The 56,304-nt window shown below is 72.1% G+C and carries 52 protein-coding genes and 8 tRNA genes (1 of these 60 cut by a window edge); 43 read left to right on the top strand and 17 right to left on the bottom strand.

The genetic code is table 11. The features are described 5' to 3' along the window. From argC to pstS, 6 genes are all read left to right on the top strand, one after another. On the top strand, positions 1-10 hold the end of the coding sequence (gene argC / locus AC0680_RS08915) for an N-acetyl-gamma-glutamyl-phosphate reductase (protein WP_478626144.1). 1,019 nt of this gene lie to the left of the window's left edge; the window shows 10 of its 1,029 coding nt (coding positions 1,020-1,029); its start codon lies off the left edge, out of view; the stop codon is at positions 8-10. 76 nt (positions 11-86) lie between these two features. Further along, positions 87-1,241, top strand: a complete 1,155-nt coding sequence (gene argJ, locus AC0680_RS08910) for a bifunctional glutamate N-acetyltransferase/amino-acid acetyltransferase ArgJ (RefSeq protein WP_478626142.1) — start codon at positions 87-89, stop codon at positions 1,239-1,241. Further along, complete coding sequence (argB, locus tag AC0680_RS08905) at positions 1,238-2,167, top strand: acetylglutamate kinase (protein WP_478626141.1); 930 nt, start codon at positions 1,238-1,240, stop codon at positions 2,165-2,167. The genes argJ and argB overlap by 4 nt, the downstream gene beginning before the upstream one ends. Next, positions 2,164-3,402 carry an acetylornithine transaminase gene (locus AC0680_RS08900; RefSeq protein WP_478626139.1) on the top strand — a complete coding sequence of 413 codons (1,239 nt, stop codon included), beginning with the start codon at positions 2,164-2,166 and terminating at the stop codon, positions 3,400-3,402. Before argB ends, AC0680_RS08900 begins: the two co-directional genes overlap by 4 nt. A gap of 8 nt (positions 3,403-3,410) precedes the next feature. Beyond that, positions 3,411-3,953: an arginine repressor gene (locus tag AC0680_RS08895; RefSeq protein WP_384428863.1), complete on the top strand. Its 543-nt coding sequence runs from the start codon at positions 3,411-3,413 to the stop codon at positions 3,951-3,953. A 126-nt stretch (positions 3,954-4,079) separates the two neighbouring features. Next, positions 4,080-5,219, top strand: coding sequence for a phosphate ABC transporter substrate-binding protein PstS (pstS, locus tag AC0680_RS08890; RefSeq protein WP_478626137.1), 1,140 nt, complete (start codon positions 4,080-4,082; stop codon positions 5,217-5,219). A 118-nt stretch (positions 5,220-5,337) separates the two neighbouring features. Here the strand turns inward: pstS and AC0680_RS08885 are convergent. Next, a tRNA-Pro gene (locus AC0680_RS08885) sits at positions 5,338-5,411 on the bottom strand. A 143-nt stretch (positions 5,412-5,554) separates the two neighbouring features. Here AC0680_RS08885 and AC0680_RS08880 point away from each other — a divergent pair. From AC0680_RS08880 to AC0680_RS08855, 6 genes are all read left to right on the top strand, one after another. After that, a complete protein-coding gene (locus AC0680_RS08880; RefSeq protein ID WP_478626136.1) occupies positions 5,555-5,956 on the top strand; it encodes a DUF488 domain-containing protein in 402 nt (133 codons plus the stop codon). Between the two features lie 116 nt (positions 5,957-6,072). Then, on the top strand, positions 6,073-7,266 hold the full coding sequence (locus tag AC0680_RS08875) for an argininosuccinate synthase (RefSeq protein ID WP_384428872.1): 1,194 nt from the start codon (positions 6,073-6,075) through the stop codon (positions 7,264-7,266). Between the two features lie 121 nt (positions 7,267-7,387). Further along, positions 7,388-8,824: an argininosuccinate lyase gene (gene argH, locus AC0680_RS08870; protein ID WP_478626134.1), complete on the top strand. Its 1,437-nt coding sequence runs from the start codon at positions 7,388-7,390 to the stop codon at positions 8,822-8,824. 156 nt (positions 8,825-8,980) lie between these two features. After that, positions 8,981-9,532, top strand: a complete 552-nt coding sequence (locus AC0680_RS08865) for a TetR/AcrR family transcriptional regulator (RefSeq protein ID WP_468976726.1) — start codon at positions 8,981-8,983, stop codon at positions 9,530-9,532. Next, positions 9,529-11,124, top strand: coding sequence for an MFS transporter (locus AC0680_RS08860; protein ID WP_478626132.1), 1,596 nt, complete (start codon positions 9,529-9,531; stop codon positions 11,122-11,124). Before AC0680_RS08865 ends, AC0680_RS08860 begins: the two co-directional genes overlap by 4 nt. 248 nt (positions 11,125-11,372) lie before the next feature. Further along, positions 11,373-13,340, top strand: a complete 1,968-nt coding sequence (locus AC0680_RS08855; protein ID WP_478626130.1) for a bifunctional metallophosphatase/5'-nucleotidase — start codon at positions 11,373-11,375, stop codon at positions 13,338-13,340. 76 nt (positions 13,341-13,416) lie between these two features. Here AC0680_RS08855 and AC0680_RS08850 read toward each other — a convergent pair whose 3' ends face one another. Beyond that, complete coding sequence (locus AC0680_RS08850) at positions 13,417-14,085, bottom strand: lysophospholipid acyltransferase family protein (protein ID WP_478626128.1); 669 nt, start codon at positions 14,083-14,085, stop codon at positions 13,417-13,419. 307 nt (positions 14,086-14,392) lie between these two features. On the opposite strand from AC0680_RS08850, the gene AC0680_RS08845 reads away from it, so the two are divergent. Together AC0680_RS08845 and AC0680_RS08840 are read left to right on the top strand one after the other, a co-directional pair. Continuing rightward, positions 14,393-15,538, top strand: a complete 1,146-nt coding sequence (locus AC0680_RS08845) for a glycerophosphodiester phosphodiesterase (protein ID WP_478626127.1) — start codon at positions 14,393-14,395, stop codon at positions 15,536-15,538. 251 nt (positions 15,539-15,789) lie between these two features. After that, positions 15,790-16,293 (top strand): GNAT family N-acetyltransferase, encoded by a 504-nt coding sequence (locus AC0680_RS08840; RefSeq protein ID WP_478626125.1) that lies wholly within the window; start codon positions 15,790-15,792, stop codon positions 16,291-16,293. Positions 16,294-16,347: 54 nt separating this feature from the next. Here the strand turns inward: AC0680_RS08840 and AC0680_RS08835 are convergent, their stop codons facing one another. Both AC0680_RS08835 and AC0680_RS08830 read right to left on the bottom strand, forming a co-directional pair. Next, the gene (locus AC0680_RS08835; RefSeq protein WP_478626123.1) at positions 16,348-16,782 is read right to left on the bottom strand and encodes a hypothetical protein; all 435 of its coding nucleotides are present in this window, start codon (positions 16,780-16,782) and stop codon (positions 16,348-16,350) included. Between the two features lies 1 nt (position 16,783). Continuing rightward, positions 16,784-17,143 carry a hypothetical protein gene (locus AC0680_RS08830; RefSeq protein ID WP_478626122.1) on the bottom strand — a complete coding sequence of 120 codons (360 nt, stop codon included), beginning with the start codon at positions 17,141-17,143 and terminating at the stop codon, positions 16,784-16,786. 70 nt (positions 17,144-17,213) lie between these two features. Here AC0680_RS08830 and AC0680_RS08825 point away from each other — a divergent pair, with 70 nt between their 5' ends. The 9 genes from AC0680_RS08825 (at position 17,214) to AC0680_RS08785 (ending at position 30,297) form a co-directional block, all read left to right on the top strand. Beyond that, positions 17,214-17,861 (top strand): HAD-IA family hydrolase, encoded by a 648-nt coding sequence (locus AC0680_RS08825; protein ID WP_478626120.1) that lies wholly within the window; start codon positions 17,214-17,216, stop codon positions 17,859-17,861. A 383-nt stretch (positions 17,862-18,244) separates the two neighbouring features. Then, positions 18,245-19,315 carry a methionine ABC transporter ATP-binding protein gene (locus AC0680_RS08820; protein WP_478626119.1) on the top strand — a complete coding sequence of 357 codons (1,071 nt, stop codon included), beginning with the start codon at positions 18,245-18,247 and terminating at the stop codon, positions 19,313-19,315. After that, positions 19,312-20,046, top strand: coding sequence for a methionine ABC transporter permease (locus tag AC0680_RS08815; RefSeq protein ID WP_478626117.1), 735 nt, complete (start codon positions 19,312-19,314; stop codon positions 20,044-20,046). Before AC0680_RS08820 ends, AC0680_RS08815 begins: the two co-directional genes overlap by 4 nt. 95 nt (positions 20,047-20,141) lie before the next feature. Next, positions 20,142-20,999 carry a MetQ/NlpA family ABC transporter substrate-binding protein gene (locus AC0680_RS08810; RefSeq protein WP_478626115.1) on the top strand — a complete coding sequence of 286 codons (858 nt, stop codon included), beginning with the start codon at positions 20,142-20,144 and terminating at the stop codon, positions 20,997-20,999. 571 nt (positions 21,000-21,570) lie between these two features. Beyond that, positions 21,571-22,206 carry a GNAT family N-acetyltransferase gene (locus AC0680_RS08805; RefSeq protein WP_478626114.1) on the top strand — a complete coding sequence of 212 codons (636 nt, stop codon included), beginning with the start codon at positions 21,571-21,573 and terminating at the stop codon, positions 22,204-22,206. Positions 22,207-22,384: 178 nt separating this feature from the next. Continuing rightward, positions 22,385-23,605 (top strand): precorrin-6y C5,15-methyltransferase (decarboxylating) subunit CbiE, encoded by a 1,221-nt coding sequence (gene cbiE, locus AC0680_RS08800; RefSeq protein ID WP_384428917.1) that lies wholly within the window; start codon positions 22,385-22,387, stop codon positions 23,603-23,605. A 236-nt stretch (positions 23,606-23,841) separates the two neighbouring features. Beyond that, the gene (cobT, locus tag AC0680_RS08795; protein ID WP_478626112.1) at positions 23,842-28,014 is read left to right on the top strand and encodes a nicotinate-nucleotide--dimethylbenzimidazole phosphoribosyltransferase; all 4,173 of its coding nucleotides are present in this window, start codon (positions 23,842-23,844) and stop codon (positions 28,012-28,014) included. Between the two features lie 175 nt (positions 28,015-28,189). After that, complete coding sequence (gene cobA / locus AC0680_RS08790) at positions 28,190-29,428, top strand: uroporphyrinogen-III C-methyltransferase (protein ID WP_478626110.1); 1,239 nt, start codon at positions 28,190-28,192, stop codon at positions 29,426-29,428. Between the two features lie 53 nt (positions 29,429-29,481). Further along, positions 29,482-30,297, top strand: coding sequence for a TrmH family RNA methyltransferase (locus AC0680_RS08785; protein ID WP_478626108.1), 816 nt, complete (start codon positions 29,482-29,484; stop codon positions 30,295-30,297). Between the two features lie 155 nt (positions 30,298-30,452). On the opposite strand, the gene AC0680_RS08780 is transcribed toward AC0680_RS08785, so the two are convergent. Then, complete coding sequence (locus tag AC0680_RS08780) at positions 30,453-31,805, bottom strand: serine/threonine-protein kinase (protein ID WP_478626107.1); 1,353 nt, start codon at positions 31,803-31,805, stop codon at positions 30,453-30,455. A gap of 619 nt (positions 31,806-32,424) precedes the next feature. Here AC0680_RS08780 and AC0680_RS08775 point away from each other — a divergent pair. The 3 genes from AC0680_RS08775 to AC0680_RS08765 all read left to right on the top strand — a co-directional run bounded on the left by AC0680_RS08775 (position 32,425) and on the right by AC0680_RS08765 (position 34,287). Continuing rightward, on the top strand, positions 32,425-32,634 hold the full coding sequence (locus AC0680_RS08775; protein WP_384428931.1) for a hypothetical protein: 210 nt from the start codon (positions 32,425-32,427) through the stop codon (positions 32,632-32,634). A 257-nt stretch (positions 32,635-32,891) separates the two neighbouring features. Continuing rightward, entirely contained in the window at positions 32,892-33,926 is a 1,035-nt protein-coding gene (locus tag AC0680_RS08770; protein ID WP_478626104.1) for a phosphotransferase, read from the top strand. A 73-nt stretch (positions 33,927-33,999) separates the two neighbouring features. After that, positions 34,000-34,287, top strand: coding sequence for a TFIIB-type zinc ribbon-containing protein (locus AC0680_RS08765; RefSeq protein WP_478626103.1), 288 nt, complete (start codon positions 34,000-34,002; stop codon positions 34,285-34,287). A 59-nt stretch (positions 34,288-34,346) separates the two neighbouring features. Here AC0680_RS08765 and AC0680_RS08760 read toward each other — a convergent pair. The 5 genes from AC0680_RS08760 to AC0680_RS08740 form a co-directional block, all read right to left on the bottom strand. Further along, positions 34,347-34,418: transfer RNA gene (locus AC0680_RS08760), tRNA-Val, on the bottom strand. A gap of 34 nt (positions 34,419-34,452) precedes the next feature. Continuing rightward, positions 34,453-34,524, bottom strand: a tRNA-Val gene (locus tag AC0680_RS08755). Between the two features lie 24 nt (positions 34,525-34,548). Further along, a tRNA-Val gene (locus tag AC0680_RS08750) sits at positions 34,549-34,620 on the bottom strand. Between the two features lies 1 nt (position 34,621). Beyond that, positions 34,622-34,695 (bottom strand) — tRNA-Cys (locus AC0680_RS08745). A gap of 35 nt (positions 34,696-34,730) precedes the next feature. After that, positions 34,731-34,803 (bottom strand) — tRNA-Gly (locus AC0680_RS08740). Between the two features lie 177 nt (positions 34,804-34,980). Between AC0680_RS08740 and AC0680_RS08735 the strand changes: the two genes are divergently transcribed. The 3 genes from AC0680_RS08735 to AC0680_RS08725 are packed head-to-tail and all read left to right on the top strand — an operon-like array spanning position 34,981 to position 37,734. Then, positions 34,981-36,048: a chorismate-binding protein gene (locus AC0680_RS08735; RefSeq protein ID WP_478626101.1), complete on the top strand. Its 1,068-nt coding sequence runs from the start codon at positions 34,981-34,983 to the stop codon at positions 36,046-36,048. Then, positions 36,045-36,869, top strand: a complete 825-nt coding sequence (locus AC0680_RS08730) for an aminotransferase class IV (protein WP_478626100.1) — start codon at positions 36,045-36,047, stop codon at positions 36,867-36,869. Before AC0680_RS08735 ends, AC0680_RS08730 begins: the two co-directional genes overlap by 4 nt. A 34-nt stretch (positions 36,870-36,903) precedes the next feature. After that, complete coding sequence (locus AC0680_RS08725; protein WP_478626098.1) at positions 36,904-37,734, top strand: GNAT family N-acetyltransferase; 831 nt, start codon at positions 36,904-36,906, stop codon at positions 37,732-37,734. A 64-nt stretch (positions 37,735-37,798) separates the two neighbouring features. On the opposite strand, the gene AC0680_RS08720 is transcribed toward AC0680_RS08725, so the two are convergent. Then, positions 37,799-38,320: a DsbA family protein gene (locus tag AC0680_RS08720; protein ID WP_478626096.1), complete on the bottom strand. Its 522-nt coding sequence runs from the start codon at positions 38,318-38,320 to the stop codon at positions 37,799-37,801. A gap of 172 nt (positions 38,321-38,492) precedes the next feature. Between AC0680_RS08720 and AC0680_RS08715 the strand changes: the two genes are divergently transcribed. Next, on the top strand, positions 38,493-38,942 hold the full coding sequence (locus tag AC0680_RS08715) for a hypothetical protein (RefSeq protein ID WP_478626095.1): 450 nt from the start codon (positions 38,493-38,495) through the stop codon (positions 38,940-38,942). A gap of 68 nt (positions 38,943-39,010) precedes the next feature. Further along, positions 39,011-39,166 (top strand): hypothetical protein, encoded by a 156-nt coding sequence (locus tag AC0680_RS08710; protein WP_384428953.1) that lies wholly within the window; start codon positions 39,011-39,013, stop codon positions 39,164-39,166. Positions 39,167-39,202: 36 nt separating this feature from the next. Here AC0680_RS08710 and AC0680_RS08705 read toward each other — a convergent pair whose 3' ends face one another. Both AC0680_RS08705 and AC0680_RS08700 read right to left on the bottom strand, forming a co-directional pair. After that, positions 39,203-39,769 (bottom strand): CGNR zinc finger domain-containing protein, encoded by a 567-nt coding sequence (locus AC0680_RS08705; protein ID WP_478626092.1) that lies wholly within the window; start codon positions 39,767-39,769, stop codon positions 39,203-39,205. A gap of 246 nt (positions 39,770-40,015) precedes the next feature. Continuing rightward, positions 40,016-40,429, bottom strand: a complete 414-nt coding sequence (locus tag AC0680_RS08700; RefSeq protein WP_003959770.1) for an SsgA family sporulation/cell division regulator — start codon at positions 40,427-40,429, stop codon at positions 40,016-40,018. Between the two features lie 189 nt (positions 40,430-40,618). Here AC0680_RS08700 and AC0680_RS08695 point away from each other — a divergent pair, with 189 nt between their 5' ends. From AC0680_RS08695 to AC0680_RS08680, 4 genes are all read left to right on the top strand, one after another. Then, on the top strand, positions 40,619-41,050 hold the full coding sequence (locus AC0680_RS08695; protein ID WP_478626090.1) for a TIGR02611 family protein: 432 nt from the start codon (positions 40,619-40,621) through the stop codon (positions 41,048-41,050). Between the two features lie 90 nt (positions 41,051-41,140). Beyond that, positions 41,141-41,212: transfer RNA gene (locus AC0680_RS08690), tRNA-Val, on the top strand. An 85-nt stretch (positions 41,213-41,297) separates the two neighbouring features. Continuing rightward, positions 41,298-41,759 (top strand): SRPBCC family protein, encoded by a 462-nt coding sequence (locus AC0680_RS08685; protein ID WP_478626089.1) that lies wholly within the window; start codon positions 41,298-41,300, stop codon positions 41,757-41,759. A gap of 72 nt (positions 41,760-41,831) precedes the next feature. Continuing rightward, positions 41,832-41,903, top strand: a tRNA-Val gene (locus tag AC0680_RS08680). Positions 41,904-42,025: 122 nt separating this feature from the next. Here the strand turns inward: AC0680_RS08680 and AC0680_RS08675 are convergent. Continuing rightward, on the bottom strand, positions 42,026-42,751 hold the full coding sequence (locus tag AC0680_RS08675) for an exonuclease domain-containing protein (RefSeq protein WP_478626087.1): 726 nt from the start codon (positions 42,749-42,751) through the stop codon (positions 42,026-42,028). A gap of 211 nt (positions 42,752-42,962) precedes the next feature. Here AC0680_RS08675 and AC0680_RS08670 point away from each other — a divergent pair, with 211 nt between their 5' ends. The 3 genes from AC0680_RS08670 (at position 42,963) to thrS (ending at position 46,804) form a co-directional block, all read left to right on the top strand. Then, positions 42,963-43,529 (top strand): DUF4365 domain-containing protein, encoded by a 567-nt coding sequence (locus AC0680_RS08670; RefSeq protein WP_478626085.1) that lies wholly within the window; start codon positions 42,963-42,965, stop codon positions 43,527-43,529. Then, positions 43,529-44,719, top strand: coding sequence for a hypothetical protein (locus AC0680_RS08665; protein WP_384428969.1), 1,191 nt, complete (start codon positions 43,529-43,531; stop codon positions 44,717-44,719). Before AC0680_RS08670 ends, AC0680_RS08665 begins: the two co-directional genes overlap by 1 nt. Before the next feature lie 105 nt (positions 44,720-44,824). Continuing rightward, positions 44,825-46,804, top strand: coding sequence for a threonine--tRNA ligase (thrS, locus tag AC0680_RS08660; RefSeq protein ID WP_478626083.1), 1,980 nt, complete (start codon positions 44,825-44,827; stop codon positions 46,802-46,804). 54 nt (positions 46,805-46,858) lie between these two features. Here the strand turns inward: thrS and AC0680_RS08655 are convergent, their stop codons facing one another. Next, positions 46,859-47,500: a potassium channel family protein gene (locus tag AC0680_RS08655; protein ID WP_478626082.1), complete on the bottom strand. Its 642-nt coding sequence runs from the start codon at positions 47,498-47,500 to the stop codon at positions 46,859-46,861. A gap of 67 nt (positions 47,501-47,567) precedes the next feature. Here AC0680_RS08655 and AC0680_RS08650 point away from each other — a divergent pair, with 67 nt between their 5' ends. The 3 genes from AC0680_RS08650 to AC0680_RS08640 all read left to right on the top strand — a co-directional run bounded on the left by AC0680_RS08650 (position 47,568) and on the right by AC0680_RS08640 (position 50,254). Further along, entirely contained in the window at positions 47,568-48,125 is a 558-nt protein-coding gene (locus AC0680_RS08650) for an HIT family protein (protein ID WP_468976788.1), read from the top strand. Between the two features lie 114 nt (positions 48,126-48,239). Then, complete coding sequence (locus tag AC0680_RS08645) at positions 48,240-49,040, top strand: polysaccharide deacetylase family protein (protein ID WP_478626079.1); 801 nt, start codon at positions 48,240-48,242, stop codon at positions 49,038-49,040. Then, positions 49,040-50,254 (top strand): YncE family protein, encoded by a 1,215-nt coding sequence (locus tag AC0680_RS08640; RefSeq protein ID WP_478626077.1) that lies wholly within the window; start codon positions 49,040-49,042, stop codon positions 50,252-50,254. Before AC0680_RS08645 ends, AC0680_RS08640 begins: the two co-directional genes overlap by 1 nt. A 112-nt stretch (positions 50,255-50,366) precedes the next feature. Here AC0680_RS08640 and AC0680_RS08635 read toward each other — a convergent pair whose 3' ends face one another. Both AC0680_RS08635 and AC0680_RS08630 read right to left on the bottom strand, forming a co-directional pair. Further along, positions 50,367-52,046, bottom strand: a complete 1,680-nt coding sequence (locus tag AC0680_RS08635; RefSeq protein WP_478626075.1) for a hypothetical protein — start codon at positions 52,044-52,046, stop codon at positions 50,367-50,369. 175 nt (positions 52,047-52,221) lie between these two features. Continuing rightward, positions 52,222-54,420: an elongation factor G-like protein EF-G2 gene (locus tag AC0680_RS08630; RefSeq protein ID WP_478626073.1), complete on the bottom strand. Its 2,199-nt coding sequence runs from the start codon at positions 54,418-54,420 to the stop codon at positions 52,222-52,224. A 262-nt stretch (positions 54,421-54,682) separates the two neighbouring features. Between AC0680_RS08630 and pgsA the strand changes: the two genes are divergently transcribed. Beyond that, complete coding sequence (pgsA, locus tag AC0680_RS08625; protein WP_478626071.1) at positions 54,683-55,339, top strand: phosphatidylinositol phosphate synthase; 657 nt, start codon at positions 54,683-54,685, stop codon at positions 55,337-55,339. Continuing rightward, positions 55,336-56,304: phosphatidylinositol mannoside acyltransferase (locus AC0680_RS08620; RefSeq protein WP_478626069.1), on the top strand; the 969-nt coding region annotated here is incomplete at its 3' end. The genes pgsA and AC0680_RS08620, both read left to right, overlap by 4 nt.

Raw genomic sequence — 56,304 nt, 5'->3', positions numbered from 1 at the left:
CGCGCCGTGAGCGAGCGCAGCGAGGGAACAGTTGAGAGGTGCGTGCGACGCTCATGCGTCCGCGCCGAGCGGAGCGAGGCCACAGCATGAGTGTGACGGCAGCCAAGGGATTCACGGCGGCGGGCATCGCCGCCGGGATCAAGGACAACGGCAACCCGGACCTCGCCCTCGTGGTGAACAACGGGCCGCGACAGGCCGCCGCCGGCGTCTTCACCTCCAACCGCGTCAAGGCCGCCCCGGTCGTCTGGTCCGAGCAGGTCCTCAAGGGCGGCACGGTCTCCGCCGTCGTCCTCAACTCCGGTGGCGCCAACGCCTGCACGGGCCCGCTCGGTTTCCAGGACACCCACGCCACCGCGGAGAAGGTCGCCGAGGTGCTCGACGGGCACAGCGCCGGCGAGGTGGCCGTCGCCTCCACGGGGCTGATCGGCATCCGGCTCCCGATGGACAAGCTGCTGGCCGGAGTCGAGCGGGCCGCCGCCGAACTGAGCGAGCACGGCGGCGAGAAGGCCGCCATCGCCATCAAGACGACCGACAGCGTGCACAAGACCGCCGTGGCCCAGGGCGACGGCTGGACCGTCGGCGGCATGGCCAAGGGCGCCGGCATGCTCGCCCCGGGCCTGGCCACCATGCTCGTCGTGCTCACCACCGACGCCGACGTGCCCTTTGCCGGCCTCGACGCGGCACTGCGGGCCGCCACCCGCACCACCTTCGACCGGGTCGACTCCGACGGCTGCATGTCCACCAACGACACCGTCCTGCTGCTCGCCTCCGGCGCCTCCGGTGTCGTACCGGACCAGGACGCCTTCGCCGAGGCCGTGCGCACGGTCTGCGACGACCTCGCCCGGCAGCTGATCGGGGACGCCGAGGGCGCGAGCAAGGACATCCGCATCGAGGTGGTCAACGCCGCCAGCGAGGACGACGCCGTCGAGGTCGGCCGCTCCATCGCCCGCAACAACCTCCTCAAGTGCGCCATCCACGGCGAGGACCCCAACTGGGGCCGGGTGCTCTCCGCCATCGGCACCACCTCCGCGGTCTTCGAGCCCGACCAGCTCAACGTCGCCATCAACGACGTCTGGGTCTGCAAGAACGGCTCGGTGGGCGAGGACCGCGACCTGGTCGACATGCGCTACCGGGAGGTGCGGATCACCGCCGACCTCGCCGCCGGCACCGAGTCCGCGGTCATCTGGGCCAACGACCTCACCGCCGACTACGTCCACGAGAACAGCGCGTACTCGTCATGAGCGCCCGTAAGCACACCGCGCTGCCCAAGGCCCGCACCCTGATCGAGGCGCTGCCCTGGCTGACCCGGCACCACGGCAAGACCGTCGTCATCAAGTTCGGCGGCAACGCGATGGTCGACGAGGACCTCAAGCGGGCCTTCGCCCAGGACGTGGTCTTCCTGCGGCACGCCGGCCTGCGCCCGGTCGTGGTGCACGGCGGCGGCCCGCAGATCAGCGCCCAGCTGGACCTGCTCGGCCTGGAGTCGGAGTTCAAGGGCGGCCTTCGGGTCACCACGCCCGAGGCGATGAACGTCGTACGGATGGTGCTCGCCGGCCAGGTGCAGCGGGAGCTCGTCGGCCTGCTCAACGAGCACGGCCCGCTCGCCGTCGGCATGACCGGCGAGGACGCCCATCTGATGACCGCGACCAAGCACTACGCCGACATAGACGGCGAGCGGGTGGACATCGGCCGGGTCGGCGAGATCACCGCCATCGACCCCGGGGCGGTGCACGCCCTGCTGGACGACGGCCGGATCCCGGTGATCTCCTCCATCGCCCGCAGCAGCGACGACGAGGACCTCGCCGCCGGCCAGTCCGGCATCTTCAACGTCAACGCCGACACCGCCGCGGCCGCGCTGGCCGCCGCGCTCGGCGCCGAGACGCTGATGGTGCTCACCGACGTGGAGGGCCTCTACGAGGACTGGCCGAACAGCGACGAGGTGATCTCCCGCCTGACCGCCAGCGAACTGGAGCAGCTGCTGCCCGACCTGGCCAGCGGCATGGTTCCCAAGATGCGGGGCTGTCTGCACGCCGTCCGCAACGGGGTGCACACCGCCCGGGTCATCGACGGGCGGGTCCAGCACTCGATCCTGCTGGAGATCTTCACCGATGAAGGAATCGGCACGATGGTCGTGCCGGACACGAACACGATCGAGGGGGCGACGTGACCCGGGCGGCACACGACCAGGCGGCGGCGGTGACCAACGAGGGCCTCACCCGGCGCTGGCAGGGCGCCATGATGGACAACTTCGGCACCCCCCGCATCCCGCTCGTACGCGGTGAGGGCGCCAAGGTGTGGGACGCCGACGGCAAGGAGTACCTCGACTTCCTCGGGGGCATCGCGGTCAACGCGCTCGGCCACGCCCACCCCGCGGTGGTCCGTGCGGTCTCCGACCAGGTCGCCACGCTCGGCCACGTCTCGAACTTCTTCGTCGCCGAGCCCACCGTGACGCTCGCCGAGCGGCTGCTCGCGCTGGCCGGCCGTCCGGGCCGGGTCTACTTCTCCAACTCCGGCGCCGAGGCCAACGAAGCCGCCTTCAAGATCGGCCGGCTGACCGGGCGCACCCACATGGTCTCCACGGTCGGCGGCTTCCACGGCCGCACGATGGGCGCCCTCGCCCTCACCGGCCAGCCCGCCAAACAGGCCCCGTTCGCCCCGCTGCCCGGCGAGGTCGACTACGTCCCGTACGGGGACGCCGACGCCCTGCGCGCCGCCGTGACCACCGACACCGCATTCGTCATCCTGGAGCCGGTCCAGGGCGAGAACGGCGTCGTCGTCCCGCCGCCCGGCTACCTCCAGGCCGCCCGCGAGATCACCGCCGCCACCGGCACCCTGCTGGTCCTGGACGAGATCCAGACCGGTATCGGCCGGACCGGGCACTGGCTGGAGTCCCGGGCCCAGGGCGTCGAGGCGGACATCGTCACGCTCGCCAAGGGCCTCGGCGGCGGTCTGCCGATCGGCGCCACGCTGGCGTTCGGCCCGGCCGCCGACCTGCTCACGCCCGGGTCGCACGGCTCGACGTTCAGCGGCAACCCCGTCGTCTGCGCCGGCGCCCTCGCCGTCCTCGACACCATCGAGAAGGACGGCGTCCTGGAGAACGTCACACGGGTCGGCGAACGGCTGCGCAAGGGGATCGAGGCGCTGGGGCACCCATTGGTCGGCCAGGTCCGCGGCGTGGGCCTGCTCCTCGGTATCGTCTTGACGGAGTCCCTCGCGCCCCAGGTGCAGCAGGCGGCTCAGGACGCGGGTCTCCTGGTGAACGCGGTCGCGCCGGACGTCATCCGGCTCGCCCCGCCGCTCATCGTCTCGGACGAGGAAGCGGAGGTGTTCCTCCGGAGGCTCCCCGCCGTCCTCAACACGGCCCTCCAAGGGGCCCACGGGGAACAACGATCCGGAGACTGACGAGACCGATGACCGAGCCGCAGGACAACGAGGTGCACAACGGCGGGCAGGCAGTGCCGCAGACCCGTACCGCCCGCCACCGCCGGATCGTGGACATCCTCAACCGGCTGCCGGTGCGCTCCCAGAGCCAGCTCGCGAAGCTGCTCGCCGACGACGGACTGTCCGTCACCCAGGCGACCCTCTCGCGCGACCTGGACGAGCTGGGCGCGGTGAAGATCCGCAACACCGGTGGTGAGCTGATCTACGCGGTGCCCAGTGAGGGCGGCGACCGCACGCCGCGGGCGCCGCTGGGCGAGTCGGCCAAGGAGGAGCGGATGCGCCGCCTCTCCGGCGAACTCCTCATCTCCGCCGAGGCCTCCGCCAACCTCGTGGTCCTGCGCACCCCGCCGGGTGCCGCGCAGTTCCTGGCCTCCGCCATCGACCAGGCCGAACTGCACGACATCCTCGGCACCATCGCCGGCGACGACACCCTGATGCTCATCAGCCGCGACCCGGCGGGCGGCCAGGCGCTCGCGGACCATCTGCTGAGGCTGGCGCAGAAGGCGCACTGACCCCACCCGGCCTCACCCGGCCGCCCAAATCACCCTTAGTGTTAAAAAGTGTGCATATAGTTACGGAGGTCTCATCACCCTCGACTGCGCCGGCCGCGCCCGGTCCGCAGGAAGGAGCGCCGGCGAGTGAAGCCTCTGTGCAAGGGCGGGCCGCGCGTCAGGGCGATCGGGGCGCTGGTGGCCTGCGGCGCCCTGGCCCTGACGGCCTGCAGTGCGAACGCCACCTCCAGCCCCTCCACGGCATCGCCCGGCACCGCCACCAAGACCTCCACCGGGGCCTCCGGGATCGCCTGCGGCGCGGCGGCCAGTCTGCGGGCATCCGGCTCGACGGCGCAGCAGTACGCCATGAAGTACTGGATCAAGAACTACACCCGGGCCTGCCCCGACACCAAGATCGACTACACCGGCAACGGCTCGGGAGCCGGTCAGGACGAGTTCCTCCAGGGCAAGACCGCCTTCGCGGGCTCGGACTCGCCGCTGTCCGGCGCGCAGATCGACCAGTCGGAGAAGGTCTGCCCCGGTGGTCACGCCGTCCACCTGCCGATGGTCGGCGGACCGATCGCGGTCGGCTACCACCTGCCCGGGGTCGACCGGCTGGTCCTCGACGCCCCCACGCTCGCCAAGATCTTCAACGGGCAGATCACCACCTGGAACGATTCGGCGATCGCCCGGCTCAACGAGGGCGTCAAGCTGCCGTCGACCCCCATCCGGCAGTTCCACCGCTCCGACTCCTCCGGTACGACGGACAACTTCACCGCCTACCTCGGCGCCGTCGCCCCGGATGCCTGGCCCTATGGGCACAGCAAGGAGTGGCAGGGCAAGGGCGGCACGGGCGTCGAGGGCTCCTCGGACCTCGCCGCCCAGGTGCAGCGGACCGCGGGCGCGATCGGCTACTTCGAGCTGCCGTACGCGGTCGCCCGCATGATCCGCACGGTCTCCCTCGACACCGGCGCGCCGGCCCCCGTCGACGCCAATGTGATCTCGGCGTCCCAGGCGATCGCCGGCGCCGAACCCGCCGGCGACTCCGACCTCGTCCTCAAGCTCGACTACACGACCAAGGCCCCGGGCGCGTACCCGATCGACGTGGTCACCTACGAGATCGTCTGCAACAAGGGCAACAAGTCCTCGACCTGGCCCGCCACCAAGGCGTTCCTGACCTATGTCGCCAGCCAGAAGGGCCAGGAGAACCTGACCTTCCAGGGCTATGCCACCCTCCCGGCCAAGGTCGTCGAGAAGGTCCGCACCGAGATCGGCGGCCTGTCGTGACCGGCGGCTGACGAGCCGCGGCGACCGGTACTGGTCGCGCCCCCGCCGCTTCGCCGGGCGGAACGGCAAAGGGTCCGTCGAACGGGATGATTCCCGTCCGACGGACCCTTTCGCACCGTCGGGACGACAGGATTTGAACCTGCGACCCCTTGACCCCCAGTCAAGTGCGCTACCAAGCTGCGCCACGTCCCGATGCTCGAACCGGCCGGAAGCTTCCCGGCCGGGGCGTGCAGAAGAAAAATACCCTGTCCCGGGCCATGAATCCAAAGCGGGGCCCCGGAGAGGGGTGCACCGGGCTCCCGGTGCGGGGGCGGCGCCCGTGGTTCGATGGGGTTATGGGTGAAATATCCGCTGGTGACGGGATCCGAGTGCGGCGGGTGTACGAGCCGCCCGAGGCCGCGGACGGTGCGCGGGTGCTGGTGGACCGCCTGTGGCCGCGCGGGCTGTCCAAGGAGGCCGCGCAGCTCTCCGAATGGTGCCGGGACGCGGCGCCCTCGTCCGAGCTGCGGCGCTGGTACGGCCATCAGGAGGAGCGGTTCGCGGACTTCGCCGAGCGCTACCGCCAGGAGCTGGAGGGCGAGGCCGCGCGGCGGGCGCTGGAGCGGCTGCGCGAGCGCGTCGCGCAGGGGCCGGTGACGCTGCTGACCGCGACCAAGCAGGTGCCCCTGAGTCATGTGGCGGTGCTCGTCGAGCTGCTGCGGGAGGGGGTGGAAACGGGGCCGGCGCAGGGGGAGTGAGGTCCGGGGTGGGGGGTTGGCGCGCCGCTGACCTGCGTATTCGCTACTGCGTTGACGAATCATACGGTGGAGTGCATACTTATACCCATCAGTGAATGCACCGTAAGGAGAATCCCGTGACCGAGCGCGTCGTACTCGCCTACTCGGGCGGCCTGGACACCTCCGTCTGCATCGGCTGGATCGCCGAGGAGACGGGCGCCGAGGTCATCGCCGTTGCCGTGGACGTCGGCCAGGGCGGCGAGGACCTGGACGTCATCCGCAAGCGCGCGCTCGCCTGCGGTGCGGTGGAGGCGGAGGTCGCCGACGCCAAGGACGAGTTCGCCGACGAGTACTGCCTCCCGGCGATCAAGGCCAATGCGCTGTACATGGACCGCTACCCGCTGGTCTCCGCCCTCTCCCGGCCGACCATCGTCAAGCACCTGGTCGCCGCCGCCAAGAAGCACGGCGCCACCACCGTCGCCCACGGCTGCACCGGCAAGGGCAACGACCAGGTCCGCTTCGAGGCCGGCATCTCCTCCCTCGCCCCCGACCTCAAGTGCATCGCGCCGGTCCGCGACTACGCGATGACGCGGGACAAGGCGATCGCCTTCTGCGAGGAGAAGAACCTCCCGATCGCCACGACCAAGAAGTCGCCGTACTCGATCGACCAGAACGTCTTCGGGCGGGCCGTGGAGACCGGCTTCCTGGAGGACATCTGGAACGCGCCGATCGAGGACGTGTACGAGTACACCGAGAACCCCGCCGTCGCACGGGAGGCCGACGAGGTCGTCATCACCTTCAAGGAAGGTGTGCCGGTGGCCATCGACGGCAAGCCCGTCACCGTCCTGCAGGCCATCCAGCAGCTCAACGAGCGGGCCGGCGCCCAGGGCATCGGCCGGATCGACATGGTCGAGGACCGGCTGGTCGGCATCAAGTCCCGCGAGGTCTACGAGGCGCCGGGCGCGATCGCCCTGATCACCGCGCACCAGGAGCTGGAGAACGTCACCGTCGAGCGCGAACTGGCCCGCTACAAGCGGCAGGTCGAGCAGCGCTGGGGCGAGCTGGTCTACGACGGCCTGTGGTTCTCGCCGCTCAAGCGGGCCCTGGACGGCTTCATCAACGAGGCCAACCAGCACGTCAGCGGTGACATCCGGATGACGCTGCACGGCGGCCGCGCCGTGGTCACCGGCCGGAAGTCGGACAAGTCGCTGTACGACTTCAACCTGGCGACGTACGACACCGGCGACACCTTCGACCAGTCGCTGTCGAAGGGCTTCATCGAGCTCTTCGGTATGTCCAGCAAGATCGCGGCCAAGCGCGACCTGGCCTGATCCCGTCCCGTCACCTTCGTACGGCAGCCGCCTCCCCGCCCCCGCGGCAGGGGGGCGGCTGCCGGGTCCGGCGGCGTCCCCCGGCGGCCCGCCGCCACAGCAGCCTTGAGGAGCAGAGCAAGTGAGCAACGGAAACAGCGGCGACGTCCGGCTCTGGGGCGGCCGTTTCGCCGACGGTCCGGCCGAGGCGCTGGCCCAGCTGTCCGCGTCGGTCCACTTCGACTGGCGACTGGCGCCGTACGACATCGCCGGCTCGCGCGCGCACGCCCGAGTGCTCCACAAGGCGGGCCTGCTCACCGAGGACGAGCTGACGCGCATGATCGCCGGCCTCGACCAGCTCGAAGCGGATGTCGCCGACGGCTCGTTCACCGGCACCGTCGCCGACGAGGACGTGCACACCGCCCTGGAGCGGGGGCTGCTGGAGCGGCTCGGCCCGGACCTCGGCGGCAAGCTGCGGGCCGGCCGGTCGCGCAACGACCAGGTCGCCACGCTCTTCCGGATGTACCTGCGCGACCACGCCCGGATCATCGGCGCGCTGGTCGCCGACCTCCAGGAGGCGCTGGTGGGGCTCGCCGAGGCCCACCCGGACGTCGCGATGCCGGGCCGCACCCATCTGCAGCACGCCCAGCCGGTGCTCTTCGCGCACCATGTGCTGGCGCATGTGCAGTCGCTGTCCCGGGACGCCGAGCGGCTGCGGCAGTGGGACGAGCGCACCGCCGTCTCCCCGTACGGCTCGGGCGCGCTGGCCGGCTCCTCGCTCGGCCTCGATCCGGAGGCGGTCGCCGCGGACCTCGGCTTCGAGCACGGCAGCGCGGGGAACTCCATCGACGGCACGGCCTCCCGGGACTTCGTCGCCGAGTTCGCCTTCATCACCGCGATGATCGGCGTGAACCTCTCCCGGATCGCCGAGGAGGTCATCATCTGGAACACGAAGGAGTTCTCCTTCGTGACCCTGCACGACGCCTTCTCGACCGGCTCGTCGATCATGCCGCAGAAGAAGAACCCGGACATCGCGGAGCTGGCGCGGGGCAAGTCGGGGCGTCTGATCGGCAATCTGACCGGGCTGCTGGCGACGCTCAAGGCGCTGCCGCTCGCGTACAACCGCGACCTGCAGGAGGACAAGGAGCCGGTCTTCGACTCCTGCGACCAACTGGAGGTACTGCTCCCGGCGTTCACCGGCATGATGGCCACCCTGACCGTCAACCGCGAGCGGATGGAGGAGCTGGCACCGGCGGGCTTCTCGCTGGCCACCGACATCGCGGAGTGGCTGGTCAAGCAGGGCGTGCCGTTCCGGGTGGCGCACGAGGTCGCGGGCTCCTGCGTCAAGGAGTGCGAGGCGCACGGCATCGAGCTGGACGAGCTCACCGACGAGCAGTTCGCCAAGATCTCCCCCCATCTGACCCCCGAGGTCCGCGGCGTGCTCAACGTCCCCGGCGCGCTCGCCTCGCGCAGCGGCCGCGGCGGCACCGCCCCCTCGGCGGTCGCGGTCCAGCTCGCCGAGGTGCGGGCCGATCTGCTGAAGCAGCAGGAGTGGGCGGCGGCCAAGCAGCCGCGGTAGGCAGGACAGGAGCCCGGCGACGGCCCGCACCCGGATGTGACCGGGTGCGGGCCGTCGGCCTTCCCGGGTGCTGCGGAGTCGTGCCGTCCGCCGCGGGGCGCGGTGAGCGCACCATGGGATGAGACATTCGTGTCTCATTCGGATAGTGTGTGTCTCATGGCCGTGGATCGTGCACACGTACTCAAGGAAGCCGCCGCGCTGCTCACTCGCCGGGCGACGACGTCGATGGACGAGATCGCCCGGGCCGCCGGTATCAGCCGCGCCACCCTGCACCGGCACTTCGCCGGGCGGGACGCCCTGATCAGAGCCCTGGAGGAACACGGGATCGCGCAGTTCGCGCAGGCCATGGACGCCGCGCGGCTGGACCAGGACGACGCGGCCGAGGCGCTGCGCCGGCTGATCGCCGAAGCCGAGCCGGTCGCCGCCGTACTCGCCTTCCTCTTCACCGAGAACCAGCTCTTCGAGGGCGGCGAGATCAACGCCGGCTGGGCGGAGCTCGACGCGCGGATCACCGCGCTCTTCCGCCGCGGCCAGGAAGAGGGCGACTTCCGGGTCGAACTGAGTGCCGCCTGGCTCACCGAGGCGTTCTACGGCCTGATCGGCGCCGGCGCCTGGGCCGTGCACGAAGGGCGGGTCGCCCGCAACGACCTCAACCACTCGATCGCCGAGCTGCTGCTCGGCGGCATCCGACGGAGCATGGAGAAATGACCGAGACCATAGCGTCAGGACGGGCCGGTTCGGCCCATGTGGACGACCAACCCCGCCCGGGCCGCTGGCTCGCGCTCGCCGTCCTCGTCCTGGCCGTACTCCTCGTCGGCGTCGACGCCACGGTCCTCGGCCTCGCCACCCCCTTCCTCAGCGAGGACCTGCGCCCCACCGGGCCCCAGCTGCTGTGGATCGGTGACATCTACTCCTTCGTCATCGCCGGCCTGCTGGTCTCCATGGGCAGCCTCGGCGACCGCATCGGCCGCAAGAAGCTGCTGCTGATCGGCTCCGTCGCCTTCGGCGCCATGTCGGTGCTCGCCGCCTACGCCACCAGCCCGGAGATGATGATCGTCGCGCGGGCGCTGCAGGGCGTGGCCGGTGCGACGCTGATGCCGTCCACCCTCGCGCTGATCCGCAACCTCTTCCACGACCCCAGGGAGCGCAGCCTGGCCATCGGCATCTGGGGCGCGATGGCCTCGGCCGGCATGGCCGTCGGGCCGGTCCTCGGCGGATTTCTGCTGGGGCACTTCTGGTGGGGTTCGGTCTTCCTGATCAACCTTCCGGTGATGGCGCTGCTGGTGGCCGTCGGCGCCAAGGTGATCCCGGAGTCGCGCAACCCCGACCCCGGGCCCTGGGACATTCCCAGCGTGCTGCTGGCCCTGGTGGGCATGGTCGCTGTCGTCTACGCCGTCAAGGAAGCGGCGGCGGTGGGCTACCGCTGGGAGATCGCCGTGGCGGCCGTCGTCGGTGTGCTCGCACTGTTCGTGTTCGTCCGCCGGCAGCTCACCCTCGCCTCGCCGCTGCTGAACATGAAGCTCTTTCACCACCGGGGGTTCACCGGGGCGGTGCTGGCGGATCTGCTGACCATCCTCGGCCTGTCCGGGCTGGTCTTCTTCCTCTCCCAGTTCCTCCAGATGGTGCAGCAGCGCTCGCCGCTGAACGCCGGGCTGGTCGAACTCCCGGCCGCGGTCGGCGCGGTGGGCGCCGGTCTGGCCGCCGGATGGGTCGCCCGGCGGCTGTCCGTACGGCTCGTGGTGGCCGGCGGGCTGGCCATGGTCGGGCTCTCGCTCGTCGGCTGCACCACGCTGCACGCCGACACCGGCACCGCGGCGATGTGCGTGATCCTCTTCGTCGTCGGCGTGGGCGCCGGCTTCTCGTTCACGGTCACCGCCGATGTGATCCTCTCCAGCGTGCCCAAGGAAGAGGCGGGTGCCGCCTCCGCGGTCTCCGAGACGGCCTACGAACTGGGCGCCGCGCTCGGCATCGCCCTGCTCGGCTCCATCGTCACCGGCATCTACCGGGGCTTCGCCACCCCGCCCGGTGTGCCGGAAGGCTTTGCCGACGCCGCCCGCGAATCGCTCGGCGGCGCCGTCGAGACGTCCGACCAGCTGCCCGCCGACCAGGCCTCGGCGCTGCTGGCAGCCGCCCAGGACTCGTTCGTGGACGGAGTGGACGTCGCCGCCGGAGTGGCCGCGGTGGTGCTGCTGGGCGCGGCCGCCGCCGCCTGGTTCCTGCTCCGCGGCCAGGAGCTGGCCGACAGCCCGGCCGCCGCCGAGGCCGCCGACCTCCCCGCCGACCAGACGTCGCGCGGCTGATCCGCCGTCACCGGGGGCCGGCGCGGCGTACGGCCGATCCGCCGGATGGCGGGCGCGCGCCCGCCCCCAGGGCGTGTCTTGTGGATCACGTCGCCCCGCACCCGCGATGATCAACAGGACACGCCCTGGGGGCGACTGTCCCCCGCCCGTTCACGCCCGGTACGCGCCTTGGTGACCGGCCGTCCCGCGCGGCTCGGTTGACTCTCCGGTCGTCCCCCTACGGACGGCCCGCTCAGGAGAGTGACGCAGTGCGCGACATCGGACGACGGTCCTTCTTCACCGCCGCGGGGGCCCTGGCCACCGCGAGCGCCATCGGCAGCGACGCCTACGCCACCGGCCACGCCCGCGACGCGGGCACCGCCGACGAGTACGTCGACGTCCAACTCCTCAACATCACCGATCTGCACGGCTATCTGCAGGGCGCGCCCGGCGCCCACTCCGTCATCACCGGCGCCGGCGGCAAGCAGTACACCGTCGGCGGCGTGGCCTACATGGCGGCTCACCTGGAACGGCTGCGCGACGGCCGCCGCAACTCCCTGTTCTTCGCGCCCGGTGACCTCTTCTCCGGCTGGGAGTTCGACGCCGCCGCCTTCGCCGACGAGCCCACCATCGAGGCGCTCAACGCCATGGGCATGGACTTCGCCTCGGCCGGCAACCACGAGTTCGACAAGTCGGCGACGTTCCTGACGTCGCACATGGAGGACGGCGACGGCTTCCCGGTCGTCGGACGCGACGACGACTTCGAGGACTCCACCGGCCGCCGGTTCCGGGGCGCGAAGTTCCCCTACTACAGCGCCAACATCGTGTGGAACGCCAGCGGCGAACTCGTCCTGCCGCCGTACAACATCGAGTACGTGGACGCCGGTGGCGGCCGCCGGCTGCCGGTCGGCTTCATCCATCTGACCGCCATCGGCACCGAGTCCTTCCCCGGCTCCTACCAGCCCGGACTGCGCACCCTGGACGAGCTGGAGGCCGCCAACCGCTGCGCCAAGGAACTCAAGTCACGCGGTGTCAACGCGATCGTCCTCAGCGTGCACGACGGCGCGGTGGCCGGCAGCGACTTCTCCAGCGGCAAGAACCCCTCGGGGCCCGCCTACGAACTGGCCCTGCGCGCCTCCCCGGACATCGACGCCATCGTCACCGGCCACTGGCACAACGCCTTCACCATGATGCTGCCCGACCCCGAGGGCACCCCCCGCCCGTTCGTCGAGGCCGGCTGCTACGGCCAGCTCGTCAACGAGATCAACCTGCGCCTCGACCCGGACACCGGAGCGGTGATCCGGGAGCTGACCACCTCCGTCAACCACCCCAACACCCGTGATGTGACACCGGACCCGGAGCTGCGGTCGATCGCCGCGTACTGGGCGAACTACGGCTCCCGGCGCGCCAGCAGCAGGGTCGGGACCCAGACCGCCTCCTTCACCCGGCGGCGCAACGAGGTGGGGGAGTCCACCATGGGCAACCTCGTCGCCGACTGGGCGCTGTGGGCGGGCCGGCAGCCGCTCGGCCCGATGGACGACCCCGCCGACCACCCCAACACCCCCGCGGAACTCGCCGTCATCGCGGTCGCCCCACGCGTCGGGCAGGCCGTGATCGCCGGCGATCTGATCCGCGACGAGGCGGCGGACGGCGCCGTCACCTTCGGACAGGCCTGGAACGCCGTCGGCTTCGGCGACCCCATCATGACCGTCACCGTCACCGGCCGGCAGATCCACGACGCGCTGGAGGAGCAGTGGGCGCCGACCGCCGGCGGCAGCCTCGGCTTCTCGCCGCTGGCGGTCTCCGGCAACGTGCGCTACACCTTCGACGCCGCGGGAAAGGTCGGCCGGCGGATCGACCCGGCCGAGGTGTTCATCGACGGTGCCGCACTCGACCTCGGCCGCCGCTACCGGCTCGCCGCACCCTCCTACACCCTCATCAACCAGGACGGCTTCAGCGCCTTCACCGGGTTCACCGCACCGGTCCGGCACACCCGCGACTTCGAGAGCTTCATCACCTTCGTGCGCACCAGGAAGCTGTTGGAGCCCGCGCCGCTGAACCGGGTCTCGGCCAGGAACACCCAGGCGCCCGGCGCCCGTACCGGCGAGGTCGCCCAGCGCCAGCAACTCCTCCACGGCAGCGGCCTGGTACCGCGGCCCGAGGTGGCGCTGCGCACCGCGCGCACCGGCGGTACCGAGGGCCAGCGCGCGCACCGCGACTTCCGGGTTCCCTGCTGACCGGCGCGGGTCCGGACAGCGCGACGGGCCCCGTCCCAGGAGCGGACGGGGCCCGTCGCGGTGGCCGGCCGACGGGTCAGGCGGCCCTGGCCTTGGTGGCGTACATGTCGACGTACTCCTGGCCGGACAGCTCCATGACGTCGCTCATCACCTCGTCGGTGACGGCCCGCAGGACGTAGCGGTCGCGGTCCATACCGTCGTAGCGGGAGAAGTCCAGCGCCTCACCGAAGCGGATGGTGACCGGGGCGATGCGCGGACGGCCCTTGCCGCCGGGCTGCACCTTGTCCGTACCGATCATCGCGAACGGGACGACGGGCGCGCCGGTCATCAGGGCGAGCCGGGCGATGCCCGTACGGCCGCGGTAGAGCCGGCCGTCGGGGGAGCGGGTGCCCTCGGGGTAGATGCCGAAGGCCTTGCCCTGCTCCAGGACCCGGCGGCCGGTCATCAGCGCCGCCACCCCGCCGTGGCCGCCGTCCCGGTCCACCGGGATCATGCCGGCGCTGGTGAAGAACCAGGCCATCAGGCGGCCCTTGACGCCCTTGCCGGTGACGTACTCGTCCTTGCCGATGAAGTACACCGGGCGCTTGACCACCAGGCTCAGGAACATCGAGTCGATGAAGGTGACGTGGTTGCCGGCCAGGATCACCGGTCCGGTCGCCGGAATGCGCTCCATGCCCTCGACCTGGGGGCGGTACAGGACACGCATGACGAATCCAAGGATCGCCTTCAGCACAATGCGGGACAACGGGCCCTCCGGGTCGTGGCTGGTCAACGTCGAGCGGGAGCAGAACTCTGCAGCCCAGGACCATACTCGCGGGTTACTCCCGCGCGCACATCGGGTTCATGAGGTCGATACGCACAGTTGACTCACGGTTGATGTGTGTTACCACCATGTTCCCCCCGAAGTCGTCGTGCGTCTCCCCGGCATGACCCGTCCGTGCTTACGATCGGCCCGGTTCCGCGGGCAGGTGCGCAACACGCCTTGACGCATCCCGGAAAACACCCGGAAGCACCCGGAACCCCACCGAAGAACGCAATCAAGGAGCGTGGGTATGCACAAGCGGCAGCAGCCGGGACGTCGGACGGTGCTGGGGGCGGCGGCCGCCCTCGGCGCGGGGGCGGCGATGTTCGGCGGGGCCGGCCAGGCGAGCGCGAGCGGGCGCGACGGCACGGCCGGGGAGCGGCTGCCGGTCCCGTTGGTCGTCGGCCACCGCGGCGCCTGCGGCTACCGTCCCGAACACACCCTCGGCTCGTACCAACTGGCCCTCGACATGGGCGCGGACGTCATCGAGCAGGACCTCGTCCCCACCAAGGACGGGCATCTGGTCTGCCGGCACGAGAACGACATCACGGCCACCACCGATGTCGCCGACCGCCACGAGTTCGCCGGCCGTAAGACCACCAAGACCGTTGACGGCAAGAAGCTCACCGGCTGGTTCACCGAGGACTTCACGCTCACCGAGCTGAAGACCCTGCGCGCCAAGGAGCGCATACCGGACGTCCGCCAGCACAACACCCTCTACAACGGACACTGGGAGGTGCCCACCTTCGAAGAGGTCCTCCAGTGGGCCGAGCGCGAGGGACGCAGGCGCGGCCGCCACATCTGGCTCTACATCGAGACCAAGCACCCCACCTACTTCCGCAAGCTGGGCCTGGGCATCGAGGAGCCGCTCGCCAAGTTGCTGCGCCGGTACGGGCGGCACCACACGCACTCCCCGAACTTCCTGCAGTCCTTCGAGCCCAGCAGCCTCCAGCGGCTCGGCAAGCTGGGCCTGCGCTGCCCGAAGGTCCTCCTGCTCGACGAGCCGACCGTCAAGCCCTGGGACTTCGTGGAGGCCGGTGACCCGCGCACCACGGCCGATCTGCTCAAGCCCGAGGGGCTCAAGTGGGTCTCCGGCTTCGCCCAGGGCATCGGCCCCTGGCTGCCGCAGATCATCGCGCAGGACGACAAGGGCAAGCTCGGCAAGCCCACCACCCTCGTCCGCGACGCGCACGCCGAGGGCCTGGTCGTCCACCCGTACACGCTGCGCAACGAGAACAGCTTCCTGCCACTGGACTTCCAGGTCGGCAAGGACCCCGCCGCGTACGGCCACTCCCTCGACTACCTCAAGAAGCTTTTCGCGACCGGCATCGACGGGATCTTCTCCGACAACCCCGACACCGCGCTGCTGGCCGCCGAGGAGTTCCGCAAGCGCTGATCTTGCATTCGAAGGCGCTCGGCGCCTTACGGGCCGGCACCAGCACCCTGGATTCTCATTTGAGTTGGGAATGTCACAGGCGAGCTGGCTGCCGGTCCGTTCCGTTCGTCCCGATCGCCTGCGCAGAATGCTCACGGCGGCGATTGCCGCCGCCACATTCCGGGGAGTCCGGAAGTCAGGGCACCACGTCCGGGCGCACCCCTCTCACCCTCAGCGCGCCCGGGCCAACCGACAAGGGGAGGCATACGGGCATGGGCACGAGTGTGACCATCTCTGCGGCGACCGACCAGGACGCCGAGCAGATCCTCAAACTGCAGTACCTCTGCTACCAGACGGAGGCCGCGCTGTACGACGACTACGGCATCGAGCCGCTCACCCAGACCCTCCAGGCGCTGCGCGCCGAACTGAGCGAGGGCTGCGTCGTGGTGGCCCGGCTCGGCGAGGAGGTGGTCGGCTCCGTGCGCGGCACGGTCGACGCGGACGGCACCGCGCGGATAGCCAAGCTCATCGTGCACCCCCGGCTGCAGCGGCACGGCCTGGGCGGCCGGCTGCTGGCCGCGGTCGAGGAGCGGCTGGCGGCCGAGCGGGCGGCCCGGCGCTTCCAGCTGCTGACCGGCCACCGCAGCGAGGGCAACCTCCGGCTCTACCGCAGCCACGGCTACGCGCCGGTGGGCACCGAGCAGCTCACCCAGCGGCTGAGCATGGTCACCCTGGAGAAGGAGGCCGCGGCCGAGGAGTTCGCGGCCCAGGCCTAGCGGGACGGGAACGGGCCCGCGCGACGCCGGGCCCGTACACCGAACCGCGGCCGCCTACGCGCTGCGCGCCCGGCGCAGCCACAGCATCCCGGTGACCGGCAGCAGGACGGGGATGAAGAGGTAGCCCATCCCGTAGTCCGACCAGACCGTGGCGTCCGGGAAGGCGGACGGCTCGATCAGCGTCCAGGTGCCCACGGTCAGCACTCCCACGAGCTCCGCGGCGCAGCACACCAGCGCCGCCCTGCAGGCCGCCTCCCCGCCGCGGACGAGTGAGTAGGTGATGAAGCCGTAGACCAGGCCGGCCAGCGCGGACAGGGTGTACGCGAGCGGGGCGCGGTCGAAGTCCGTGGCGATCTGGACGACGGAGCGCGACACGGCGCCGACGACCATCACGCCGTACAGCCAGACCAGCAGGATGCCCGGGCCGCCGATCAGCTTCCGGCGGGTGCGCGGCGCGCCCTCCTCGGCGGCGTTGTCGGTCGCCGTCACCTCAGCCTCCCCAGATGTCGAACAGGCGCACTTCGAGCACGGCCAGGACCACGCCGCCCGCGGCGACCGTCGCCGAGCCCCAACGGGTGCGCTCCGCAAGGGACATGAACCCCGCCGCCGGAACGCAGGCGAAGGCGCCGAGCAGATACGCCACGAAGATCGTCGTGCCCTGCTCCGGCTTCTCGCCGCGCGCCAACTGGACGATGCCGATGATCAGCTGGACCACGGCCAGCAGCGACACCACGGCCATGCCGATGAAGTGCCAGTCCTTGGTCTGCTGGTCTCGGTAGGCGGCGAAACCGCACCAGGCGGCGAGCGCGAGCGCGGCGACGCTGGTCGCGACCGTCAGGGCATCAAGCATGCGCAGACCCTATTACGGGCCAAAAGACCCGATGCGCCCACCCCCGGGGTCGCCCGTAGGCTCGGGCACCATGAAGATTCACGCGGACGCCCTCCTCTTCGACAACGACGGCACACTGATCTCCTCGATCGAGTCCGTGAACCGCTGCTGGGCCCGGTGGGCCGGGGAGTACGGCATCACCGCGGAGGAGTTCGCCCGGATCGAGCTGCACGGCCGCCCGGCGGTCGAGATCGTCGCCGATCTGCTGCCCGCGGACCAGGTCCCGGCGGCGCTGGCCCGGATCGAGCAGCTGGAGGTCGAGGACGTCGCCGGGGGAGTGGTGCGGCTGCCCGGTACCCGCGCCCTGCTGGAGAGCCTGCCCGCCGAGCGCTGGGCCGTGGTCACCTCCGCCACCCTGCGGCTGGCCGAGGCCCGGCTGGCGCAGGCCGGCATCCGCCCCAAGACCCTGATAGCCGCCGACGACGTCCGCCGCGGCAAGCCGGACCCGGAGCCGTATCTGCTCGCGGCCGAGCGGCTCGGCGTGGACCCGGCCCGCTGCGTGGTCTTCGAGGACGCGCCGGCCGGGCTGGCGGCGGGGCGCGCGGCGGGGATGGTGACCGTGGCGTTGACCACAACGCACCGGGCCGACGAGCTGTCCGCCGATGTCCTGGTTCCGGACCTTTCGGCGATATCCGCGCAGGCCACGGACCGGGCGGTGGAGATCACCGTCGCGCCGTGAGGAGCTGTCCACGGGCCGGTCGGGCCTGTCCGGTATGCGGACACGCTTGATCGGTCCATACCGCCGTCTGGTTTACTTGCCGCCATGACCACGACGAGCTGCCGCACCCCTGCGACCGAGGCGGAAATGACGCCCGGTGCTCGTCGCATGTGTCGAATGTGTGACCGCTGAGGGCCCCCGCCTGTGTCTCGCGCCCCGAAGCGAGACCCTGCTGCCATGAGCCGTACGTCGATCCCCGACGCCATCGGCCGCCCCGCGTCACCGGAACCCGGAGCCGGGCCCCCGCGCCCGCCGCCGCTCCCCGTTCCCCCCTGCCGCACTCGCAAGAATGCCCCGTGCCCGGCGGGCGAGCCGCCGAGCACTCGACAGTGACGGAATTCCCTGTGATCACCACAACGGGCCTGAGCAAGGTCTACCGTTCAGGCGACCGCGAAGTCACCGCTCTGGACGGCGTCGATCTGCACGTCCGCGAGGGCGAGGTGTACGGCGTCATCGGCCAGAGCGGCGCCGGTAAGTCCACCCTCATCCGCTGCCTGAACCTCCTGGAGCGCCCCACCTCCGGCACGGTCACCGTCGCCGGCCAGGAACTGACGTCCATAGCCGGGCGCGGCCGGCGCGCGAGCGCACAGCTCCGGGCCGCCCGCAGCCACATCGGCATGGTCTTCCAGCACTTCAACCTGCTGTCCTCGCGCACCGTCCAGGACAACGTCGAACTGCCGCTGGAGATCCTCAAGGTCGACCGCGGCGAGCGCTCCCGCAAGGCCCTGGAGCTGCTGGACCTGGTGGGCCTCGCCGACAAGGCCAAGGCCTACCCCGCCCAGCTCTCCGGCGGCCAGAAGCAGCGCGTCGGCATCGCCCGGGCGCTGGCCGGCGACCCCAAGGTGCTGCTCTCCGACGAGGCCACCAGCGCCCTGGACCCGGAGACCACCCGCTCCATCCTGACGCTGCTGCGCGACCTCAACCGCAAGCTGGGCCTGACCATCGTGCTCATCACGCACGAGATGGACGTGGTCAAGACGATCTGCGACTCGGCCGCGCTGATGAAGAACGGCCGGGTCGTCGAGCAGGGCACGGTCGCCGAACTGCTGGCCACGCCCGGCTCGGAGCTGGCCCGGGAGCTGTTCCCGGTCGGCGGCGAGCCCTCGACCGACCAGAGCACCGTCGTCGACGTCACCTTCCACGGCTCCGCCGCCACCCGCCCGGTCATCTCCGAGCTGTCGCGCACCTACAACGTCGACATCTCGATCCTCGGCGCCGCCATGGACACCGTCGGCGGCAAGCAGATCGGCCGGATGCGCATCGAGCTGCCCGGACCCTTCGAGGAGAACGTCGTGCCCATCGGCTTCCTGCGCGAGCAGGGACTGCAGGTCGACGTCGCCGGCGTGGCCGGTGAGACCGCTTCCCCGGTGATCCCGGCGCCCGCCGCCGAGCTGGACAAGGAAGGTGCCAAGTGAGCTGGAACGAGATGCAGCCACTGCTCTACGACAACACGCTCGACACCCTCTTCATGGTGTGGTGGTCGACGTTCTACGCGGTGCTCTTCGGCATCCCGATCGGGGTGCTGCTGCATCTGACCGACCGCGGCGCCATCCTGCAGAACGTCGTGGTGAACAAGGTCCTCGGCGCGATCGTGAACATCGGACGGTCCTTCCCGTTCCTGATCCTGATCGTCGTGCTGATCCCCTTCACCCGGCTCGTCGTCGGCGTCTCCATCGGCCCGACCGGCGCGGTCGTCCCGCTCGCCATTGCCGCCATCCCGTTCTTCGCCCGGCTGGTCGAGGCCGCGCTGCGCGAGGTCGACCACGGTCTGGTCGAGGCGGCCCAGGCGATGGGCGGCGGCACCTGGACCATCGTCTTCAAGGTGCTGCTGCCGCAGGCGCTGCCCGCGCTGGTCGCGGCCGTCACCACCACCGTCATCACGCTGATCGGCTACTCCGCGATCGCGGGTGCGGTCGGCGGCGGCGGCCTGGGCAACCTCGCCTACACCTACGGCTACCAGCAGTACGAGACCGCGCTGATGATCACCACCGTCGTGGAGCTGATCGTCCTCGTCACGCTCGTCCAGCTGCTCGGTGACCTGGTCGTCCGCCGGCTCGCCCGGCGCGGCGCCCGCGCCTCCTCCGTACGCGTCGGCCTGCGCCGCGCCCGCACCGAGGAGCCGGCGGCCGCCACCGAGGCCGCCTGACCCCCGCACCACCAGCACCACCCAGGAGCCCGGACCCTTTGCCGGGCGGACATCACACGGGAACCCCGTTCGTGAACAGGAAAGAGGCACTCTTCGTGCGTAACACCGTCAAGATCACCGTGGCCGTCGCCGCCGCTTCCGCCGTCGCCCTCGGCGCGAGCGCCTGCTCCGCCCCCTCCGACACCACCGCCGGCGGCGACAAGGGCGACAAGAGCGCCCCCCTCGTCGTCGCCGCGAGCCCCACCCCGCACGGCACCATCCTCGACTTCGTCAAGAACAAGCTGGCGGACAAGGCGGGCCTCAAGCTGGTCGTCAAGCCGTTCAACGACTACAAGATCCCCAACAAGGTCACCGACGACGGCCAGGTCGACGCCAACTTCTTCCAGCACAAGCCGTTCCTCGACACCTTCAACAAGGAGAACGGCACGGACATCGTGCCCGTCCAGAACGTCCTCATCGAGCCGCTGGGCATCTACTCCAAGAAGATCGACAAGCTCTCGGACCTGAAGTCCGGCAGCACCGTCTCGGTCCCCAACGACCCGTCCAACGAGGGCCGTGCGCTCAAGCTGCTCGCCGACAACGGCGTGATCACCCTCAAGCCCGGCGTCGGCTCGGAGGCCAAGCTGACCGACGTCAAGGACGACAAGGGCATCAAGATCACCGAGCTGGAGGCCGCGCAGACCGCGCCGCGCATCGACGACGTCGACGCCGCGATCATCAACGGCAACTTCGCCATCGGCGCCCACCTCAAGCCCTCCAAGGACGCCCTGGCCGTGGAGAGCGCGAAGGACAACCCCTACGCGAACTTCCTCGCCGTCAAGAAGGGCAACGAGAACGACCCGCGGATCAAGAAGCTCGCCAAGCTCCTGAACTCCCCCGAGGTCAAGAAGTTCATCGAGGACAAGTACAAGGACGGCTCGGTCATCCCGGCGTTCGGTCCCGCGAAGAGCTGATGCGTCCTGACGGGCCGGTGTGTCCTGAGGGGTTGTCCGTGTTCTGAGGGGCGGCTGTGTCCTGGGGGCTGACTGTGTCCTGAGGGGCGACTCTGTCCTGGGGGGCTGATGTGCCCTCAGGGGCCGGGCCTGGTTCCCCCCCCCCGCATTTCCCCCCCCGCGTTTTTCCCCGCCGCCCACCCCCCTTACAGGGGGGTGGGCGGGTGTAGTGGAGAGGTTCCGCTTCGGCGGCGAGCACGTGCAGCTTCGGCGGCGAGCAGGCGCAGCGGCGAGGTTCCGCGCACCGCCGAGCCGCCCCGGCCCGTCGCATATGGCCCAGCCCGGTCCACGCCGACGCCTGCGACCGCTCCACCGCAGGTCACCGCATGTATGCCGGTGCGTGGGCGATCTTCGGTGGGCGATCTTCGGTCCCCGGACCCGCGCCGGCGCGCGGCCGGGGACCACGCGCGTGGCACACCCGCAGTCCGATGCTGCATGCTGGTGCATTCATACGGTCAAAACGGCCCGTGACCTCGCGGTGGACAGTCCGCGACGTCCCGGAGCACCAGGTCAACGGCGTTGGAGCAGCGGCATGACATCCACCTTTCCGGACATCTCCATCAGCACCGACCGGCTGGTGCTGCGCCCGTTCGAAGAGGCCGATGTGCCCGCCCTCGCCGAGATGATGTCCGACGAGCTGGTCACCGCATGGACCGCGCTGCCGCACCCGTACACCACCGCCGAGGCGCGCGCCTGGGCCACCGGCAAGGCCGCCGCGGTACGCACCGAAGGCCGCGGCATCGCGCTGGCCGTCACCGAGTTCCTCACCCAGCGGCTGGTCGGCACCGTCCACCTCGACCACACCGACTGGCGGGTCCGCAGCACCGAGATCGCCTATGTCACCGCCGCCTGGGCGCGCGGCGAGGGCTACGCCTCGGAGTCCGTCCTCGCGGTCGCGCAATGGCTCTTCCAGGACCAGCGGTTCGAACGCCTGGAGCTGCGCACCGCCGCCGACAACACCGCCTCCCAGCAGGTCGCCCAGAAGATCGGCTGCATCAGCGAGGGAGTGCTGCGCAACGCCTGGATAGCCCGCAGCCGCACGGAGGACGGCGGCTGGACGGACATCCGTACCGATCTGATCGTGTGGAGCCTGCTGCCCGAGGACCTCGACGGGGTCCCCGGCCGGATGGCCGACGCGAACGGATTCACCTACCCCGAGTGGAACTGACCCCGCGCCGCGCCGGGCTCCCCGCCCCACGGGGTACTCTCGCCCTGCCGCGCACCCGCGCGACCAGCGCGGACCCGCGCACCACGACGGCACCACCACCGGCCCGCGGCGACCCCGCGGCCGACTTCGCCGCCGCACCTGCCCGCGTACCCACAGCAGCCCCAGGAGACTGACGAGCATGGCCGACCGGGTCACGGTGATCGGATGGGACGGCTCCCCGCTGACCGACGCCGCCCGCTCCGCCCTCGGCGCCGCCACGCTGGTGGCCGGCGCCGCCCACCACCTCGCACTGCCCGAAGTCCCGCCGAACGCCGAACGGATCCGGCTCGGCAGCGTGACCCTGGCCGCCCGCCGGATCGCCCAGCACCGCGGCACCGCCGTCGTGCTCGCCGACGGCGACCCCGGCTTCTTCGGCGTCGTACGCACCCTGCGCGCACCCGAGCACGGGCTGGAAGTGGAAGTGGTGCCGGCCGTCTCCTCCGTCGCGGCCGCCTTCGCGCGGGCCGGCATGCCCTGGGACGACGCCCAGATCGTCGTCGCCCACAGCCGCGATCTGCGCCGCGCGGTGAACGTCTGCCGCGCCCACACCAAGGTCGCGGTGCTCACCTCGCCCGGCGCCGGCCCCGCCGAACTCGCCCTGCTGCTCGGCGGCGTCCACCGCACCTTCGTCATCTGCGAGGACCTGGGCACCGACCGGGAGCGGGTGACGGTCCTCACCTCCGACAAGGTCGCCGACCACGTCTGGCGCGACCCCAACGTCGTCATCGTCGTGGGTGGCGCGCCCGGCGGCGCCGCCACCCAGGGGACCGGCTGGATCGCCGGCCACGAGGTCGGCCACCCCACCGGGCCGCGGGGCTGGGGGCTGCCGGCCCACGCCTACGGAGGGGCCCTGGGCGAGGGCGAGTCCCTCCAGCTGCGCACCGCCCAACTGGCGCGCCTCGGGCCGCAGGTGGGCGACCTGGTCTGGGACATCGGCACCGGCAGCGGAGCGGCCGCCGTGGAGGCCGCGCGCTTCGGCGCCGCGGTCATCGCGGTGGACGCCGACCCGGACGCCTGCGAGCGCACCGCCGCCGTCGCCCGCCGCCACGGCGTCCAACTCCAGGTCGTGCACGGCCGGGCGCCGCATGTCCTGGAGGACCTCCCCGAGCCCGACGTGGTGCGGGTCGGCGGCGGGGGAGCGGAGGTCGTCACGGCCTGCGCGGACCGCCGCCCCGAACGGATCGTCACCCACGCCGCCACCCGCGACGAGGCCGAATCCCTCGGCCGGGTACTGGCGGACGGCGGCTATGAAGTCGAGTGCGCCCTGCTGCAGTCCGTGGACCTGGACACCTCCGCCTGGGTCGAACGCGAGCGGTCCGTGGTGTTTTTGGTCTGCGGGTATCGCGTTCCTCACCCGTGACCAGCGCGGCAACCCGCGCGAGGTAGGCTGGCGGATCGTTGCGCCGCCGTTCCGCGTTGGGCTTCGTACGCCAATATCCGGAAATTGCCGTGGTTTTGGATGAATATGAAGCTGTGGGGAGCGGACGTGCCGCGAGGCGTGCTCGCTCGTTCTAGCTATCGGGGCGTCGGCGCGCCCCGGTCGAGCGCGTCGCACGAGCGGTTGGAAGGAGCACTACCAATGGGCGAGGGGTACGCATGACCGACACCGGCCAGGTCCCGGGCGAGGGACTGCCGGAGAGCGCAGGCGGACATCCCGGGCAGCCGCAGCCGGCGGCCGCTCCTTCCCCTGCCGACCCCGGACCGACGGAGCTGCCGGGCATGGTGACCCCTCCGGGTGAATACCCCTATCTCGACCAGACCGAGGGCGTCGTCGAGGACGACGACCTGCTGCTGATGCCGGGTGCCCAGGGCGCCTGGAGCGAGCAGCCGGCGCCGCTGCCGCAGGAGACCCACCACCAGGGCGCGACCCCGCAGCCGCAGCACGCGGCGCCGTACGACGCGGCCGCGCAGCCGGCCGCCGGCTTCGAGCCGATGCCCCCCCAGGCCGGCGACCACGAGAGCGGCGGCCGGGACTCCGGTTCGGTCGACCTCAGCGCCGTCCGCATTCCCCAGCCCGCCGCTCCGCCGCAGCCGGACCGCGCCCGTGCGACGGCGTCGCCGGCGCGCCGTCCGCTGCACATGGGCCCGCCCGTCCCCGACGCGACCGGCGGCGTGGTCCGTTCGCTCGCCGACCGCGGCCCCGCCGAGCCCCCGGCGCAGAGCGCTGCGCGGCCGGTCGGCGCGCCGACCGGCGGCCCCGAATACTTCGACGCCCCGGCCGAGGCCCCCGAGGCCGCGCCGGGCGAACAGCCGGTGCCCGGTGCGCCGGCGCCCGCCGGCCAGCCGTACGCGGAGCAGCCCGTCGGCGAGCCGACGCCCGGTCAGGCCTTCGCGGTGCCGCCGCTCGGCGAGCAGCCCTACGGTGGCCTGCCCGGTGGTGCGCCTGCCTACGGTGGGCAGTTGTCCGCCGAGCAGACCTATGGGGCCGCCGGCCAGGGCCCGTTGCCCGGCCCGCAGCTCGGCGAGATCCCCTCGCAGATCCCGCAGTGGGGCCAGGCGCCGGCCCAGGCCGTCGCGGCTCCGGCTGCGGAAACGGTCGTCCCCGCCGATGTCGCCGTGCCGGCCGGTGAGGCCGCCCAGCCGGTCGCGCAGGAGGCCGAGGCCGTCCAGCCGGTCGCGCAGGACGTGCCGTCGCCCGCCGGACCGGCTCCGGCGACGCCCCTGCCGTCGCCCGCCGAGGACGGTGCGCAGGACGGCGACGCGGCCGTGGTCGCGGACACCGCCGGTGCCGAGGCCGCCGCGGCCGAAGCGGTGCCGGCCGCCGCACCGGTCGAGGCGCCGGGGGAGCCGCAGGACGTGGCCGCGGCGACGCTGCCCGCCGCGGTGCCGCCCGGCCAGGACGGACCGGCCGCTGTGGACGCGGACGCCGCGGACACCGTGGCCGCGGATGCCGTCGCGGCGGACGCGCCGACCGCCGATGCGCCGACCGCCGATGCCGTGGCGCCGGACGTGCCCGCGCCGGACGCCCCGGCCCAGGAGGCTCCCGTCCAGCAGGCTCCCGCGCCGGACGCGCCCGTGGCCCCCCAGCAGCCCGAGGCGGCCGCCGCCGAGACCGAGCAGCAGCCCGTGGACCAGCAGCAGCCCGCCGAGGAGAACGCGGAGCCGGCACCGCCCGCCACCGAGGCCGTCGAGGCTCCCGTCGTGGACGCTCCGGCCGCGCAGCCCGTGGCGGAGCAGCCGCCCGCCGCCGAGGCGGACGCGCCGCAGGCCGCCCCCGCCGCGCCGCAGGCCGCCGACCAGCCCCAGCCCGACCAGCCGGCCGCCCCGACCGCCGACGCCCCGCCGCAGCCGGAGGCCACCGCCCCGCCCCAGGCCCCCGCGGACGCTCCCGAAGCCGCCGCCCCGGCCGACCAGCCCGCGGCCGCCCCGGTAGCCGCTCCGCAGGGCCCCGTCGCCATGCCCATGGCCGAGGACGCCGCGCCCGTGGACCAGACGGCCATAGAGCCGCCGCAGGCGCCGCAGCCGGCCGGCGTACAGCCGCAGCCCGGCGCCCCCGAAGACCCCGCGGCGCAGCAGCCCGCCGAAGTGCTCGCGCCGGAGGCCGCGCCCCAGGGCGCCGGCGCCCCGGACGAGCAGCAGCCCGCGGTGGCCGGCCCGGACACCCCGGACGACTCGGCCGAGGCGTCCGACGCCGCCGGGCCCGCCGCGCACGTCGGGACCGACGGCCCCGCCGAGGCCACGGCCACCGACGCGGACGCCGCCGAGCCCGCGGCGGCCGCCGGGCCCACCCCGCCCGAGGCTCCCGCCGACCCGCAGCCCGTGACCGTCCACATCCCCGCCCAGGCGTCCGGCGACCAGCCCGTCGCGCGGGTCGCGGCGCCGCCCGCCGCGGACGACACCACCGGCCCCGCAGCGCCGGCGGCCGACGACCAGCCGGAGGCGGCCGTGCCCCCGCAGCCCGAGGCGACCGACGACGAGGCCCCCCGGCAGCAGGACGCCGCCGAACTCGTCCAGCTCGGCGAGGACCAGGACGACGACCGGCCGGAGGCGGCGGAGGCGGAGCAGCCCGCGGCCGCCGAAGCGCCGCCCGCCACAGCCCCCGCCGCCGGATACGACGACTCCGAGCGCGCCGCCGTGCACCGCGTGATCCGCGAGCGCCGCGACATCCGCAACGGCTTCCGCGGGGACCCGATCCCCAACGAGGTGCTGCTGCGCGTCCTGGAGGCGGCGCACACCGCCCCCAGCGTCGGCCACTCCCAGCCCTGGGACTTCGTCGTCATCCGCTCGGCCGAGACCCGCGAGAAGATGCACCAGCTCGCCATGCGACAGCGCGAGGCGTACGCAAAGTCGCTGCCCAAGGCGCGCGCCAAGCAGTTCCGTGAGCTGAAGATCGAGGCGATCCTCGAAACGCCGGTGAACATCGTCGTCACCGCCGACTCCACCCGCGGCGGCCGGCACACCCTCGGCCGGCACACCCAGCCGCAGATGGCCCCGTACTCCTCCGCGCTCGCGGTCGAGAACCTCTGGCTCGCCGCCCGCGCCGAGGGCCTGGGCGTCGGCTGGGTCAGCTTCTTCGACGAGCGGGAGATGGTCCGCGAGCTGGGCCTGCCCGAGCACCTCGAAGTCGTCGCCTACCTGTGCGTCGGATACGTCGACGAGTTCCCCGAGGAGCCCGAGCTGCTGCAGGCCGGCTGGTCCAAGCGCCGGCCGCTGTCCTGGGTCGTCCACGAGGAGACCTACGGCCGCCGCGCGCTGCCCGGCGAGAGCCCGCACGACCTCCTCCAGGAGACCCTGCAGGGCATCCGCCCGCTGGACGCCAAGGCACTCGGCGAGGCCTGGGAGCGGCAGAAGCGGATGACCAAGCCCGCCGGCGCGCTGGGCATGCTGGAGATCATCTCCGCACAGCTGTGCGGCCTGTCCCGCAAGTGCCCGCCGCCGATCCCGGAGCCGGCCGCCGTCGCGATCTTCGCCGGCGACCACGGCGTGCACGCCCAGGGCGTGACCCCCTGGCCCCAGGAGGTCACCGGCCAGATGGTCGCCAACTTCCTGGGCGGCGGCGCGGTGTGCAACGCCTTCGCCAACCAGGTCGGCGCCGAGGTGTGCGTCGTGGACGTCGGAGTGGCCGGGGAACTCCCCGCCACGCCCGGACTGCTGCCGCGCAAGGTCCGCGCCGGCACCGCCGACTTCACCGCCGGCCCGGCGATGACGCAGGAGGAGGTCCTCAAGGCGATCGAGGTCGGCATCGAGACCGCCCGCGACCTCGTGGCGGCCGGCAACAAGGCGCTGCTCACGGGCGAGATGGGCATCGCCAACACCACCACCTCCGCCGCGCTGATCGCCGTCTACACCGGCGTCGACCCGGTCGAGGTGACCGGCCGCGGCACCGGCATCAACGACGAGACGCACGCCCGCAAGGTCGACGTGGTCCGCCGCGCCCTGGAGCTCCACCAGCCCGACCCGTCCGACCCGGTCGGCGTCCTCGCCGCGATCGGCGGATTGGAGCACGCGGCCATGGTCGGCCTGATCCTCGGAGGCGCCTCGCTGCGCACGCCGGTGATCCTGGACGGCGTCAGTGCCGGCGCCGCCGCCCTGGTGGCCCGCGCCATCGCCCCCGAGGCACTGGCCGCCTGCATCGCGGGCCACCGCAGCGCCGAACCGGGCCACGTCGCGGCGCTGAACAAGCTGGGCCTGCGCCCGCTGGTCGACCTCGATCTGCGCCTCGGCGAGGGCACCGGCGCCCTGCTCGCCCTCCCCGTGGTGCAGAGCGCCGCCCGTGCCATGCACGAGGTCGCCACCTTCGACTCCGCCGGAGTGACGGAGAAGAGCTGAGCGGCGGCGGCCGGGACCGGCCGCCCCCGCATGACCCCCGGCCCGCAGCCCCATAGGCTGTGGGCCGGGGCCGTACCGCCCCCGTGGGCCGTATCACCCCTCATCAGCCGCTCCGGAGCCGCAGCGACTGAGCTGGTCGTCGAACTCGTACCACCGCACAAGGAGCCGCACCGCCATGGCTGAGCACGTCGCCGAACACGCCGCCTACCCCGTCGGACTGCGGCTGTCCGGCCGCAGGGTGGTCGTCCTGGGGGCCGGGCAGGTCGCCCAGCGGCGGCTCCCCTCGCTCGTCGCCGCCGGCGCCGACGTCCTGCTCGTCTCCCCGTCCGCCACCCCGTCCGTCGAGGCGATGGCCGACGCCGGCGAGATCCGCTGGGAGCGCCGCCGCTACCAGGCCGGCGACCTCGCCGACGCCTGGTACGCACTGATCTCCACCGACGACGCCGAGGCCAACGCCGCCGCGTCGCAGGAGGCCGAGGACCGCCGGGTGTGGTGCGTACGCGCCGACGACGCCGAAGCCGCCACCGCCTGGACGCCGGCCACCGGCCGCAGCGAGGGCGTGACCGTCGCCGTGCTCACCGGCCGCGACCCGCGCCGCTCCGCCGCCGTGCGCGACGCCATCGTCGAGGGCCTGCGCGACGGCAGCATCGCCGCCCCGCACCACCGCCGCCCGCACACGCCCGGCGTGGCACTGGTCGGCGGCGGCCCCGGCGACCCGGACCTGATCACCGTCCGCGGCCGCCGCCTCCTGGCCGAGGCCGACGTCGTCATCGCCGACCGCCTCGGCCCCCGCGACCTGCTCGCCGAACTCCCCCCGCACGTCGAGGTCATCGACGCCGCGAAGATCCCCTACGGCCGCTTCATGGCCCAGGAGGCCATCAACAACGCGCTGATCGAGCACGCCAAGGCGGGCAAGGCCGTGGTCCGCCTCAAGGGCGGCGACCCGTTCGTCTTCGGCCGCGGGATGGAGGAGGCCCAGGCCCTCGCCGAGGCCGGCATCCCCTGCACGGTCGTGCCCGGCATCTCCAGCACCATCTCGGTCCCCGGCGCCGCCGGCATCCCCGTCACCCACCGCGGCGTCGCCCATGAGTTCACCGTCGTCAGCGGCCATGTCGCCCCCGACGACGAGCGCTCGCTGGTCGACTGGTCCTCGCTCGCGAAGCTGCGCGGCACCCTCGTCGTCCTGATGGGCGTGGAGAACAGCGGCGCCATCGCCGCCAAGCTCATCGAGCACGGCCGCCCCGCCGGAACCCCGGCCGCCGTCATCCAGGAGGGCACCACCGCCACCCAGCGCCGGGTGGACGCGACCCTCGCGACGCTCGGCGAGACCGTACGGGCCGAGGGCGTCCGTCCCCCGGCGGTCATCGTCATCGGAGACGTCGTCACCGTCGGCACCCCCGCTACCCACAGGTAACCGATCCCGTACGCGGCATTGGAACCTCGACACCGACAAGGCACTATCTCCCCGTGGCAGAAATCATCACCGTCGACGACCCGGACGACCCGCGGCTGGCCGACTACACCGGCCTGACCGACGTCGAGCTGCGGCGCCGGCGCGAGCCCGCGGAAGGGCTCTTCATCGCCGAGGGCGAGAAGGTCATCCGGCGCGCCCGGCACGCCGGCTACGAGATGCGCTCCATGCTGCTCTCGGCCAAGTGGGTCGATGTCATGCGCGATGTCATCGACGAGGTCGGGGCACCGGTCTACGCCGTCAGCCCCGACCTCGCCGAACGGGTGACGGGCTATCACGTGCACCGCGGGGCGCTGGCCTCCATGCAGCGCAAGCCGCTGCCCGCGGCCGGCGAGCTCCTCGCCGCCTCCCGCCGCATCGTGGTCATGGAAGCGGTCAACGACCACACCAACATCGGCGCGATCTTCCGCAGCGCCGCGGCCCTCGGCATGGACGCGGTGCTGCTCTCCCCGGACTGCGCCGACCCGCTCTACCGACGCTCGGTGAAGGTCTCCATGGGCGCGGTGTTCTCCGTGCCGTACGCCCGTCTGGAGAGCTGGCCGCGCGATCTGTCCGTCGTACGGGAAGCGGGCTTCAAGCTGCTGGCGCTCACCCCGGCCGAGAAGGCCACCGCCATCGACGAGGCCGCCCCGCACACCCTGGAGCGCGCCGCCCTGATGCTGGGTGCGGAGGGCGACGGGCTGACCACCGGTGCCCTGCGGGCGGCCGACGAATGGGTCCGTATCCCGATGGCGCACGGCGTGGACTCGCTCAACGTCGGTGCGGCCGCCGCGGTGGCGTTCTACGCCGTGGCGACCGGCCGCCCGGCCTGAGGGGAGGACCCGCCTGACGGGAACACCCGTCGGGCGGCAACACCCGTCGGGCGGCAACACCCGCCAAGGCAAGGGCCGTCTGACGGGAAGGATCGTCCGACGGGAATACCCCCCGGCCCCACCCCGTTGTGGCCCGCAAGGGGCGCCCGCGTCCCCTAAGGGTTCTGTTCCCCCACCCCGTAAGGCCCCTCCGAACCCCCCTGCGCCGCGACCGGAACCGGCCGCTCCACCCCCAGCGCGTGGGCCGGGCCCTGACACCCCTGGGCCGCCGCGATACCGAGCGCCACCAGCAGCGTCACCACCACGAATACGATGACCCGCTGGCGCAGCAGCCGCCGGTCGGGACCGGGCCGGCGCCCGCCCGCGCCCGTGCGCACCGGGGTCCGCGAACCGTTTCGTCCCGTGGGCCGGGCCCCCGGCACCCGCCGCGCGTTGCGCCCGCCGGTCCGCTGGTTCTTCCCCGCGCCCGATGCCGGAGCGGCCGGCCGGGCGGCGGAGTCACGCGGCGCCGAGGGACGCGACGGGTGCGAACGCGGCGCCGACGCACCCGCCGTGCGCCGCTCGGTGCGCTGTCGTGTGTACTCCTCGGCGCGCTGCCCGGTGGGGCGGTCCGAGGGGCGGCGCTCCGTACGGCCCCAACCCGGCCCGCTGCCCACGCTGTTCTCCAAGGGCCCGCCGGACAGGCCGTGCGCCTCACGGGCCGCGATCTCCTTGAGCCGCAGCGACAGCGACAGGGTGCTGGGGCGGTCCGCCGGGTCCTTGGCCAGACACGAGGCGAGCAGCGGGGCCAGTGCGTCCGGCACCCCGGCCAGCTGCGCCTCCTCGTGGACCACGCGGTAGAGCATGACCTCCGAACTGCCCTGCCCGAACGGGGAGTCGGCGGTGCAGGCGTAGGCGAGGGTGGCGCCCAGCGCGAAGATGTCGGTGGCCGGCGTCACGGCGGCCCCGCGGACCTGCTCGGGCGCCAGGAAGCCCGGCGAGCCGACGGCCGTGCCGACGTGCGTCAGCGTGCTGGCGCCGGTCGCCCAGGCGATACCGAAGTCGATGATCCGCGGGCCCTTGGGCGACAGCAGGATGTTGGACGGCTTCAGGTCGCGGTGCACCACACCCGCGTCGTGCACGGCCAGCAGGCCCTCCGACAGTGCCGCGCCGATCGAGGCGACCTGGGCCGGTGACAGCGGGCCCTCCTCGTTGACCTTGTCGTGCAGCGAGGGTCCCGGTACGTACTGGGTGGCGAACCAGGGGCGGTCGGCGTCGAGATCGGCCGCGACCAGCCGGGCCGTGCAGCCGCCGCGGATCCGGCGGGCCGCCGAGACCTCGCGGGCGAACCGCGAACGGAACTCCTGATCCTCCGCCAGGTCCGGCCGGATCACCTTCAGCGCCACCCGCTGGCCGCGCTTGTCCGAACCGAGATAGACCACACCCATCCCGCCGGCGCCGAGCCGGCGGTGCAGCCGGAACGTCCCGACGACACGCGGGTCCTCGCGTCGGAGCCGCATCATCGCCATGTCCGTCCCCTACCTGCGGTGGGAAAGACCCCTCCGCTGCCAACCGTCTGACGTGGCACAGCTTACGGATTGACGGCTCACTGTGCTGATAGGCCGCGCATGCGTCGACGACCGGATTGTCGGTGGCGGGTGCGATCCGCGGAACGGGGGAGGGAATCGGGCGCCGCGCGCCCCGACTTCCCGTACGTGATCCCAATGATCGTTCCCAGAAGGGGGATTGACGCATGGAAAGGTGAGCGGGACGGGGTGGCGCGGGACGCCGCGGACGCGTCCCGGGCGGCGGAGAGCGCGGCGGGAAGCGCGCACCGCGGGGGCGGGGTGGTGTCGCGCGGGGGAGCGGCCGACGTGAGAGAGGTCACGCCGAGGCCGTCCGCGAGGGCCCGTGGCCGGGGGGCGCGCGGTGCCCCCTGGGGGATGTCCCCAGGTCCCCGGTGCCCTCTCTCCACCCAGGGGAGTACACGAGGAGCCGTCCCGTCATCCTCCTGGAGGCCGACCAATAGGTACGACGGCATGACGCCCGTCGCCCTTCGCGTGCCTAGTGTTGTCTCCAAGCGGCGGGCGCAGCACTCGTCCCCCGAGGTCAGACGCCCGCCGCTCCAGACACGACGGGAGCGGGACGATGGATCGGATCTCAGGACTGACGGCGCTTCGGGCGCAGGGGCGCCGGTTCGCCTCGACGCTCGGCGGCCACCAGTCCTCGGGCACCCGCCATCCCCTCGTCGCGGTGGCCATGGTGCTGCCGCTGGCGATCGTTCTCGCCGTGGTCTTCGGCGGCTGGGAAGCCGTCATCACACAGGCGTCGTCCGTGGCCGGAATGCTGGGGCGCTGAACGGCGTCCCAGGCCCGGGAGAGCGGCCCGGGACGGGGACTCCGGCCGAAAACCCCGTGGGGACGGGGGTGCGGCGGACGGCACGAACGGCCGGGCATCTGGGGAGATGCCCGGCCTTCGAGCTGTCCGGCCCCGCCGCCGGACCGGTCGCGCCCCGCGCGGTCCGTGCGCACCGCGCGTACGATCCGAGGCCGGGCCGCACCCGCACACCACCCACCGCGCATCCGGCCCGCGGCGGCCCCGGGGGAGGGGAACCCATGACCGCACCACCGCCCGGCCGCCCCGCCGCCCAGGCCACCGCGCCCGAGGTGCTCGCCGACCGCCCCGCCGCCCCGGCCACCGCGCCCGAGGTGCTCGCCGACCGCCCCGACGGCACCGTCGTCCGCAGCGGCCGTACGGTCGTCAAGACCCACGCCCCCGACGCCGACCAGCGCGACCTCGCCGCCCGGCTGCGCATCGCCGCCCACCCCCTCCTGCACGGCATCCTGCTGCCCCCGCTCCCGGCCACCGCCCCCGACGGCTTCCTCACCCGCACCGGCGACGGCCGCGCGGTCACCCGCTGGCCCTACGGCAGCCCGGTCCCGCCCGACGATCCGGACGCCGCTCCCTGGGAGGACGCCGCCCGGCTGCTGGCCCGGCTGCACGGCGTCGACCCCCGCCAACTGCCCGGCCCCGTCCCGCCGATGCGCGGCCCCGTCAAGGCCGCTCGCGCGCTGGCCCGTATGCGCGGCGCCCTGACGACCGCCGCCGGCCCGCTCCCCGCGCCCCGTACACCGGTGTCCGGCCCCGGAAACCTCCCCGCGGCCGCCGCGGTCACGGCCCGCGCCTGGTCCCTGCTCCCGCCGTGGGCCCGGGGAGCCGCCCCACCGCCGCAGCCCGGCATCCTCTGCCACGGCGATCTGCACCTGGGCCAGCTCGTCCGCCACCCGGCCGCGGAGGGCCCCTGGCTCCTGATAGACATCGACGACCTGGGCCTGGGCGACGGCGCCTGGGACCTGGCGCGCCCCGCCGCCTGGTTCGCCACCGGCCTGCTCGCTCCGGACATCTGGGCGCGCTTCCTGGCCGCCTACCGCGCCGCTGGCGGCCGCGCCGTACGCCCCGACGGCGACCCCTGGCCCGACCTGGAGATACCCGCCCGCGCCCTGACCGTGCAGACCGCCGCGCTCGCCGTCGCCAAGGCCGCCGCCGCCTCCCGCGCCCTGGACGAGATCGAGTCCGCGGTCGTCGACGCCTGCGCCCGGATGACTTCCCTGCCGCGGCAGTTGGGGCCCGCCGGCCGCGTCGTAGGGTGAACACCTCGCCGCCGGGAGACCGTTCGGGCGGCGCCGCCGTGAGCGGCAGTAGATGATGGGAGTTGAGCCGACGATGCAGTGTCCCAAGTGCCATGCACCGATGCAGACATACCAGCGCAATGGCGTGCAGATCGAGCAGTGCGCCGGCTGTCGGGGGATCTTCCTGGACTACGGCGAGCTGGAGGCGCTGACCCGCCTCGAGGCGCAGTGGACGCAGCAGGCCCCGCCGCCGCCCGCCCCGCAGGCCTACCCGGCCGCGCCCGCCTGGGGCGCCCCGCACCAGGGCCACCACGGCCACCACGGTCATCATGGGCACCACGGCCACCACCGCAGCTTCGGGCACATGCTGTTCTCGTCCTGAACGAACCCGGACAAAGCCCGAGGGCCGGAGCGAGATGCTCCGGCCCTCGGGCTTGAGTGTGGACGATACTGGGATTGAACCAGTGACCTCTTCCGTGTCAGGGAAGCGCTCTCCCGCTGAGCTAATCGTCCTCGGGACCGCGGATCACGAAGATCCGCAGCTGCGTGCGCGATACTGGGATTGAACCAGTGACCTCTTCCGTGTCAGGGAAGCGCTCTCCCGCTGAGCTAATCGCGCGGGGGCCCGGTGGAGCCGGACCAGTGGACGATACTGGGATTGAACCAGTGACCTCTTCCGTGTCAGGGAAGCGCTCTCCCGCTGAGCTAATCGTCCTTGGAGGTGGAGACGGGATTTGAACCCGTGTAGACGGCTTTGCAGGCCGTTGCCTCGCCTCTCGGCCACTCCACCAGGAGTGAGGGGGTTCGGGAAGATCCCCCACATCGAGCGGACGACGAGACTCGAACTCGCGACATCCACCTTGGCAAGGTGGTGCTCTACCAACTGAGCTACGTCCGCAGGTGTCTCTCCCAGACTACGTCGGGGAGCTACTCCGCCTCCGGGGCGCTTGCGCGTCCCGGCGACGTGTTGAACTCTAGCGGATTCCGGGGCCAGTACAAAAACGCGTTTGTGCAGCGTGCTGCGCTGCTCGCTCGGCACAGGCGGGCCGGCGGTCCCCGCCATAGACTCGCTGACGTGCATGACTTCGCTCCGATGGCCCGCTTCGGCGGCCTGATAGCCACCGGCCTGCGGGATGTGACCAGCGATCCCGCGGCCCTGGACTCCACTGGCTGGTGGGCCGTGACCGCCGATTTCGAGGGCTCGGTGGTGTGCGCCCGCTTCACTGACGTACGGCCCGCCACGGCCGCGGACGCGCCCGCCCCCGACGGTTGGTGCGGCCCCGCCCCCACCGCCTGGACCAGCTCCCTGGACCGCGACGCCTATACCGGCGGCGTACGGCGCATCCGTGAACACATCGCGGCCGGCGACGTCTACCAGGTGAATCTCTGCCGCGTGCTGACCGCGCCGCTGCCCGACCCCGCCCGCGCCGACGTCGACGCGCTCTCCGCGGTGCTGGACCGCGGCAACCCCGCCCCGTACGCCGGCACGATCCGGCTGCCCGAGCACGGCGTCGAGATCGCCAGCGCCTCCCCGGAGCTGTATCTGCGGCGCGACGGCCGCACCGTCTCCTCCGGCCCCATCAAGGGCACCGGCCGGACCGCGGCCGACCTCTCGGAGAAGGACCGGGCGGAGAACGTGATGATCGTGGACCTGGTCCGCAACGATCTCGGCCGGGTCTGCGCCACCGGGTCGGTCACCGTCCCGGCACTGTGCGCCGTCGAGGAGCACCCCGGCCTGGTCCACCTGGTCTCCACGGTGAGCGGGGAGCTGGACCCGGCCAACGAGAAGACCGCCTGGGCGGACCTGCTGACGGCCACCTTCCCGCCCGGGTCGGTCACCGGCGCCCCCAAGTCCAGCGCGCTGCGGATCATCGACGAACTGGAGACCGCGCCCCGCGGCCCGTACTGCGGGGGCATCGGCTGGGTCGACGCCGACCGCCGCACCGGCGAGCTCGCCGTCGGCATCCGTACGTTCTGGCTGGACCGCACCCCGCCCGGCGGACCGGTGCTCCGCTTCGGCGCCGGTGCGGGGATCATCTGGGACTCCGATCCGGAGCGGGAGTGGGCCGAGACGGAGTTGAAGGCCGGCCGGCTGCTCGCGGTAGCTTCGGGGCTGCACGAGGTGAGTGGAGGAAAGCGATGAGGATCTGGCTCGACGGGGCACTGCGGGACGCCGAGGGCGCCCGGGTCTCGGTCTTCGACCACGGGCTGACGGTCGGCGACGGCGTCTTCGAGACCATCAAGGCCGACCACGGACGTGCCTTCGCCCTCACCCGCCATCTGGAGCGCCTGACCACCTCCGCCCGCGGTCTCGGCCTGCCCGACCCCGACCTGGACGAGGTGCGGCGCGGCTGCGCGGCCGTCCTCGACGCCAACCCGATGGCGCTGGGCCGGCTGCGGATCACCTACACCGGCGGTGTCTCCCCGCTCGGCTCGGACCGCGGCGAGGCCGGTCCCACACTGGTCATCGCGCTCTCCGCGACCGCGCGCCGCCCCGACACCACCGCCGCCGTCACCGTCCCCTGGACCCGCAACGAACGCGGTGCGCTCGCCGGCCTGAAGACCACCTCGTACGGCGAGAACGTCGTCGCGCTGGCCCGCGCCCGCGAACGGGGCGCCTCCGAGGCGCTGTTCGCCAACACCGTCGGCGCGCTCTGCGAGGGCACCGGCTCCAATGTCTTCGTCGTCCTGGACGGCGAACTGCACACCCCGCCGCTGCACTCCGGCTGCCTCGCGGGCATCACCCGCGCCCTGACCGTCGCCTGGGCCGGCGCCAAGGAGACCGATCTGCCGCTGGACGCCCTGGAGCGGGCCGAGGAGGTCTTCTTGACCTCCACCCTGCGCGACGTGCAGGCCGTGACCCGGATCGACGGCCGGCAACTGGCCGACACTCCGGGCCCGGTGACCGCGGAAGCCATGCGGATCTTCGACGAGCACTCCGCCGCCGACTTCGATCCGCGGTGATGACGGGCCCGCGCGGGGCGAGTAGAAAGTCCTCGTGACCACTACGCTGCGCCCCGCCGGACCGGAAGAGCGACACGACGACGGCAGCCGGGCCCGTCGGTACGACGTCTGCGTCAACAGCCGCCGGGTCGGCGGGATCCAGCTGGCGACGGACGCCCGTTTCGGGCCGACGGCCGGCCGGATCACGTACCTGGACATCGACCCGGCGGACCGGCACCGCGGCCGGGCCACCGTCGCCGCGCTCGCCGCCGAGGAGGTGCTGCGCGGCTGGGGCTGCCGGCAGATCGAGCTGACCGTCCCGGCCGAGGCCGGGGCCGCCCTGCGGCTCGCGGCGGCGCTGGGTTACACCGAGCGCAGCCGCACGATGAGCAAGCCGCTGGCCGGGGCACCCCGCCTGCCCGAGGGCAGCCTCGACCGCGCGCTGAGCGAGGAGGAGTACCCGGCCTGGCGCGACGCCGCGCTCGCCGAGTACGTCCGTACCCAGCTGGGGCAGGGGATGTCCCGCGCCCGCGCCGAGGAGACCTCGCTGGCGGCCCATGGCGCGCTGCTGCCGGACGGCGCGGCCACGGCCGACCAGGCCCTGCGGATCCTCGTCCACGACGGCACGGAGGTCGGCAGCGTCTGGCTCGCGCTGCGGATGCCGGAGCAGCCGGGCGGCTATGTCGTCGACGTCCAGGTGGTGCCCGGCCACCGCGGGCGCGGCCACGGCCGCACCCTGATGCTGGTCGCCGAGCGCGAGAGCCTGGCCGCGGGGTGCACCTGCCTCGGCCTGAACGTCTACGCGGGCAACGCCCCGGCCCGCGGCCTGTACGACTCGCTGGGCTACCGCCCCACGGCGCACCTGCTGTGGAAGCCGATCCTGTGAGCGGACGGGCACACCACCGGCAGGGGGCTCAGGGCCTGCTCCCAAGGATCCGGGGCTGCCAGGGCTAGCCCTGCTCGGCCAGCAGACGGTCGGCGATCTCCTCGATCCGGGCGCGCAGGCCCTCCTGGCTCTTGCCGCCGTCCAGCCGTTCGTCGCCGATCACATACGTCGGGGTGCCGGTCACCCCGATGGCCTTGCCCTCGGCCTGGTCCGCGTCGACGATCAGCAGATGCCGCCCGTCGATCAGCGCGGTGTCCAGCTCCTCGGTGTCCAGCCCCAGCTCCCCGGCGACCTCCAGCAGCAGCTTCTCGCCGCGCTTGCCGAGCTGCTCGGCGCGCGCCAGCACCGCCTCGACGTAACGCCAGCCCTGCCCCTGCTCCATGGCCTCCTCGGCGGCCTGCGCGGCCACATAGGCGTGCGGGTGCTTCGCCAGGGGGAAGTGGCGCAGCCGGATGTCCAGCTGGTCGCCGTAGCGCTCGCGCACCGCCCGCAGGTCCGTGAGGGCGGTGCGGCAGTCCGGGCACTGCAGTTCGCACCAGACATCCAGGACGGGACGGGCGGGGGCGGAGGTGGTGGCGTCGTTCATGGGGCCAGTCTTCCAGTCCGGCGCCGGCCGGCCGAACCGGGACCTGCGGAGGACCGCGACCCCGAGATGTCCCTGATGCCGTACTGGAACATGGCCGACGGGGGGCCGGGCAAGGCAGGATGGAGGGGAGCAGAGCGCTGCCTGCTCGTCCATCCACCGGCAGGAGGACCGGATGCTGACCTCGACCGTCTGTGCCGCGGTGTCGGCGGCGGGCCTGGGCATCGCCGCGCTGACGGCGTACCGCAAGCGGTTCCTGGCCGCGACCCGCATCGCCGCCTTTTCGCTGATCCCCATCGGGCTGGTGATGACCGGCGTCATCGACTGGCTCACCGGCATCGTCTTCAAGCCCACGGTCTGGGCCGGCTTCGGTCTGCTCGCGCTCTCCGCCGTGCTGTTCATGATCAGCCGGGGCGTGGAGCGCCGCAGGGGCGGGATCGGCGGGCGCAAGGAGCGCAGGTCCGCGGCGGCCGCCAAGCCGGACGCGGTGGCGCCTGCCGCCTCCGTACCGTCCCTCGGTGCGGGGCGCGGGGCCGCCAAGGGGAAGGCTGCGCAGGGCGGGAACAGCGCACCCAAGGATGACTTCTCGGACATCGAAGCGATCCTGAAAAAGCACGGGATCTGATGAACTACCGCTGCTGAGACGCTTATTGGGCGTAGTCAGACGATCATCTGCGTCATGATGCGCGCGAGATGAACGATGAGTGCGCCCTCGCCCAAGACGACGCCCCGTCCGCCGAACCGCGCGGTTGCCTGTTCGCGCTGTCCCAGCCGCCGCTGATGCTCTTCCTCGCCGTCATCGGCTTCCTGCTCCTCCTCGGTGCCGTACACGACCTCTTCATCCTGTGAGGCCGTCCGTGCCCCACCGCCCGACGCCGGCGGTCCTCAGCCCGCCGCCTCCCGTCGCCGCGCCCGGTAGGCCGCGACATGCAGGCGGTTTCCGCAGGTGCGGCTGTCGCAGTAGCGCCGGGAGCGGTTGCGGGAGAGATCGACGAAGGTGTGCCGGCAGTCCGGCGCCTCGCAGTACCGCAGCCGCTCGCGCTCTCCGGCGACGACGATGAAGGCCAGCGCCATCCCGCCGTCCGCGGCCAGATGGTCGGCGACCGACGCGTCCGGCGCGAAGTAGTGGACGTGCCAGTCGTACCCGTCGTGGTCGGTCAGCTGCGGTGTGGTGCCCGCCGAGGCGACCAGCGCGTTGAGCCGCTCGGCCGCGGTGCGGTCGTCCTCGGCCGCGAAGACCTCGGCGAACCGCGCCCGGACCGCCCGTACGGCCGCCAGATCGCCGGGGCCCAGTGCCCCCACCCCGCTGACGTCGTTGCGCCGTACGAAGTCCTCCAGGCTCGCCAGGTCGGTCAGGCTGTCCGGCGCGCCGGGCGCGTCGCCTTCCGGGGCGGTGTTGAGCAGGTCGACGACCGCGTCCAGCGCGCACCGGGTGTCATGGGTGATCATCACGGTTCCGCTCCCTGGCCGCCTGAGGCCGGACGGGTGCCGCCCGGTGCCGTTGCCGAATGGTCGCCGACTCTAGCGTCTGGAACAAGCTCCACAGCGCCTGGAACAAGCTCCGGCGTCGCCTCCGCGGTGGGCCCGCGGCGGCGACGCCGAAGTGTGCCGTATGAACTTGTCGGTCCTGCGCCGTCTCCCCGAGTCGGACGGTCGCAAGTGTGAGCGGGTGAGTGCTTTCGGTTACCTCTCCGCGTCTCAGCTCTCCGCCAGGATGTGGGAGAGCTCGGTGTCGAGATCGAAATGCCGGTGCTCCGTACCGGGCGGTACGGCGGCATCGGTCCTTTTGAGGAACGACTCGAGGGCCCGTGCGGGCGCCTCCAGCAGTGCTTCGCCTTCCGGGGAGCTCAGGGCGATGCAGACAACGCCCTGCCCGTGACTCCGGGACGGCCATACGCGGACGTCGCCGGTGCCGGTGGGTCGGTGCAGACCCTCGGCGAGGAGGTCGCGGGCGAAAACCCACTCGACGGTCTCCTCGGCTCCGGTGTGGAAGGTGGCATGCACGGCATAGGGATCGGCCGTGTCATACCGCAGGCCCGCGGGTACAGGCAGTGAGGACTCGCTCGACACAACGAGGCGCAGGTGCAGCTCGCAGCTGACCGTGGTGTTCATAAGCGCCAGGGCCTTTCGCTCAGTGTGCGCTCGGGGATTCGCACGTCGGCGAAATCGACATGCCACCTACGGTGCCGTTGTAAACCCCTCTGACGGTTTTGAGTGGTTTCAGGTACCTCTTACGGCGGATTGCGAGATCGTCCCCGGCGGTAATTCCGCGGAGTGATCCCGTCCGGTAAGTTTGGCAGTATGAATACGCAGAGTAACGGGGGGCTGGGAGTCGCCGAGGAGGATGCCGTGCCGGCCGAGCAACCACTCGGATCGCGAGCGCCGCACTTCATCAAGCGCTCCCGGCCGCTGCACATGAGCTGGCAGGTCGGGGTCTTCGTCGTCGGTCTCGCGGTGGTCGTGGCCGGCGTGATCATGCTGCCGCTGCCGGGTCCCGGATGGCTGGTGATCTTCGGCGGCATGGCGATCTGGGCGACGGAGTTCGTCTGGGCGCAGCTGGTGCTGCGGTGGACCAAGCGAAAGGTCACCGAAGCCGCCCAGAAGGCGCTCGACCCCAAGGTGCGGCGCCGCAACATCATTCTCACCACCATCGGCGTGGTGATCATCGCGGCGGCGCTCGCGGTCTATGTGTGGAAGTTCGGCTTCGCGATGCCCTGGAACGTCTCCGAGTGACCTGGCGCCGATCCGGCCGCGCCGCGCCGAGGCGGCCCGGGTCATGGTCATGAGTGCCCGCCGACGTGGGGTAATGTTGGCGGTGCGCCCGGGCGATTAGCTCAGTGGGAGAGCGCTTCGTTCACACCGAAGAGGTCACTGGTTCGAACCCAGTATCGCCCACCCCGGACGACGGCCCGGAGACTTCCAAGTCTCCGGGCCGTCGCAGTTGTTGGGCGCGGGCGGCCGCCGGGCGCACACTGGGCCCATGCCCGACTGGTCACGCCGGCTGCACCACTACCGCTTTCGCAGCGTATGGCTGCTGGACGCCCCGCCGGCGGCCGTCTACGCCGCCTTGGCGCACGCCGAGGCCTACCCCCGGTGGTGGCCGCAGGTTCGCGAGGTGACCGCGCTCGACGACCGCAGCGGCACCGCCCGGTTCAGGTCGCTGCTGCCGTACGACCTGAAGGTCACCGCGACCGAGCGGGTGCGGGACCCGGTGGCAGGGCTGCTGGAGATCGCGATGCGGGGGGACCTGGAGGGCTGGGCCCGCTGGACGGTCGGGCCCGCGGGCGGCGGCACCCGGGCCGTGTTCGATCAGGACGTCGAGGTCCGCAAGCCGCTGCTGCGGCGGTTCGCGCTGGTGGGGCGCCCGCTGTTCGTGGCCAATCACGCGCTGATGATGCGGGCCGGACGGCGGGGGCTGGCCGCCCGGCTGGCCCGCGGCTGACAGGAATTTGATGGAAGGCCCGGCCGACCTGTATTGTTCAGGTCGTTCGCGAGGGAAACCTCGCCGACATCCGGGCGATTAGCTCAGTGGGAGAGCGCTTCGTTCACACCGAAGAGGTCACTGGTTCGAACCCAGTATCGCCCACCGGATCAAGAACCGGGCCACCGAAAGGTGGCCCGGTTTTTTTGTCGGCGGAATGCCGCGGCCGGAATTCCCGTCCGGTGGTGGGCCTTTGCCGGGCGGAGCGCGGAATTCCTGATGCATGATCAGGCGGCGGCCGGGAGTTCGGGACGCAGCGGCCAATGCGGATCGACCGCCTCGAAGCTGCCGGTGCGGGCGAACCACGCCTGCAGTCCCCGGGCCTGGGCGGCGTGCCAGACCGCCTGGCGGGTGTGCAGCTCCGCCGGGTGCAGGCCCTCCAGCCGGTCGGCGAAGCGGTGGCCCAGGGCGCGTACGACGCGCAGTGCGGCCAGCGCGTCGGCGGCCGCCTCGTGCGCATCGGTCAGCTCGACCTCGTAGTGCGCGCACAGATCCGTGAGCGTGCGGCGGCCCTTGCGGTAGCGGTCCAGGTGTTTGTCGAGGACGCGGGGGTCGAGGACGCAGAGCGGATGCGCGCCCAGATAGGCGTTGAGCGAGCTGGCGCGGTGCCGCTTCAACTCGCGCTCCAGAAGGGTCAGATCGAAGGGGGCGTTCATCACCACCAGCGGCCGGCCGGCCACCGACTGCGCGGCCAGGGCGCGTGCGACCTCCTCCAGCACCGGCGCCGGCCAGCGGCCGTGCAGGGCGAGATGGTCGGCCGTCAGCCCGTGCACCGCCGTCGCGGCTTCCGGGATCTCGACGCCGGGGTTGATCAGCCAGTGGGTGGTGCGGGGCGTCGAGCGCGGGGTCTCCTGGACCACCAGGGCCGCGGAGACGATGCGGTCCTGCTCCACGTCGATGCCCGTCGTCTCGGTGTCGAAGGCGGCGAGCGGACCGTCATACCAGCACGGCATCATCCCAACTCCTCGTGCTTGTACGGGGGATGGCATCGCATACCACCCGAGCTGGTGATACCCGAGCCGCCCGGTGGTCGAACCGTCGTTGTTTGCGGACCACTTGACGCGGAGACAACCAAGGTGACGGGCCGCGCGATCCGCTGCCTCCCCGTCATCCCAGACGCATCGACCGCGGGGGTGTTCCCCCCAGCCCGGAAGGCCCTGAGCGATGACGCTCGCGCAGCCCGAACCGGGCGGGCTGCTGCCCCAGCGGACCACACCGCAGCGCGGCGGACTCGCCACCACTGCCTGCATGGAGACCCTCCAGGTGGGCTATCTGCACGCGGTCGCCGCCGCCTCCGGATGCTCGCTGGCGCAGCCCTTCCCGGACAACGGAATCGACTGGCACGTCAGCCATGGCGCGCCGGGCCACACCGTCGACGACGAGGTCACCATCAAGGTGCAGCTCAAATGCACCTACCAGACCGCCCCGCGCCCACCGGGGCCGACCTTCGCCTTCACGCTCGACAACGACCACCTGGCCAAGCTCGCCCGCACGCCCGTGTCGGTGCACAAGATCCTCGTCGTGATGCTGGTCCCACGGACCCAGCGGGACTGGCTGCGGGCCTCCCACGACCGTCTCGAACTGCGGCACTGCTGCTACTGGACAAACCTGGCCGGTCATCCGGTGACCGGCCGGCGCAGGACCACTGTGCGGATCCCGACCACGCGGATCTTCGACGACCGAGCGCTCTGCGAGATCATGACGCGGGTCGGGGCGGGAGGGAGACCCTGATGTACCGGCCGACCGATGAACCCGACGCGCGGCTGCTGGATCCCGCGCTGCTCGACCCGGCGGTGCTCAGCGCGCTGCTGGCCCGGCACGGCTGGCGCCGCCGGGGCGCCGCCGCCGGCCACTACGCCCGGTGGACGCCGCCCGGCGGGATGGGCGGCACCAGCCTGCTGGTGCCGCACGACCGTCGTTTCCCCGACAGCGCGGAGCTGCTCGCCGAGGCGCTGGCGGCGCTGGCGCAGAGCGCCGCACCCTCCGCACGCGAGGTGCTGGTGGGGCTGGCGGTGCCCAGTGACGAGGTGCGCTGGGAGCGCGAGGTCCCCGAGGGCGGCTCGGGTGCCGCGTACTGGGTGGCCCAGGAGCAGCTGCGCGGCGCCGCCCGCTCGATGCTGATCGCCGGGGCGCTGGGCACGTACGGCCGGGCCGGCTACTACGGTGCCCGGCACAAGCGGCAGGCCGAGGGGTTCATGGGCGAGGTGCTGGTCGGCCCGGCGGCCGGCGGGCGCCGGCTGACCGCGTTCGTTCCGGTGCGCGGCGGGCGCGGCGCGGTCACCGGGCTGCAGCGGGCCCTGCACGCGGCCCGCGACGCCACCGACTACCAGCGTGCCACCGGTGGCATGGAGGCCTTCGACGCGGCCGTCGAGCTGGGTGTCTGCCATGAGCTGGCGCAGGCGCTGATCGCGCTGGTCCGCGATGCGGAGGGGGTGCGGATCGCGGTCGAGTGGTCACCGGCCGCCGGCGCCCCGGCCGGCTGCCCGGCCCGCCCCGAACCGGTGGAGTTCTCGCCCGGCGACCTGCCCGCGCTCCAGCAGGCGGCCCAGCGCTATGTGCGCGACGAGCCGTCGCTGCCGGTACGGGTGACCGGCGCGGTCGTACGGCTGCGCAGGGAGCGGCCCGGGGGCCCCGGCACGGTGCGGCTGCGGGTGATCACCGGCGCCGACGTCGGGCAGGTGCGGGTCTCGCTGGGGGAGGAGGACTACCGGATCGCCGGGCACGCCCACCTGGTGGGACTGCCGATCAGGGTCAGCGGGCGGCTGGAGAGCCGGGGCGGCTTCCGCCGGATCACCGGCGGCCGCGACGTCACGCCCGTACAGGTCGACGAGGCGGAGCGGGACCGCCTGCTGAAGTCGCTCCAGGAGAATCTCGACTTCTTCGAGGAGGCGTGCGGCGGGCCGCTGGACGACACGCCCTGACGGAGCCGCCCGCGGAATCCGTTTCGCGGTCGGGACCACCGGCTCGGTACGATTCGGCTGCGCAGCAATCGCTGTCGTGAAAGAGACATGAGTCAGGAGAGACCGGTGTCAGACGTCCGTGTGACCGTCCAACGCGATTCCGAGCGGGAAGAACGCGTGGTGACCACGGGCACTACGGCCGCCGACCTCTTCCAGGGCGAGCGCAGTGTCGTCGCCGCGCGGGTGGCCGGGGAGCTGAAGGACCTGGCGTACGAGGTCGCCGAGGGCGACGAGGTCGAGCCCGTCGACATCACCTCCGAGGACGGCCTGAACATCCTGCGGCACTCCACCGCGCATGTGATGGCCCAGGCCGTGCAGGAGCTGTTCCCCGAGGCGAAGCTCGGCATCGGCCCGCCCATCAAGGACGGCTTCTACTACGACTTCGACGTCGAGACCCCCTTCCACCCGGACGATCTCAAGCGCGTCGAGAAGAAGATGCAGGAGATCCAGAAGCGCGGGCAGAAGTTCGCCCGCCGCGCGGTCAGCGACGACGCCGCGCGCGAGGAGCTGGCGAACGAGCCGTACAAGCTCGAACTGATCGGGCTGAAGGGTTCCGCCGCGGACGCCGCCGAGGGCGCCTCCGCCGAGGTGGGCGCCGGCGAGCTGACCATCTACGACAACCTCGACGCCAAGACCGGCGACCTGTGCTGGAAGGACCTGTGCCGCGGTCCGCACCTGCCCAGCACCCGCGCCATCCCGGCCTTCAAGCTGATGCGCTCGGCCGCCGCGTACTGGCGGGGCAGCGAGAAGAACAAGCAGCTGCAGCGGATCTACGGCACCGCCTGGCCGACCAAGGACGAGCTCAAGGCGCATCTGGACTTCCTCGCCGAGGCCGAGAAGCGCGACCACCGCAAGCTCGGTGCCGAGCTCGACCTGTTCTCCATTCCGGAGATCCTCGGCTCGGGCCTGGCCGTCTTCCACCCCAAGGGCGGCGTCATCCGCCGGGTGATGGAGGACTACGCCCGCCGGCGGCACGAGGAGGCGGGCTACGAGTTCGTCAACACCCCGCACATCTCCAAGCAGAAGCTCTTCGAGGTCTCGGGCCACCTGCCGAGCTACGCGGACGCGATGTTCCCGCCCGTGCAGTTCGAGGGACAGGACTACCGCCTCAAGGCGATGAACTGCCCGATGCACAACCTGATCTTCCAGGCGCGCGGCCGCTCGTACCGCGAACTGCCGCTGCGGCTCTTCGAGTTCGGCACGGTCTACCGCTACGAGAAGTCCGGTGTGGTGCACGGCCTGACCCGGGCCCGCGGCTTCACCCAGGACGACTCGCACATCTACTGCACCAAGGAGCAGATGCATGACGAGCTGGACTCGCTGCTGACCTTCGTGCTGGACCTGCTGCGCGACTACGGCCTCAGCGACTTCTACCTCGAGCTGTCCACCCGCGACGACTCCGAGAAGTTCATCGGTGAGCCCGAGGAGTGGGCGGAGGCCACCGAGACGCTGCGCGAGGCCGCCGAGAAGCAGGGCCTGGAGCTGGTCATGGACCCGGGCGGCGCCGCGTACTACGGTCCCAAGATCTCCGTGCAGGCCAAGGACGCCATCGGCCGTACCTGGCAGATGTCGACCATCCAGGTCGACTTCCAGCAGCCCAAGCGCTTCGAGCTGGAGTACACCTCGGCGGACGGCTCCAAGCAGCGTCCGGTCATGATCCACCGCGCGCTGTTCGGTTCGATCGAGCGGTTCTTCGCGGTGCTGCTGGAGCACTACGCGGGCGCGTTCCCGGCGTGGCTGGCCCCGGTGCAGGCGACCTGCATCCCGATCGGCGACGCGCACGTTCCGTATCTGGAGGAGTTCGCCGCGCAGGCGAAGGCCAAGGGGCTGCGGATCGAGGTCGACTCCTCGTCGGACCGGATGCAGAAGAAGATCAGGAACGCGCAGAAGAGCAAGGTGCCGTTCATGGTCATCGCCGGTGACGAGGACATGGCGGCCGGGGCGGTGTCCTTCCGCTACCGCGACGGGTCGCAGAAGAACGGGATCCCGCGCGACGAGGCGATCGCCGAGATCCTCGACGTGGTGGAGCGCCGCCTGCAGGTGTGACGCCGGTTTCCGTGACGTGGGCCCCGGGGAGCGATCGGCCTCCCCGGGGCCCCGTCATGTCTCGCCCTCCACCCGGAAGCGCCGCGCCAGCCACGACGAGAACGAGCCCACCACCGCCCCCACCAGGGCGACGCCGACGAACATCAGCGCCACTCCGGCCAGCCGGCCGCGCGGGGTGACGGGCGTGGCGTCGCCGTACCCGGTGGTCGTCAGGGTCGAGCAGGCCCACCACACCGAGTCGCCGAAGGTCGTGATGGTCGAGTGCGGGGCCAGGCGCTCGTCGTGGTAGACGGCCAGGCTCGCGGCGAAGCCCAGCAGCAGCGAGGTCAGCCCGGCATAGGTCATCACGCGGGCTTCGAGGGCGAGCCGTGGGTGGTCCCTGCGGCGCTGCATCCGGTCGTGCGTCTCGATGAGCCGCAGCGGCCGCAGCAGGGGCAGCACGGTCACGATCAGGTCCAGCCACCGGGTGCGGACGAAGCGCCGGCGGTGCTCGCTGAGCAGCAGCCGGGCCAGATATTCGACGACGAAGGCGCCCCAGGTCACGGCGGTGACCAGGCCCCAGAAGACCTGCCAGCCGGGAGGGAGGTCCGGGATCAGGACCCGGACCGCGTAGGAGGCGAGGAAGAGCAGCGAGGCGATCAGGAGGTACGGCTCGGCCCGCTCCTCCCACTCCCGCAGCCGCGCTTCCCTGTCCATCGCCACAGCATCGCGGAGTGGCCGGCGCTGTGCGCCCCAACGACACGCTGCCAATGGACGAAGCCATATGCTGGCCCGTATGACAAGCGAGCCGGAGCAGCAGATCGGAGTCGGGACGCAGGACGCCTTCCAGCGCCTGTGGACGCCCCACCGGATGGCCTACATCCAGGGCGAGAACAAACCGAGCGGCCCGGGGGCCGACGACGGCTGCCCGTTCTGCACCATCCCCGCGAAGTCGGACGAGGACGGCCTCGTGATCGCGCGCGGTGAGCATGTCTACGCGGTGCTGAACCTCTACCCGTACAACGGCGGCCACCTCATGGTCGTCCCGTTCCGGCACGTCGCCGACTACACCGAGCTGGACGGCCCGGAAACCGCCGAGCTGGCCGAGTTCACCAAGCGGGCGATGACCGCGCTGCGCACCGCGTCCGGGGCGCACGGCTTCAACATCGGGATGAACCAGGGCACGGTCGCCGGCGCCGGCATCGCGGCCCATCTCCACCAGCACGTCGTCCCCCGCTGGGGCGGGGACACCAACTTCATGCCGGTGGTCGGCCACACCAAGGTGCTGCCCCAACTCCTCGCCGACACCCGGGTGATGCTCGCCGCGGCCTGGCCCGCGTAGCTCGCTCGGGCCGTCGTCCGGGGCGGTGTCCCGGGGCGATGCTCGGTACGACACGTACGCGGGTGAATCGGGCATATCGCCCTAATTCTGATTAGTTGCCTCTCTAATGGGGTGGTGACTTCACTGGATCGTCGCTCCGTGCTGCGCGCGGCCGCCTCGGCCGCGGGAGCCGGCGCGCTGGCGGCGGGCTGCGCCCCGGACCGGGCCGCGGACCCCGGTGCCGCACGGGCCGGTGGCGGGCCGAACCCTTCCGGGGCCGGCCGGCGCCCGCCCGTCCCCGCCCCCGCCGCCCGGCGGCCCACCCGGGTACCCGGTCTGGGCGCACAGATCGAGCACGGGCCGCGCGACGGGCGGGCCGTCGCGCTGACCTTCCACGGCGCGGGCGATCCCCGGCTGGCCACCGCCCTGCTCGGCGAGGCCGAGCGGGGCGGCGCCAAGGTCACCGTGCTCGCCGTCGGCGACTGGCTCGACGAGCAGCCCGCGATGGCCCGCCGCATCCTCGACGGCGGCCATGAGCTGGGCAATCACACCATGCACCACCGCGCGATCTGCGCCCTGCCGGCCGCCGAGGCGTACGCCGAGATCGTCCGCTGCGCCGACCGGCTGCGCACCCTCACCGGCACCATCGGCAGCTGGTTCCGCCCCTCGCGGACCCGGCGGGCCACCGAACTGGTGACCTCGCTGGCCCGCAAGGCCGGCTATCCGCATGTCCTGTCCTACGACGTGGACTCGCTCGACGCGAACGACCCCGGTGCCCCGGCCGTCCGGCGCACGGTCCTGGACTCGGTCGGGCCGGGCTCGGTCGTGAGCCTCCACCTGGGGCACGCCGGCACGGTGGCCGCGCTGCCCTCCATCCTCGACGGCCTCCGCCGGCGCGGTCTGCGCGCGGTGACGACAACGGAGCTAGTGACCTGATGGCTGACCGGAACCGTACCGATTCCCCGACCCGCTTCCTGAGCCGGGGCCTTCGCCACCGGGCGGCCGCGCTGCTCGCCGCGGCCTGTGCGCTGGTGGCGGCGGGCTGCAGCGGCGGCGGGACCAAGCCCGCCGCGCAGAGCCCCCCACCGGTCGAACGCGCACCGGTCAAGGCCGCCAAACCGGGACTGCCGGGGATGCCGCCGCTGCTCGACGAGCACGACCTGTACGCCGCGGACCGCCCCGGCAAGCTGGCGCCGCAGGTCAAGGGTTACCCGTCGCGGATCTACGTGCCCAACACAGGGTCCGACACCGTCAGCGTCATCGACCCGAAGACGTACAAGGTCATGGAGACCATCCCCGTCGGCGTCCAGCCGCAGCACGTCGTGCCGTCCTGGGACATGAAGACGCTCTGGGTCAACAACAACCGGGGGCACGACCTCACCCCGATCGACCCCGCCACCGGCAAGGCCGGCAAGCGCGTCAAGGTCCACGACCCGTACAACCTGTACTTCACGCCCAACGGGAAGTACGCCGTGGTGATGGCCTCCATGGACCGGCAGCTGGTCTTCCGCGACCCGCACAGCATGGAGATCCGCAAGACCGTCCCGGTCAGCTGCGCCGGCGTCAACCACGCCGACTTCTCGCCGGACGGCAAGTACTTCATCGTCTCCTGCGAGTTCTCCGGTGAGCTGCTGAAGGTCGACACGGAGAAGATGAAGGTCATCGGCCAGGAGAAGCTGCCGTTCGAGGGCGCCATGCCGCAGGACGTGAAGATCTCCCCGGACGGCAGGACCTGGTACGTCGCCGACATGATGGCCGACGGCATCTGGGTGCTCAACGGCGACGCCTTCGACCGGCCCAGGCTGATGCCGACCGGCAAGGGCGCCCACGGCCTCTACGTCAGCCGCGACTCCAAGACCATGTACATCTCCAACCGCGGCGAGGGCTCGATCTCCCTGCTCGACTTCAAGACCGGCGAACTCGCCGGCAAGTGGCACATCCGCGGCGGCGGCAGCCCCGACATGGGCGGGCTGTCCACCGACGGCAAGGTCCTGTGGCTCTCCGGCCGCTACCACTCCGAGGTCTACGCACTGGACACCCGCACCGGCAAGACCCTGGCCAAGATCCCGGTCGGCCAGGGCCCGCACGGCCTCGCGGTCTACCCGCAGCCGGGGCGCTACTCCCTGGGGCACACCGGCATCTTCCGCTAGCGGGTGCCGCTTCGATCAGCGCGGACCCACCGAGAGCGAAGAGCCCCCCGGGCACGAACACCTGGGGCCCGCCCGGCGACAGCACCGGACGGGCCCCAGGAGCCGAGGACCGCTACGCGTTGTACTCGTCGACCTTGTGCGGTTCCACGCCCTGGATCATGCCGCTGAGCACCAGGGAACGGTTGGTGAAGCGCTCGGTGTCCACGCCGTTGTCCTTCAGGACGTTCATCGCGGCGGCGTGGACCGTGCGCAGGACCGGCGTCGCGGCGCGCAGCGCGTCATCGGCCATGAAGCGGTGCCGCCAGGGCTTGTCGGCCCAGACGTGCCGCAGGCCGAACGGCTCGGGGAGCGTCAGCTTGCCGCCGAGGAAGTCCAGGACCGGCGGGAACCAGGTCAGCGGGGCCCGGGCGGCGAGCCGGACCACCTCCTGCGGCTCGATCAGCGGGAGCGTCTGGGTCTTGGTCTCCCAGAACTTGACGACCTTGGCGACGTCCTTGGTCTTGGGCTCCGGCTTGGTCGTGAACAGGCCGTTGACCGGGCCGAGGGCGTGGCCGGTCACCTCGATGCGCAGCGTCTCGTGCAGCACCGTGACGGTGATCATCAGGGTGATCACCAACTGGCCGTCCCACAGGACGAACTGGACGCCGAGGTAGTGGCGGTTGCCGCTGCCGAACTGCTGGTCGTTGCAGATCCGCTCTATTTCGTGACCGCGGATCTGGTACGCCTCGACATGCGTGCCCTCCGGGCGGCTGACGGCGGCGGCCTTCTCACCGACCGGCGAGACGATCCAGTGGCGGACGGAGGGAGTCGGGAAGCCGCCGGTGTGCAGCGGGCTGCGCTCCAGCAGCCGCAGCTTGTCGTGGATCGCACGGATCACGTCCCAGCTGCGGAACGGGTTGATCTCCGTGCCCTCCTGCGCCGGCTTGAGCTCCTCGGCCAGCTGCCAGCTGCCCCAGCGGGTGCCCATGCCGAGTATGCCCTTGGGGCCGGCGTAGAAGACGACATTGCTGTTCTGCTCGGCGGTGACCTTGGCCAGATTCTGCCGGAGGGTCTCGGCGGCGGTCTCGTTCGGGTCCTGCGGCACCGCCTCGGGGATCTTGGCGGCCACCCCGCCGCCCTCCAGCAGCCCCTTCCACGACTCCCGCATCGCCACCGCGGTCTTCTCGCAGATCTGCTTGGCCAGCCACCAGCCGACCACCGGGGCGACGACCATGGCCCGGGCGTACATCGGCCAGAAGCCGTTCATCGGCAGCTTGATCATGAAGACCAGCCCGACGCCGGCGAGCACGGTCAGCAGCACCGCGCCGAGCAGCGAGACGCCCTTGCCCTCGCCGTCCTTGGAGAGCATCTTGCGCAGCTGGAAGACGCCCAGCCACAGCAGCACACCGGGCAGGAACAGCAGCCCGAACAGCACCATCAGCAGCGTCAGTTTGCTGTCCCGCTGCTTGCGGACCCGAGTGGCCGACAGACAGTGCTCGACGATGGTCTGCGGCTCGATCCCGAACGACTGGATGAGTGGCTTGCGGTCGCCGCCGAGCATCCGCACCTGCACGGCGCGCGAGTACGCCTCGCCGAGGTTGGGCGCGAACAGCGACAGCTTCGGCTTCTTGATCTCGGACTTGCCCGAGTCGGAGTCCGCCTTGGAGATGTCGGCCAGCGGGCTGTCCCGATATGCGGCCGAGGCCAGCGCCTGGGTCGCCGCCGTCTGCCCGGCGCTCCCCGAGAGCGGCACCTGCGCCCCTGGGCTGAAGTCGAACCCGTCTGCCACTACCGCCCCCCACACCGCTCGCATCCGATGATGCGGCTCTTCCCGGCTTCCGCCGACGGCACACCTGTCAGGAGCCGGTGGCCGACGCGCCTCGTCGTCGCGCGCACGGCCCGACGACAAGGTTCTCAGCGTACAGCCGCCGTCCAGCCCGAGGGGGTTGAGCCGGACAGCGGCCGATCCATGGCTGACCCGGCGTCAACTACCCGCCGTTCTCCGCCTCTTCCCGCACCTTCGCGGCCAGCTGCGGCGGCATCGGCTCATGCCGTACGTAGACGCGGGAGAACCGTCCGCTGCCGTGCGAGAGCGAACGCAGGTCGATCGCGTACCGGCCGATCTCGATCTCCGGCACCTCCGCACGCACGACGGTGCGGCCCGCACCGGACTGCTCGGTGCCCACCACCCGGCCGCGCCGGCCCGACAGATCGCTCATCACCGGGCCGACGAAGTCGTCCGGAACCATCACACTGACCTCGCAGACCGGTTCGAGCAGATCGATCCGGACGTCGGCGGCCGCCTCGCGCAGCGCCAGCGCGCCCGCCGTCTGGAACGCGGCGTCCGAGGAGTCGACCGAGTGCGCCTTGCCGTCGAGCAGCGTGACGCGGATGTCGACCAGCGGATGCCCGGCGGCCACCCCGCGCGCGGCCTGGGCGCGCACGCCCTTCTCCACGGACGGGATGAACTGCCGGGGCACCGCGCCGCCCACGACCTTGTCCACGAACTCGATGCCGGAACCGCCCGGCAGCGGCTCCACCTCGATCTCGCAGATCGCGAACTGCCCGTGCCCACCGGACTGCTTCACATGCCGCCCGCGGCCGGCCGACGCCTCGCCGAAGGTCTCCCGGAGCGGCACCTTGTGCGCGACCGTGTCGACCTGGACGCCGTAGCGGGTGCGCAGCCGCTCCAGCGCCACATCGACATGCGCCTCGCCCAGACACCACAACACCACCTGATGGGTGTCCTGGTGGTGCTCCAGACGCATCGTCGGGTCCTCGGCCACCAGACGGGCCAGCCCCTGCGAGAGCTTGTCCTCGTCGGCCTTGCTGTGCGCCCGGATGGCGACCGGCAGCAGCGGGTCGGGCATCGTCCAGGGCTCCATCAGCAGCGGACTGTCCTTGTCGGAGAGGGTGTCGCCGGTCTCGGCGCGCGACAGCTTCGCCACACACGCCAGGTCGCCGGCGATCGCCTGCGGCAGCGGACGCTGCTGCTTGCCGAACGGTGCGGACAGCGCCCCGACCCGCTCGTCGACGTCATGGTCCTCATGGCCCCGGTCCTGCAGCCCGTGGCCCGAGACATGCACCGTCTCGTCCGGGCGCAGGGTGCCGGAGAAGACCCGGACCAGCGAGATCCGGCCGACGTACGGGTCGGAGGAGGTCTTGACCACCTCGGCCGCCAGCGGGCCGTCGGGATCGCAGCTCAGCGCCGGGCGCGGGGCGCCCTCCGGGGTGGTCACCTCGGGCGCCTCGCGCTCCGCGGGCGTCGGGAAGCCTCCGGTGATCAGCTCCAGCAGCTCCACGGTGCCCAGCCCCTGCTTGGCGCCCTCGGGGGCCGGGGCGGCGGCCAGCACGGGGTGGAAGGTGCCGCGGGCGACCGCCGTCTCCAGGTCCCCGACGAGGGTCTTGACGTCGATGTCCTCGCCGCCGAGGTAGCGGTCCATCAGGGACTCGTCCTCGCTCTCGGCGATGATCCCCTCGATGAGGCGGTTGCGGGCCTCCTCGATCAGGGGCAGCTCCTCCGCCGTCGGCTCGCGTTCGGTGCGCTCGCCGGACGCGTAGTCGAAGACCCGCCGCGAGAGCAGGCCGATCAGGCCGTGTACGGGGGAGTGGCCGTCGGCGCCCGGCGTTCCGTACAGCGGCAGGTACAGCGGCAGCACCGCGTCCGGGTCCTCGCCGCCGAACGCGGTCCGGCACAGCTCGGTCATCTCGTGGAAGTCGGCGCGGGACGCCTCCAGATGCGTGATGACCAGGGCTCGCGGCATCCCGACGGCCGCGCACTCGTCCCAGACCATGCGGGTCGCGCCGGCCACGCCGTCGGCCGCCGAGACAACGAAAAGGGCCGCGTCCGCGGCGCGCAGACCGGCCCTGAGTTCCCCGACGAAATCGGCGTATCCGGGGGTGTCCAAGATATTGATCTTGATTCCGCCCCAGTCCACCGGGACCAGGGAGAGCTGCACGGAACGTTGCTGACGGTGCTCGATCTCGTCGTAGTCCGACAGACAGCCGCCGTCCTCGACCCGGCCCGCCCGGTTGACCGCGCCGGATGCCAGCGCGAGGGCCTCGACCAGAGTGGTCTTTCCCGATCCGCTGTGGCCGACCAGCACCACATTTCGCAGGGCCGTGGGCTGGCCGGCCGCTGATGCCCTTCCGGCGGCTCCCGGGTTCGTACTCGACTTCTCGCTCATGTGTCTCGCCTCCAGGTCGACACTTTGCGGTGATTCGAGCTTTCCACCGAGGTCACCATGCGTCCATACATGGCGCAAGGGCCCGGTCCTCCCAAGGGCTCCGGGGGCCTGTCCGTACGCCGGGAGGCGCGCAACCGCAGCCCCGAGCCGCCGCATGCACCCTGCGCCGCGATGCCTTCGCGGCGGCCCGGGGCCTCGTGGCTACGATGGGCCAGCCGGTGGCCCCTTGACCGCGCGGCCCATATCGACCTCCGGGAAGGCCATGCTGAACAAGTACGCGCGTGCTTTCTTCACGCGTGTTCTCACGCCGTTCGCCGCCCTGCTCATCCGTATCGGCGTCAGCCCGGACGCGGTCACCCTCGTCGGAACCGGAGGCGTGGTCGCCGGCGCCCTGGTCTTCTATCCGCAGGGCGAGTTCTTCTGGGGCACGGTCGTCATCACCCTCTTCGTCTTCTCCGACCTGGTCGACGGCAACATGGCGCGGCAGCTCGGCCGCTCCAGCCGCTGGGGGGCCTTCCTCGACTCCACCCTCGACCGGGTCGCCGACTCCGCGATCTTCGGCGGGCTCGCCCTCTGGTACGCGGGGCGCGGCGAGAGCCTGATCCTCTGCGCCATGGCGATCTTCTGCCTGGCCAGCGGGCAGGTCGTGTCGTACACCAAGGCGCGGGGCGAGGCCATCGGGCTGCCGGTCGACGTCAACGGCCTGGTCGAACGCGCCGAGCGGCTGGTCATCACGCTGGTGGCCTGCGGGCTGTCGGGCCTGCACGCGTTCGGGGTGCCCGGCGTCGAGGTCCTGCTGCCGATCGCACTGTGGATCGTCGGCATCGGCAGCGCCGTCACCCTCGGCCAGCGCGTGGTGACGGTACGCCGGGAGTCGGCCGAGGCCGACGCCGTCGCACAAGGGGGGAACAGCGCATGAGCGCTCGCAAGGCCGGCCTGCCGGGGATCGACACCGGCAAACTCACCGACGCGCTCTACGGCCTGGGCTGGAGCACCGTCAAGAAGCTGCCCGAAGGGGTCGCCGTACGCCTCGGCCGGCGGATCGCCGACACGGCCTGGAAGCGCCGCGGCAAGGGCGTCCGCCGCCTGGAGGGCAACCTCGCCCGGGTGGTCCCGGACGCCTCCGCCGAGCGCCTGGCCGAGCTCTCCCGGGCCGGGATGCGCTCGTACATGCGCTACTGGATGGAGTCCTTCCGCCTGCCGGCCTGGAGCAAGGACCGGATAAGGACGGGCTTCGTGCCCGAGGACGTGCACCACCTGGAGGAGGGGCTCAAGAGCGATCGCGGTGTCATCCTCGCCCTGCCCCACATGGGCAACTACGACCTCGCGGGCGTCTGGGTCACCACCAAGCTCAACACCCCCTTCACCACCGTCGCCGAGCGCCTCAAGCCCGAGTCCCTCTACGACCGCTTCGTCGCCTACCGCGAGGGCCTGGGCATGGAGGTACTGCCGCACACCGGCGGCGCCGCCTTCGGCACGCTCGCCCGGCGGCTGCGCGCCGGCGGCCTGGTCTGCCTGGTCGCCGACCGCGACCTGTCCAGCTCCGGCATCCCGGTCAAGTTCTTCGGCGAGGAGACGAAGATGCCGGCCGGCCCCGCGATGCTCGCCGTACAGACCGGCGCGATGCTGCTGCCGGTCACCCTCTGGTACGACGAGACCCCCGTCATGCGCGGCCGGGTCCACCCCGAGATCGAGGTCCCCGAGACCGGCACCCGCACCGAGAAGGCCGCCCTGATGACCCAGGCGCTCGCCGACACCTTCGCCTCCGGCATCGCCGACCACCCCGAGGACTGGCACATGCTCCAGCGGCTGTGGCTCGCCGACCTGGAGCCGCGCGAGCCCGGCGGAGACGAGCCGCGCGGAGAAGCGAACGAAGGAACGCAG

The sequence above is a fragment of the Streptomyces sp. NPDC043738 genome, assembly GCF_056436545.1.
The sequence above is the reverse complement of the archived record's forward strand: the minus strand, read 5'-3'. Positions and strand labels throughout refer to the sequence as shown.

Bases quoted from the DNA above. Each gene is read 5' to 3' on its own strand.
- argJ (WP_478626142.1), top strand. From the start codon at position 87: ATGAGTGTGACGGCAGCCAAGGGATTCACGGCGGCGGGCATCGCCGCC.
- argB (WP_478626141.1), top strand. From the start codon at position 1,238: ATGAGCGCCCGTAAGCACACCGCGCTGCCCAAGGCCCGCACCCTGATC.
- AC0680_RS08895 (WP_384428863.1), top strand. From the start codon at position 3,411: ATGACCGAGCCGCAGGACAACGAGGTGCACAACGGCGGGCAGGCAGTG.
- AC0680_RS08880 (WP_478626136.1), top strand. From the start codon at position 5,555: ATGGGTGAAATATCCGCTGGTGACGGGATCCGAGTGCGGCGGGTGTAC.
- AC0680_RS08865 (WP_468976726.1), top strand. From the start codon at position 8,981: ATGGCCGTGGATCGTGCACACGTACTCAAGGAAGCCGCCGCGCTGCTC.
- AC0680_RS08860 (WP_478626132.1), top strand. From the start codon at position 9,529: ATGACCGAGACCATAGCGTCAGGACGGGCCGGTTCGGCCCATGTGGAC.
- AC0680_RS08845 (WP_478626127.1), top strand. From the start codon at position 14,393: ATGCACAAGCGGCAGCAGCCGGGACGTCGGACGGTGCTGGGGGCGGCG.
- AC0680_RS08840 (WP_478626125.1), top strand. From the start codon at position 15,790: ATGGGCACGAGTGTGACCATCTCTGCGGCGACCGACCAGGACGCCGAG.
- AC0680_RS08830 (WP_478626122.1), bottom strand. From the start codon at position 17,143: ATGCTTGATGCCCTGACGGTCGCGACCAGCGTCGCCGCGCTCGCGCTC.
- AC0680_RS08825 (WP_478626120.1), top strand. From the start codon at position 17,214: ATGAAGATTCACGCGGACGCCCTCCTCTTCGACAACGACGGCACACTG.
- AC0680_RS08805 (WP_478626114.1), top strand. From the start codon at position 21,571: ATGACATCCACCTTTCCGGACATCTCCATCAGCACCGACCGGCTGGTG.
- cbiE (WP_384428917.1), top strand. From the start codon at position 22,385: ATGGCCGACCGGGTCACGGTGATCGGATGGGACGGCTCCCCGCTGACC.
- cobT (WP_478626112.1), top strand. From the start codon at position 23,842: ATGACCGACACCGGCCAGGTCCCGGGCGAGGGACTGCCGGAGAGCGCA.
- cobA (WP_478626110.1), top strand. From the start codon at position 28,190: ATGGCTGAGCACGTCGCCGAACACGCCGCCTACCCCGTCGGACTGCGG.
- AC0680_RS08780 (WP_478626107.1), bottom strand. From the start codon at position 31,805: ATGGCGATGATGCGGCTCCGACGCGAGGACCCGCGTGTCGTCGGGACG.
- AC0680_RS08775 (WP_384428931.1), top strand. From the start codon at position 32,425: ATGGATCGGATCTCAGGACTGACGGCGCTTCGGGCGCAGGGGCGCCGG.
- AC0680_RS08770 (WP_478626104.1), top strand. From the start codon at position 32,892: ATGACCGCACCACCGCCCGGCCGCCCCGCCGCCCAGGCCACCGCGCCC.
- AC0680_RS08765 (WP_478626103.1), top strand. From the start codon at position 34,000: ATGCAGTGTCCCAAGTGCCATGCACCGATGCAGACATACCAGCGCAAT.
- AC0680_RS08730 (WP_478626100.1), top strand. From the start codon at position 36,045: ATGAGGATCTGGCTCGACGGGGCACTGCGGGACGCCGAGGGCGCCCGG.
- AC0680_RS08720 (WP_478626096.1), bottom strand. From the start codon at position 38,320: ATGAACGACGCCACCACCTCCGCCCCCGCCCGTCCCGTCCTGGATGTC.
- AC0680_RS08715 (WP_478626095.1), top strand. From the start codon at position 38,493: ATGCTGACCTCGACCGTCTGTGCCGCGGTGTCGGCGGCGGGCCTGGGC.
- AC0680_RS08710 (WP_384428953.1), top strand. From the start codon at position 39,011: ATGAACGATGAGTGCGCCCTCGCCCAAGACGACGCCCCGTCCGCCGAA.
- AC0680_RS08700 (WP_003959770.1), bottom strand. From the start codon at position 40,429: ATGAACACCACGGTCAGCTGCGAGCTGCACCTGCGCCTCGTTGTGTCG.
- AC0680_RS08695 (WP_478626090.1), top strand. From the start codon at position 40,619: ATGAATACGCAGAGTAACGGGGGGCTGGGAGTCGCCGAGGAGGATGCC.
- AC0680_RS08685 (WP_478626089.1), top strand. From the start codon at position 41,298: ATGCCCGACTGGTCACGCCGGCTGCACCACTACCGCTTTCGCAGCGTA.
- AC0680_RS08675 (WP_478626087.1), bottom strand. From the start codon at position 42,751: ATGCCGTGCTGGTATGACGGTCCGCTCGCCGCCTTCGACACCGAGACG.
- AC0680_RS08670 (WP_478626085.1), top strand. From the start codon at position 42,963: ATGACGCTCGCGCAGCCCGAACCGGGCGGGCTGCTGCCCCAGCGGACC.
- AC0680_RS08665 (WP_384428969.1), top strand. From the start codon at position 43,529: ATGTACCGGCCGACCGATGAACCCGACGCGCGGCTGCTGGATCCCGCG.
- AC0680_RS08655 (WP_478626082.1), bottom strand. From the start codon at position 47,500: ATGGACAGGGAAGCGCGGCTGCGGGAGTGGGAGGAGCGGGCCGAGCCG.
- AC0680_RS08650 (WP_468976788.1), top strand. From the start codon at position 47,568: ATGCTGGCCCGTATGACAAGCGAGCCGGAGCAGCAGATCGGAGTCGGG.
- AC0680_RS08640 (WP_478626077.1), top strand. From the start codon at position 49,040: ATGGCTGACCGGAACCGTACCGATTCCCCGACCCGCTTCCTGAGCCGG.
- AC0680_RS08635 (WP_478626075.1), bottom strand. From the start codon at position 52,046: ATGCGAGCGGTGTGGGGGGCGGTAGTGGCAGACGGGTTCGACTTCAGC.
- AC0680_RS08630 (WP_478626073.1), bottom strand. From the start codon at position 54,420: ATGAGCGAGAAGTCGAGTACGAACCCGGGAGCCGCCGGAAGGGCATCA.
- pgsA (WP_478626071.1), top strand. From the start codon at position 54,683: ATGCTGAACAAGTACGCGCGTGCTTTCTTCACGCGTGTTCTCACGCCG.